This window comes from Thermostichus sp. MS-CIW-40 (assembly GCF_054058315.1).
In genome coordinates this window covers 1-46928 of sequence record NZ_JBSSAC010000020.1, presented here as the reverse complement: position 1 = coordinate 46928, position 46928 = coordinate 1, and the positions used below count along the sequence as shown (strand labels likewise).

General features: G+C 58.1%; 46 protein-coding genes, 2 tRNA genes and 1 rRNA gene. 32 read left to right on the top strand and 17 right to left on the bottom strand.

The window, feature by feature from the left end; all coding sequences use genetic code 11:
- The first annotated feature begins 177 nt into the window (after positions 1–177).
- The 7 genes from tsaB (at position 178) to ACVWXF_RS08075 (ending at position 4664) form a co-directional block, all read left to right on the top strand.
- Entirely contained in the window at positions 178–885 is a 708-nt protein-coding gene (tsaB, locus tag ACVWXF_RS08105; protein ID WP_457474117.1) for a tRNA (adenosine(37)-N6)-threonylcarbamoyltransferase complex dimerization subunit type 1 TsaB, read from the top strand.
- 36 nt (positions 886–921) lie between these two features.
- Positions 922–1479, top strand: coding sequence for an elongation factor P (gene efp / locus ACVWXF_RS08100; RefSeq protein WP_011432091.1), 558 nt, complete (start codon positions 922–924; stop codon positions 1477–1479).
- 69 nt (positions 1480–1548) lie between these two features.
- Positions 1549–2022, top strand: a complete 474-nt coding sequence (accB, locus tag ACVWXF_RS08095; RefSeq protein WP_011432092.1) for an acetyl-CoA carboxylase biotin carboxyl carrier protein — start codon at positions 1549–1551, stop codon at positions 2020–2022.
- A gap of 385 nt (positions 2023–2407) precedes the next feature.
- Positions 2408–3337: a metallophosphoesterase family protein gene (locus ACVWXF_RS08090; RefSeq protein ID WP_457474116.1), complete on the top strand. Its 930-nt coding sequence runs from the start codon at positions 2408–2410 to the stop codon at positions 3335–3337.
- 75 nt (positions 3338–3412) lie between these two features.
- Positions 3413–4159 (top strand): phosphoadenylyl-sulfate reductase, encoded by a 747-nt coding sequence (locus tag ACVWXF_RS08085; RefSeq protein ID WP_011432094.1) that lies wholly within the window; start codon positions 3413–3415, stop codon positions 4157–4159.
- Positions 4160–4162: 3 nt separating this feature from the next.
- On the top strand, positions 4163–4477 hold the full coding sequence (locus ACVWXF_RS08080; RefSeq protein WP_414344235.1) for an antibiotic biosynthesis monooxygenase family protein: 315 nt from the start codon (positions 4163–4165) through the stop codon (positions 4475–4477).
- A gap of 115 nt (positions 4478–4592) precedes the next feature.
- Positions 4593–4664: transfer RNA gene (locus tag ACVWXF_RS08075), tRNA-Val, on the top strand.
- Positions 4665–4774: 110 nt separating this feature from the next.
- Here the strand turns inward: ACVWXF_RS08075 and ACVWXF_RS08070 are convergent.
- Positions 4775–5716: a phosphoribulokinase gene (locus ACVWXF_RS08070; RefSeq protein ID WP_457474115.1), complete on the bottom strand. Its 942-nt coding sequence runs from the start codon at positions 5714–5716 to the stop codon at positions 4775–4777.
- A 488-nt stretch (positions 5717–6204) separates the two neighbouring features.
- Between ACVWXF_RS08070 and ACVWXF_RS08065 the strand changes: the two genes are divergently transcribed.
- The gene (locus ACVWXF_RS08065) at positions 6205–6972 is read left to right on the top strand and encodes a PspA/IM30 family protein (RefSeq protein ID WP_011432097.1); all 768 of its coding nucleotides are present in this window, start codon (positions 6205–6207) and stop codon (positions 6970–6972) included.
- Positions 6973–7221: 249 nt separating this feature from the next.
- Complete coding sequence (locus ACVWXF_RS08060; protein WP_011432098.1) at positions 7222–7686, top strand: pentapeptide repeat-containing protein; 465 nt, start codon at positions 7222–7224, stop codon at positions 7684–7686.
- A 12-nt stretch (positions 7687–7698) separates the two neighbouring features.
- Here the strand turns inward: ACVWXF_RS08060 and cysQ are convergent, their stop codons facing one another.
- The 5 genes from cysQ to rpsP all read right to left on the bottom strand — a co-directional run bounded on the left by cysQ (position 7699) and on the right by rpsP (position 11267).
- Complete coding sequence (gene cysQ, locus ACVWXF_RS08055; RefSeq protein ID WP_457474114.1) at positions 7699–8526, bottom strand: 3'(2'),5'-bisphosphate nucleotidase CysQ; 828 nt, start codon at positions 8524–8526, stop codon at positions 7699–7701.
- A 16-nt stretch (positions 8527–8542) separates the two neighbouring features.
- Positions 8543–9304: an imidazole glycerol phosphate synthase subunit HisF gene (gene hisF, locus ACVWXF_RS08050; protein WP_457474113.1), complete on the bottom strand. Its 762-nt coding sequence runs from the start codon at positions 9302–9304 to the stop codon at positions 8543–8545.
- Between the two features lie 61 nt (positions 9305–9365).
- Positions 9366–10469 (bottom strand): Get3/ArsA fold putative tail anchor-mediating ATPase NosAFP, encoded by a 1104-nt coding sequence (locus ACVWXF_RS08045; protein WP_414383712.1) that lies wholly within the window; start codon positions 10467–10469, stop codon positions 9366–9368.
- Positions 10466–10726, bottom strand: a complete 261-nt coding sequence (locus tag ACVWXF_RS08040; protein WP_414341712.1) for a KH domain-containing protein — start codon at positions 10724–10726, stop codon at positions 10466–10468. Before ACVWXF_RS08040 ends, ACVWXF_RS08045 begins: the two co-directional genes overlap by 4 nt.
- 64 nt (positions 10727–10790) lie before the next feature.
- On the bottom strand, positions 10791–11267 hold the full coding sequence (gene rpsP, locus ACVWXF_RS08035; protein ID WP_457474112.1) for a 30S ribosomal protein S16: 477 nt from the start codon (positions 11265–11267) through the stop codon (positions 10791–10793).
- A gap of 262 nt (positions 11268–11529) precedes the next feature.
- On the opposite strand from rpsP, the gene ACVWXF_RS08030 reads away from it, so the two are divergent.
- A complete protein-coding gene (locus ACVWXF_RS08030) occupies positions 11530–11976 on the top strand; it encodes a TerB family tellurite resistance protein (RefSeq protein ID WP_011432104.1) in 447 nt (148 codons plus the stop codon).
- A gap of 122 nt (positions 11977–12098) precedes the next feature.
- On the opposite strand, the gene ACVWXF_RS08025 is transcribed toward ACVWXF_RS08030, so the two are convergent.
- Positions 12099–12494 carry a metal-sensing transcriptional repressor gene (locus tag ACVWXF_RS08025; RefSeq protein ID WP_457474111.1) on the bottom strand — a complete coding sequence of 132 codons (396 nt, stop codon included), beginning with the start codon at positions 12492–12494 and terminating at the stop codon, positions 12099–12101.
- A gap of 114 nt (positions 12495–12608) precedes the next feature.
- Here ACVWXF_RS08025 and sds point away from each other — a divergent pair, with 114 nt between their 5' ends.
- The gene (sds, locus tag ACVWXF_RS08020; RefSeq protein WP_041436149.1) at positions 12609–13580 is read left to right on the top strand and encodes a solanesyl diphosphate synthase; all 972 of its coding nucleotides are present in this window, start codon (positions 12609–12611) and stop codon (positions 13578–13580) included.
- Positions 13581–13608: 28 nt separating this feature from the next.
- Here sds and lepB read toward each other — a convergent pair whose 3' ends face one another.
- Positions 13609–14295, bottom strand: a complete 687-nt coding sequence (gene lepB, locus ACVWXF_RS08015; RefSeq protein WP_041436160.1) for a signal peptidase I — start codon at positions 14293–14295, stop codon at positions 13609–13611.
- A gap of 161 nt (positions 14296–14456) precedes the next feature.
- Between lepB and ACVWXF_RS08010 the strand changes: the two genes are divergently transcribed.
- Positions 14457–14792, top strand: coding sequence for a hypothetical protein (locus ACVWXF_RS08010; protein WP_457474110.1), 336 nt, complete (start codon positions 14457–14459; stop codon positions 14790–14792).
- Between the two features lie 31 nt (positions 14793–14823).
- Here the strand turns inward: ACVWXF_RS08010 and ACVWXF_RS08005 are convergent, their stop codons facing one another.
- Positions 14824–15870, bottom strand: a complete 1047-nt coding sequence (locus ACVWXF_RS08005; protein WP_414332177.1) for an ATPase, T2SS/T4P/T4SS family — start codon at positions 15868–15870, stop codon at positions 14824–14826.
- Positions 15871–16038: 168 nt separating this feature from the next.
- Between ACVWXF_RS08005 and ACVWXF_RS08000 the strand changes: the two genes are divergently transcribed.
- From ACVWXF_RS08000 to ACVWXF_RS07980, 5 genes are all read left to right on the top strand, one after another.
- Positions 16039–16758, top strand: a complete 720-nt coding sequence (locus ACVWXF_RS08000) for a pyridoxine 5'-phosphate synthase (RefSeq protein ID WP_414341700.1) — start codon at positions 16039–16041, stop codon at positions 16756–16758.
- Positions 16759–16772: 14 nt separating this feature from the next.
- A complete protein-coding gene (locus ACVWXF_RS07995; RefSeq protein WP_457474109.1) occupies positions 16773–17405 on the top strand; it encodes a DUF3318 domain-containing protein in 633 nt (210 codons plus the stop codon).
- A 12-nt stretch (positions 17406–17417) separates the two neighbouring features.
- Positions 17418–18251 (top strand): biotin--[acetyl-CoA-carboxylase] ligase, encoded by an 834-nt coding sequence (locus tag ACVWXF_RS07990; RefSeq protein WP_457474108.1) that lies wholly within the window; start codon positions 17418–17420, stop codon positions 18249–18251.
- Positions 18252–18295: 44 nt separating this feature from the next.
- Positions 18296–19201, top strand: a complete 906-nt coding sequence (locus ACVWXF_RS07985) for a M23 family metallopeptidase (protein ID WP_457474107.1) — start codon at positions 18296–18298, stop codon at positions 19199–19201.
- An 83-nt stretch (positions 19202–19284) separates the two neighbouring features.
- Positions 19285–19365, top strand: a tRNA-Leu gene (locus tag ACVWXF_RS07980).
- Between the two features lie 3 nt (positions 19366–19368).
- On the opposite strand, the gene ACVWXF_RS07975 is transcribed toward ACVWXF_RS07980, so the two are convergent.
- Positions 19369–20382, bottom strand: coding sequence for a glycosyltransferase family 9 protein (locus ACVWXF_RS07975; RefSeq protein WP_457474106.1), 1014 nt, complete (start codon positions 20380–20382; stop codon positions 19369–19371).
- 194 nt (positions 20383–20576) lie between these two features.
- Here ACVWXF_RS07975 and ACVWXF_RS07970 point away from each other — a divergent pair, with 194 nt between their 5' ends.
- Positions 20577–21734: a DegT/DnrJ/EryC1/StrS family aminotransferase gene (locus ACVWXF_RS07970; RefSeq protein ID WP_414419826.1), complete on the top strand. Its 1158-nt coding sequence runs from the start codon at positions 20577–20579 to the stop codon at positions 21732–21734.
- Between the two features lie 278 nt (positions 21735–22012).
- Here ACVWXF_RS07970 and glgB read toward each other — a convergent pair whose 3' ends face one another.
- Both glgB and ACVWXF_RS07960 read right to left on the bottom strand, forming a co-directional pair.
- Positions 22013–24304 (bottom strand): 1,4-alpha-glucan branching protein GlgB, encoded by a 2292-nt coding sequence (glgB, locus tag ACVWXF_RS07965; protein ID WP_457387655.1) that lies wholly within the window; start codon positions 24302–24304, stop codon positions 22013–22015.
- A gap of 60 nt (positions 24305–24364) precedes the next feature.
- Entirely contained in the window at positions 24365–25840 is a 1476-nt protein-coding gene (locus ACVWXF_RS07960; RefSeq protein ID WP_457474105.1) for a dihydrolipoyl dehydrogenase family protein, read from the bottom strand.
- Between the two features lie 194 nt (positions 25841–26034).
- On the opposite strand from ACVWXF_RS07960, the gene tatA reads away from it, so the two are divergent.
- Together tatA and ACVWXF_RS07950 are read left to right on the top strand one after the other, a co-directional pair.
- Positions 26035–26280 (top strand): twin-arginine translocase TatA/TatE family subunit, encoded by a 246-nt coding sequence (gene tatA, locus ACVWXF_RS07955; protein ID WP_414409439.1) that lies wholly within the window; start codon positions 26035–26037, stop codon positions 26278–26280.
- 226 nt (positions 26281–26506) lie between these two features.
- Positions 26507–27343 carry an anti-sigma factor domain-containing protein gene (locus ACVWXF_RS07950; RefSeq protein WP_457474104.1) on the top strand — a complete coding sequence of 279 codons (837 nt, stop codon included), beginning with the start codon at positions 26507–26509 and terminating at the stop codon, positions 27341–27343.
- Between the two features lie 8 nt (positions 27344–27351).
- Here the strand turns inward: ACVWXF_RS07950 and ACVWXF_RS07945 are convergent, their stop codons facing one another.
- Positions 27352–27843 carry a helix-turn-helix domain-containing protein gene (locus ACVWXF_RS07945; protein ID WP_457474103.1) on the bottom strand — a complete coding sequence of 164 codons (492 nt, stop codon included), beginning with the start codon at positions 27841–27843 and terminating at the stop codon, positions 27352–27354.
- A 255-nt stretch (positions 27844–28098) separates the two neighbouring features.
- Here ACVWXF_RS07945 and ACVWXF_RS07940 point away from each other — a divergent pair, with 255 nt between their 5' ends.
- The 7 genes from ACVWXF_RS07940 to ACVWXF_RS07910 all read left to right on the top strand — a co-directional run bounded on the left by ACVWXF_RS07940 (position 28099) and on the right by ACVWXF_RS07910 (position 38215).
- A complete protein-coding gene (locus tag ACVWXF_RS07940) occupies positions 28099–28992 on the top strand; it encodes a bestrophin family protein (protein ID WP_011433560.1) in 894 nt (297 codons plus the stop codon).
- Between the two features lie 180 nt (positions 28993–29172).
- Positions 29173–30441 (top strand): metallophosphoesterase family protein, encoded by a 1269-nt coding sequence (locus tag ACVWXF_RS07935; RefSeq protein ID WP_414356907.1) that lies wholly within the window; start codon positions 29173–29175, stop codon positions 30439–30441.
- A gap of 2 nt (positions 30442–30443) precedes the next feature.
- Positions 30444–34040 carry an AAA family ATPase gene (locus tag ACVWXF_RS07930; RefSeq protein WP_457474102.1) on the top strand — a complete coding sequence of 1199 codons (3597 nt, stop codon included), beginning with the start codon at positions 30444–30446 and terminating at the stop codon, positions 34038–34040.
- Positions 34030–35223 (top strand): DNA double-strand break repair nuclease NurA, encoded by a 1194-nt coding sequence (locus tag ACVWXF_RS07925; protein ID WP_457474101.1) that lies wholly within the window; start codon positions 34030–34032, stop codon positions 35221–35223. Before ACVWXF_RS07930 ends, ACVWXF_RS07925 begins: the two co-directional genes overlap by 11 nt.
- Entirely contained in the window at positions 35220–35813 is a 594-nt protein-coding gene (locus tag ACVWXF_RS07920) for a hypothetical protein (RefSeq protein ID WP_414341843.1), read from the top strand. Before ACVWXF_RS07925 ends, ACVWXF_RS07920 begins: the two co-directional genes overlap by 4 nt.
- Positions 35813–37519: an ATP-binding protein gene (locus ACVWXF_RS07915; protein ID WP_457474100.1), complete on the top strand. Its 1707-nt coding sequence runs from the start codon at positions 35813–35815 to the stop codon at positions 37517–37519. Before ACVWXF_RS07920 ends, ACVWXF_RS07915 begins: the two co-directional genes overlap by 1 nt.
- Positions 37520–37663: 144 nt before the next feature.
- Positions 37664–38215, top strand: coding sequence for a hypothetical protein (locus ACVWXF_RS07910; RefSeq protein ID WP_457474099.1), 552 nt, complete (start codon positions 37664–37666; stop codon positions 38213–38215).
- A 13-nt stretch (positions 38216–38228) separates the two neighbouring features.
- Here ACVWXF_RS07910 and ACVWXF_RS07905 read toward each other — a convergent pair whose 3' ends face one another.
- Both ACVWXF_RS07905 and hisA read right to left on the bottom strand, forming a co-directional pair.
- Positions 38229–39419, bottom strand: a complete 1191-nt coding sequence (locus ACVWXF_RS07905) for a M20 metallopeptidase family protein (RefSeq protein WP_457474098.1) — start codon at positions 39417–39419, stop codon at positions 38229–38231.
- A 137-nt stretch (positions 39420–39556) separates the two neighbouring features.
- Positions 39557–40342: a 1-(5-phosphoribosyl)-5-[(5-phosphoribosylamino)methylideneamino]imidazole-4-carboxamide isomerase gene (gene hisA, locus ACVWXF_RS07900; RefSeq protein ID WP_457474097.1), complete on the bottom strand. Its 786-nt coding sequence runs from the start codon at positions 40340–40342 to the stop codon at positions 39557–39559.
- A gap of 70 nt (positions 40343–40412) precedes the next feature.
- On the opposite strand from hisA, the gene ACVWXF_RS07895 reads away from it, so the two are divergent.
- Both ACVWXF_RS07895 and ACVWXF_RS07890 read left to right on the top strand, forming a co-directional pair.
- Positions 40413–41786, top strand: coding sequence for a 16S rRNA (cytosine(967)-C(5))-methyltransferase (locus ACVWXF_RS07895; RefSeq protein WP_457396241.1), 1374 nt, complete (start codon positions 40413–40415; stop codon positions 41784–41786).
- A gap of 80 nt (positions 41787–41866) precedes the next feature.
- Entirely contained in the window at positions 41867–42679 is an 813-nt protein-coding gene (locus ACVWXF_RS07890) for a TrmH family RNA methyltransferase (protein WP_414331991.1), read from the top strand.
- Between the two features lie 16 nt (positions 42680–42695).
- Here the strand turns inward: ACVWXF_RS07890 and recA are convergent, their stop codons facing one another.
- Positions 42696–43820, bottom strand: a complete 1125-nt coding sequence (recA, locus tag ACVWXF_RS07885) for a recombinase RecA (protein ID WP_414351429.1) — start codon at positions 43818–43820, stop codon at positions 42696–42698.
- A gap of 235 nt (positions 43821–44055) precedes the next feature.
- Here recA and lgt point away from each other — a divergent pair, with 235 nt between their 5' ends.
- Positions 44056–44880: a prolipoprotein diacylglyceryl transferase gene (lgt, locus tag ACVWXF_RS07880; RefSeq protein WP_011433548.1), complete on the top strand. Its 825-nt coding sequence runs from the start codon at positions 44056–44058 to the stop codon at positions 44878–44880.
- A 3-nt stretch (positions 44881–44883) separates the two neighbouring features.
- Positions 44884–45519 (top strand): tRNA (adenosine(37)-N6)-threonylcarbamoyltransferase complex ATPase subunit type 1 TsaE, encoded by a 636-nt coding sequence (tsaE, locus tag ACVWXF_RS07875; RefSeq protein WP_414341851.1) that lies wholly within the window; start codon positions 44884–44886, stop codon positions 45517–45519.
- A gap of 200 nt (positions 45520–45719) precedes the next feature.
- Here the strand turns inward: tsaE and ACVWXF_RS07870 are convergent, their stop codons facing one another.
- A complete protein-coding gene (locus ACVWXF_RS07870; RefSeq protein ID WP_457474096.1) occupies positions 45720–46418 on the bottom strand; it encodes a pirin family protein in 699 nt (232 codons plus the stop codon).
- Between the two features lie 331 nt (positions 46419–46749).
- On the opposite strand from ACVWXF_RS07870, the gene ACVWXF_RS07865 reads away from it, so the two are divergent.
- Positions 46750–46928: ribosomal RNA gene (locus ACVWXF_RS07865) — 16S ribosomal RNA — on the top strand; the annotation flags it as partial.

Below are 46928 nucleotides of genomic sequence, written 5' to 3'. Positions count from 1 at the left end.
GGTTATCGGTGGAGGTGACCCACTCGCAGAACTGCTCCCACACGTTGCTGGTTGAGCGACGTTGGATAACAGTAGTCATGAGGTCAAACTTCCCTGAGGAAGCGCGAAGATTGACAACCTAAACTTAAAACATCCGTTAAGTTTCGTCAACCACCTTTTTTGATCCTGAGAGAGGCCATGTCGCTTGTCCGCTGGATTTTAGGGATCCACACCACCACGCCCGTTTTGGGCCTGGCCCTGCTGCCGTTGGAGCCAGGGTTGGGAGAAACCCGCAGTCAGAGCTGGTGGCTGGATCGGGAGATGGCAGCGCAGTTGCACCCCTGCTTGAAAGTCTTCTTGGCCGGTCAAGCTTGGTCGCAGATAGCTGGGATCGCTGTAGCTTTGGGGCCGGGCAGCTTTACGGGCAGCCGTTTGGGGGTGAGTGTAGCCCGCCTGCTGGGCCAGCAACTGCGCATCCCCGTGTTCGGCTACTCGGCTTTGGCCGTCCTCGCCCGCCAGGTGTGGCAGGAGCAGGGATCCCCGCCCCAGCCCTTGACGGTGGCGGTGCAGATGGACGCCAAACGAGGAGAGCGGTATGGCGGTGTGTATCGGGTGGTGGAAGAGCGTATCGCTGCAGAAGCGGCCGATCGGCTCTGGGAGGAAGAGGCTTGGCAGGCCCTTCTCCGCCATTGGCCGCAAGCTTTATCTGTAGATGCCGACGATTTTGTGGATTCTGCACCTGTGGTGGCGTTGGCAGAATTGGCCCGCGCCGATTTTCGGGCCGGATTGCGCCCTCAGTGGCAGGAGGTGTTGCCCCTTTACGGTCGCCAGCCCCCGATTGATCTCAGAGGGCTGAATCGGACTCCGCCTCCCCAGCGCGAACGGAGTGCCCCATCGTCACGGTAAGATTGGGAAGTCTAAGCAACGGATCCCTCTGCTGACATGATCTCAAGCAACGATTTGCGCCCTGGCGTCTCTGTAGAAATTGACGGAGCTCCCTACAAGGTGATCGAGTTCCTGCATGTGAAACCCGGCAAGGGGGCAGCCTTTGTGCGCACTAAGCTCAAAAACATGCAGACTGGCAACGTTGTGGAGAAAACCTTCCGCGCCGGTGAAACCCTGCCCGCAGCCACCATCGAAAAAGTCGAGATGCAGTATCTCTACGCGGAAGGGAACAACTTGGTGTTTATGGACATGGAGACCTATGAGCAGGCTCCAATTACCGCCGCCCAAATTGGCTCCGCCGTGAAATATCTGAAAGAAAACATGCAAGTGTCAATCTTGCGCTGGAATGGGCAGGTGATCGATGTGGAGCTGCCCAACACCGTTGTTCTGGAAGTGGTGGAAACAGATCCAGGGGTGAAAGGAGATACCGCCACTGGGGGAACCAAGCCGGCCAAGCTGGAGACCGGTGCTGAGATCCAGGTGCCTTTGTTCATCAAGGTTGGAGAACGGATTCGGGTCGATACCCGCACCGACACCTATCTGGGCCGGGAGTGAGTTCTCCCTCTCCTTTTCGGTTATGGATTTCTGTTGTGGACAGGTGATGCATCAGGAGTGAACCTTCCCTTGGATGTTGTCAATTGGCAGGAAATTCGTCTTCTCCTGGCCGCTCTGCAAGAGAGCGATGTTACCGAGCTAACTCTGGAGTTCAAAGATTTTCGCCTCACCTTGCGCAAAGGGATCCCGACTGAGCTCTCCTCCACCCCCGCCAGTCCGGTTATTGTCTCCTCTGCGCCTCCTCCTGCTCCTGCAGAAGCGCCCCCTCCTCCCACTGCTCCCAAATCCACCCCCAGCCATTGGATAGACGTGACGTCACCAATGGTGGGCACTTTCTACAGCGCCCCAGCTCCAGGTGAACCTGACTTTGTGCGGGTTGGCCAACGGGTGAACAAGGGCCAAACCCTGTGCATCATCGAGGCCATGAAGCTGATGAACGAGATCGAGGCCGAAGCGGCAGGCGTGGTGACCGAGATTTTGGTGAGCAATGGGCAATCGGTGGAGTTTGGGCAGGTGTTGATGCGGTTGGATCCCACGGCTTGATGGGCAAGGGGGTAAACCGGATTTTGGCGACCCAATCTCCCTTGCCTGTGTATACACCAGAGTTGAATCGGATTGAGGGGATGTGGTCGGTGTTGAAGCGCTGTATCCGGCAGTTTTCCAGAGCCGGGAAGTATGGGATGGAGCAAAGGGTACAGACCGCTTTGCTACTCATCAATCCATTCAATCTATCCTGCTGGGAGAAAAGTTGGGGGTGACAGCCTGGGAAACCCTCTCAGACCAATTTGACCAGTCTGCGCGCCCCTTTCACAGCCCTACCTGTGCCCCAGTTGCCGATGGCTCCCAGCTGAGGTTAAGAGAAGCCCATAGCCCCCCGGCCCCTCATTGACTATGATGCGGGCGTGAGGTGTGAATAAGTACCTAAACAATGGCAACCCAACGCATTTGCTTTGCTCAAGTCTCAGATGTCCACCTGATGCCCGAGACGGGGTGCCGCTGTTGGTGGATGTCCGATTCCCCTCGCCGCCAGTTGGAAGCCGCCGTTGCCCATCTCAACCAGGTGCCCGATCTGCACTTCGTGGTGTTTACCGGGGATTTGGTGGATCAAGCGGATCCGGAGAGCTTTCAATCTTTCCAGGAGATTGTTGCCCAACTGCGGGTGCCCTATTACCTCAGCCTGGGCAACCACGATATCGACACCCTGAGGAGAAAGGGACGCTTTAACCGAGATCAGTTTATCCGTTGGTGCCAAAGCCAATTTCCCCTGTCCCTGGCTCCCACTGGTTACGTCGATTACAGCCTTTCCCCTCTGCCCGGGATCCGCTTGATTGCCCTCGACGCCAGCTTAGGACGCTTCCCTTTACCTCAGGGCGTGCTACGCCCCTCCCAACTGCACTGGCTGGACGAACATCTGCAAACGGTGCCGGAAGAATGGCTGATCCTGCTGATCCATCAGCCGCCCTTCATTGCTCCCACTCAAATGGACGCGGTTTTGTTTCGCAAGTACCGGCTCCTCAGCGAACCAGCCTCGGCGCTACACGCTCTCTTGGCCCGTCACGGACGGGTGGTGGCGGTGCTGAGTGGGCATCTGCATGTGCCGAAGGTGTATGTCCGCGATGGGATCCCTTACCTGACAGCACCTCCTCTGGTAGGGCCGGTTTCGGCTCTGCGGGTGTTTGAGCTGGACGTGAACCCACGACGAGGGGTGTTGCGCTACCACTGGGTTAAGTTGCCGGAGTTGGATCCCAGCCCCCTCTGGCACGGCTTGGTGATGGGGATCCGACGGGATCGCTGGGGACAAATCCCTCTCCGGGCCAAGGGATCCCGCTCTCTCCCTCTGCCCGCTGCCGCCTGGTAATCAAAACCCCTAAAGCTTGACCGAATTAGTGTAGATTAAAAAAGCAAAAATCGTCGAGTTCGGTGTCTTCCCCCTATGACAGCAAGCCTTTCTCCTTCTAGCCGCTGGGAGCTGGCGGCTCAAGCGCTGCGGGAGCAGTATCAACCTCAAGTGGCGTCCCTGAGCGAACGGTTTGAGCCTTTGTCGGCAAGCGACCTGCTCACCTGGGCGGTTGAAGAATTTGGAGATGGGCTGGTGCTGGCCTGTAGCTTTGGCCCGGAAGACCTAGTGCTGATCGATCTGCTCACGGCGATTAACCCCCGTGTTCGCGCTTTTTTTCTGGACACCGATTTTCACTTCCCGGAAACCCTACAACTGCGGGAGCAGGTGTTGGCGCGCTACCCCCACTTGCAACTGCAGATCTTCAAGCCCTTGCTTACCCCGGAAGAGCAGGCAGCTCAATACGGGCCAGAACTGTATCGCTCTAACCCCGACCTCTGCTGCAACATCCGCAAGGTGGAGCCCTTGAATCGTGCTCTGGCCGGTTGCACCACTTGGATTACAGGGATGCGTCGGGAACAATCCCCCACCCGCGCCGATATCGGCAAGGTGCAGTGGGACGGCAAGCGCAACCGCCTCAAACTCAACCCGCTGGCCGACTGGACAAATGGCCAAGTTTGGAAATACATCCTTGACCACGGGATCCCTTACAACCCCCTGCACGATCGCCACTACCCCAGTATCGGCTGCCTCCACTGCACTGCGCCTGTTGAGCCAGGGGCGGATCCCCGCTCTGGACGCTGGAAGGGCACAAGCAAAACCGAATGCGGCCTGCATACCTAACCCATGACTGCTTCCTCCATCCTTGAGGTGGCTCAGTTTGAAATTACCCCCGGCTCTGAAGCCGCCTTTGAAGCCGCCATCGCTCAAGCTTTCATCTATTTGCAGCAGACCGACGGCTACCAAGGGCACCAACTGCAGCGCTGTCTGGAGCACCCTCAGCAATACCTACTGCTCGTTCAGTGGGGATCCCTAGAGGCCCATCTGGTCAACTTTCGCCAATCGGAAAACTTTGTCCGCTGGCGTGCCCTCATCGGGCCCTACTTTGCTCGCCCACCCCAGGTGTTGCACTACCAGTTGCTGACCGGATCCCCTTTTTGATTTGAAATAGGGCACCCGTCCACTCTCCACCCAGGCTAATCCCAATGGGACAGGTTAAGATGTGATATTATTTATTTCCGGCCTTCAGGCAGATGCACAGCGGCATCGCTCGTAGGGGCTGTTAACTCAGTGGTAGAGTACCACCTTGACACGGTGGGAGCCGCTGGTTCAATTCCAGCACAGCCCATGTCCTTGACAGAAGCTCACAAGACTCTGCTCTGGGAGCGGGTTACCGTGCTGGGCCGAGCCTTACCCTGCAGGTCTTGCGAAACTGGGGATCCCTCACCGCCACGGATTCTACTGGTAGATATGGGCCGCTTTTAGCATGTGGTAGGTGATCAGCAATTGAGTCAAAGCCAGGGGATAGCTCTGGAGCAGCTCGCCGGTGGTGCCGATCAACTGGCCGATGTTGGGGTTTCCCTCTAAGCTACAGAACTTGCCCAGGTAAGGGATTTCGTTGCAGAGCATCCGCTCCAGCTCAATCACTTGGCTGGCCGTAGCATGGGCATCAATCTGCAAAACATCGACGGGCTTGCCCATATCCCGATCCAAATCCAAACGAATGGCAGAGCTAAGGTGATTGTCGCGGGCATTGAGGATTTGCCAAAAATCTGGGTGAGGAATGGTGGGGCGCAGCACCAAGCGTGCATTCAGCAATACCTCGTCTTGGTCGGATCCCCCTTGGGGCGGGTAAAAGGTGACCACTACATCGGCCCATTGGCGCTGTGGACGAATAAAAGCTTCTGAATCGGGTTCGCGCTTTTTGAGCTCTTCTCGCACTTGCTCTTCGGTATATCCGCGCTTGCGGGTGTCCCGCTTAATCTTCCAAAGGGCTCGTAAATGTTCTGGGGGAGCCAAATAAACCTTGACATCGTAGCTATCCCGCATACCACGGGTAAAGTAGCCCAGCAGCCCTTCGACAATCACGTATTTGTTGGGCTTGACATACTCTGGCGGGTCAAAGGTGCCGGTGCTGTGGTTGTAGACGGGCTTTAGGATCGGCTGGCCGGTGCGCAAGAGCGTCAGGTGCTGCTGAACGATATCCAGGTAGTTGCAGTCGGGATGGAGGGCTGTAATCCCCAGTTCAGCGCGTTGTTTGCGGTCGTAGCGGTGGTAGTCGTCGGTGCAAATGACAGTGACGTTTTCTTCCCCCAAGACTTGGGCAATGCCGCGGGTAAGGGTGGTCTTCCCAGCAGCACTATCGCCAACAATACCCAGAATAATCGGGCGCTGAGCCACGGATCCCTCTCCTGAATCGTGAATCTGGGGCGGAGAACTCGGACAACACCGGCCAAACTCAACTTCGTTTCGACCTGCGGATGGCCCCGATCAGAGAACAGGGATTGTCGGTCAGCAAACGAAGTTAAGCAAGCATTATCGGCTCTGGAGGGTATTGGGGCAAGCGAATGTTACAGTTCTTTCCAGCCATACCCACTCCAAGCCGGGGTAGGTATGCCCTTTGCCTGACAGGGATCCGCACCCAACTCCAGAAATCCCTACCGCAAGACTTAAAGATTGAATGCCCACAGCACCCCGACGTAAGGCCAGAGCGCTCTCACTCCATTGGCTAGGAACCCGGTTGCACCGGCATTGTAGAGCAACATGTTGAACTCATCCACAGGCAACTCGCAAATTGCCCTGGATCCCTATACTGGAGTAGAAGCACTGGAAGGCATCAAAGCAGCAAGGGTAGCATTAGGTCAGACCGCTAGAGGGGGAAGCAACCGATGGGATTGTTCGATCGGGTCAGCCGAATCATTAGATCCAATATCAATGCGCTGGTCAGCAGCGCCGAGGATCCGGAGAAAATCCTGAACCAGACCATTCAGGACATGTCTGAGGATCACTACCAGATGCGGCAAGCGGTTGCCCAGGCCATTGCTGCCCAGAAGCGGATAGAGCGGCAGTATGAGCAAGCACAGCAGAGTGTTGATGAGTGGCAAAGACGCGCCGAGTTGGCCCTGCGCAACAACAACGAAGCTTTGGCTCGGGAAGCGCTGGTGCGCAAGAAAACCTTTGCCGAGACTGCCCAAAGCCTGAAGCGGCAGTTGGATGAGCAGACTAAGCAGGTGGAGATCCTGAAGTCCAACATGACCAAGCTGGAGAGCAAGATCGCTGAGGCCAAGACCAAAAAGGACATGCTCATCGCTCGCGCCCGCGCCGCCAAGGCTTCCCAGCAAATCAATCAGGTTATCGGGCGGGTGGACGCCACAAGCGCCTTTGCCGCTTTTGAGCGTATGGAGGAGAAGGTGAACTCCCTGGAGGCCCAGTCGGCGGCAGTAGCCGAGCTGGCGGTAGACAATTTGGAAAACCAGTTTGCCGCTTTGGAGGCGGGTGGCTCGGATGTAGATCACGAGCTGCTGATGCTCAAGGCGTCGATCCAGGGTCAGTTGCCCTCTGGAGGGTCAAAGTCCTCAGGCCAACCTTCCACCGCAAGTGAGAGTGAGGTCGATCTGGAGTTGGAAAATTTGCGCAAGGAGATTGACCAGCTCTAACAGGCGGAATGTCGCTCTCCTCCGACTCTCAAGGCTCGCCGGGCTGAGTTTGGGCCGGGGGGTGGTAAGCTAACCAACAAGGACTCTGGCAGCCCTTCTGCCGGCCAGCAGGGCTGGCTTTGTCGGCAAAGCGTTCTACCTTAAGTGGCGGGGATCCTTATGAGGTAATTAACCCGCGAAAGGGCCATAACCTGCTTTCAGCAGGGCTGAGGTTAGTCTGCCTACGGTTTTGTGAGAGAACAAGCAACAATGACAACAGCGAGTATTAAGCCTCTCTTGGATGCCAAGCAACTGTTGCAGGCTTATGCGTCTGGCCAACGGGACTTTTCCGGCTCCAACCTGAGCGGAGCGCAGTTGAGTGGCGCGAATTTGAAGGGCATTATCCTACGGGATGCCGACTTGAGTGGGGCCGATTTGCGCGAGGCGGATTTGTCGGGAGCGGATCTCTCGGGAGCCGACCTGCGCGGAGCCAAGCTGCGACGGGTGAACCTGATTGGGGCTAAGTTGGTGAAGGCAGACTTGCGGGGGGCCAACCTCTACCGAGCCAAGCTGCTCAGGGCCGACCTCAGCGAAGCCGAGCTGAACCGGGCCGATTTGCGAATTGGGGCCGATCTGCGCGGAGCCATCATCACCAACACCCATTTTCGCGGTGCCCTCTACGACGAGTACACCAAGTTCCCGGATGGCTTTAACCCTACGGAGATGGGCATGTAGCCGGGGCTTCGCTCAGGGGATCAGGTTCTGCCACAGTTGGGCCATGCCTTCGGCAGCCGCCACAAAGGATGGATTGTGCAGGTCGGGCTTGTTGTAGCGCAAGGGATCCCCTGCCAGATCGGTAACCCTTCCCCCCGCCTGCTCCACAATGCACTGGGCAGCGGCAGTATCCCACTCCATGGTGGGGCCGAAGCGAGGGTAGAGATGGGCAGATCCTTCGGCCACAAGGCAAAGCTTTAGGGCACTGCCCACAGACTTCACTTCCAGAGAGCCACAGCGCTGCCGCAGCCGCTCGAGGAACTGCTCCGTCTCCGGGTTGCTGTGGGAACGGCTGGCCACCACTTGTAGGGGTTCTTGGGCGTAAGGGCAGGTGCGGATGGGCTGTTCGTGAACGCAGGACGGAGTCCTTTCCCTCTTGCAGGCCCCCAGCTTTTGCGCAGCCGCGTAGGTGAGGCCCAGAGCTGGGGCATGGACGACCCCCAGGATGGGGATCCCTTCCTCGATGAGAGCCATATTCACCGTAAACTGGCCGTTGCGCCCGATAAACTCTCGGGTGCCATCCAAGGGATCCACCAGCCAAAACCGCTCCCACTGTTGCCGCTCTGGGTAAGGGATCCCGCCCGATTCTTCCGAGAGCACCGGGATCCCTGGGGTCAGGTCTTGCAAGCCTTGCAGGATCAGGTGGTGGGAGGCCAGATCCGCCTCTGTAAGGGGAGAGGCATCCGCCTTGGCCCTTACCTGAAGCTGCTCCTGTCTGTAGATGGGCAAAATAGCCTGTCCTGCCGCCTCCGCCAGCCGACTTACCTTGGGCAAGAGAGCGGCCAGATCCTGAGCTTGCATAGGATCCCTCGCAGAGTTAGCAACGCACCGGAATGCCGTGGGCGGCCAAGTCGGCTTTGATTTGGGCAATCGTTAACTGGCCGTAGTGCAACAGAGAAGCCAACAGCGCTGCTTCTGCTCCCGCTTCCTGCAGAGCCTGGCGGATGTGGGCACACGCTCCTGCACCCCCAGAGGCGATCACCGGCACCGACACCGCATCCACCACCCGCCGGGTTAGCTCGAGGTCATAGCCTGCTTGAGTGCCATCGGCGTCCATGCTGGTGAGCAAGATCTCCCCTGCCCCCCGTTCGGCCACGCTTTTGGCCCACTCCACCGCGTCTAGCCCCGTCGGCTGCCTCCCCCCGCGCACGTACACTTCCCATCCCCCTCCCTGCGGTTTGGCGCGAGCGTCGATGGCCACCACAATGCACTGGGATCCAAACCAGCGGCTGGCTTGAGTCACCAAATCCGGATCCCTGACCGCCGCCGAATTGAGGCTGACCTTGTCTGCCCCGGCCCGCAGCAGTTGCCGGATCCCCTCCAGATCGCGGATCCCTCCTCCCACCGTGAGGGGAATGAACACCTGCTCTGCGGTGCGCCGCACCACCTCCAGCAAGATCTCCCGCTCTTCGTGGGTGGCGGTGATGTCCAAAAAGACCAGCTCATCGGCCCCCGCCTGATCGTAAGCCTGGGCCAGCTCTACCGGATCCCCGGCATCCCGCAAGTGCACAAACTGGATCCCTTTCACCACCCGCCCTGCCGCCACATCCAGACAGGGAATGATCCGTTTGGCCAACATCGCTCTCTCCCGAGGACTCCATACCGCTAACGCGAACAGAGGGGAACAACTGGGGATCGTTTTAGCCGAAGCTGATGACCAGGAAGGGTTCTTGAAACTTGGCCCCGGTCACCTGCCGACCCGCCAAGCTGGGGGGCAAGAACAAATTGCGCCGCTGATCCCCGGCGGTGATGGTCAGCTCCGGGCCCGACTGGCTCAGCTCGATTTGGGCCTTGCTGAAGCCGGGAATAAACAGCTTGACTGTACGGGCTCCCTCGTCGATGGCCACGGGCGGCGGCACATCCGGCACGGCGAACATCCCTCCTACTGCCGCTTCCAAAGCCGACCAATCGGATCCCTGACGCAGGGGGAGTGTTCGTAGTGTCAGCGGGAAAAAATCGGCGGCCGAGACCTCTCCCGGAGCCAGAGGGGTAACCCAGAGGCCACCCACCGTCAGCCCCACCATCTGAGCACTCCCCCAAAGGTAACGGGCGGTTTGCACGGCCATCGGGTCAGGGGTGGTCACCAGGTGGGCCAACACGCGGCGCGGATTGGCAATAGCCTGTCGTCCCTGCTCCAAAAGGTTGGTCATGCCCCCTAACCGCTCTGGCAGATCCTCCAGGGAGGAAAATTCCACGGTGCTTACCGAACGCAACAAGGGCTCGGCAAAGGGTCGCAGGGTTTTGGCCAAGTCGGATCCCAAAAAAGCTTGGGAGGCTCGCCGCCAGTACCAACTGGCCACCTCCGGGATCCCAAAGGCCCGCAAGGTGGTCAGATCCCCTGGCCCGTCGTAGAGAATGCAGTCGTATTGGCCGCTGGCATCGTAACGGCGCAGAGCTTCCAGGGCCAGGGCCTGATCCATGCCCGGCAACACCCCCAGTTCCTGGCCGTAGATCTCCCGGAAAAAGGGGGTGCGCACGTATCGGGCTTCCAGCTCTTTGGCCGCCGTCCAGAACTGCTCCAGCAGCTGGGTTGTCCGCAACTGCACCACGCTCAAGTTGGCAGCAATGGTCACCGGCTCGCCGGAAAGCGGGATCCCGCCCAAAAGCATTTCCAGCCCCGGCCCCGCCTGATGGCCCACCAACAGCACCCGCCGCCCCTGCTGGGCTGCGGCCCGAGCTGCCGCCACGGCCAAGGTGCTCCGACCTGTGCCCCCCTTGCCCAGAAAGGTGAGAATTTGGCTCATTCCCGCTCTCCCGCTTCTCCGTAGATGTCGATGTACAGAGATTGGCCCGCCAACTGAGCTGCAGCCATCATCACCTGTCGAATCGCCTGCAAGGTACGCCCGCCTCGCCCGAACACCCGCCCGCGATCCTTCGGGTCAAAGGCCAGTCGCAGCCAAACCTTTCGCCCGCCACAGGTGGTTTCCACATCCATTTGAAGAGAGGCGCTGCTGAGCAGCGGTTCGATCAAAAGATGGGCGAGAGCCTTGTAGTCTGGCATAGAGAGCTAGACGACAGGAGGGAACAACTGGCCAAGCCAAGCTTAGCCGAAAGCGCAGCCGACCCTAGGCCTCAACCGCTTCCTCAACCTGAGGCTTTTCAACTTCAGCTTCTGGAGGACTTAGTTCTGCTGCTGTCTCAGTGGCAGCTTCGCTCAATTCAGACTCGGGAACATCGGCGACTTCAGCTTCGGCCATGGACTCTGTTGCAGGGGCCTCTTCTGCCGCCTCAGGGATCCCAGCTTCAGGCTTGGCCATGGCCGGGATGCGAATCGAGGCAACCACTCCGCCTTCCCCTGCTTTCAACATCTCGTAGATGCCGGCCTTTTTGAGGAGACTGTCCACGGTCTCTGTGGGCTGAGCGCCACAACGCAACCACTTCAGCAAGCCTGCCGTTTGCAAAACCGTCTCCTTGGTGCGCGGGTTATAGTAACCCAGTTCCTCTAGCGGACGGGCTTCACGGCGGCTTTTACTTTCAATGGCGATGATGCGATAGCTGGGTTGCCGCTTTTTTCCGTAGCGCTTGAGCCGCAATTTGACCATGGGGTATCCACTCCTTGGGGGACGCTCCGCAAGCTGTAAAGATCCAAAAAATCCAAAAAAGAGTTCGCCTAGACCCGCCAAGCCTGCTGGAGCTCCAGAGCCTCGCTCCGAGCCTTTGGCGTTTGGCCGGTAGACACAGGCCTTTTATTTTAAGCGATTTTCTGCTTGACTGGAACTTGACTGAAAAATGTCCGACCCCGGTTTGGAAGGCAACCTTCATGGCAGAGTTGAAGAGAAAACCCTACACTCAGCAGCAACTCCCATGATCAACTACGCCGATTTGACAGACGAGCAGCGCCAGCTCTACCTCAAGGCCCTGATCGCGGTGGCCCGAGTGGATGGCCAGTTGGACGAAGAAGAAACCTCTTTCTTCATGCAAATCGCAGAAGGGGTAGGCATCGAAGCGCCACTGGCCCAGACCTATCTGGCGGATGAAACAGGTGCGCCTTTGGATATCAGTGGGATCCCGCCCATGCGCAACGCGGCGGGGGCCTTGATCCTGCGGGATCTGGCGGCGATGGCGGTGGTGAACAGCCAGTTGGTGGAAAAGGAAGAGGAGCTTATTTTCCAGATCGGCAAAGCCATGCAGTTCAGCGCTGAGGAGATCAACGAGTTTATCGACTGGGCCTTCATGGGACTGCAGTGGCAACTCAAAAGCGCATCCCTGCTGGAGCGCTATGCCCAGCCCTCCCCCCAACCTTCTGAATGACCTGGGGTACTAGATAGCATCACAACGGCCAGCCCCCGCTGCAGATATTGACAGCCCAGTTTGGCGTTCCCCTGAGCCAAGCAAGGGGAGACTTTCATCAAGTTAAATCTGGCCATCGAGACTTAGCTGATAAAGCGATCCAGAGCCCGCTGCAACTCCTCCAGCTCCACTTCGATATTGCCGGTCTCGATGGCATGGCGGATGCAGTGGCGAATGTGATCGTCCAAAATCAGCCGCGCCACCCGATCCAGCGCTCCCTTGACGGCGGCAATTTGCAGCAGCACATCTGGACAGGGCTGATCCTGCTCGATCATGGAGCGGATCCCGTGCACATGCCCTTCGATGCGAGCCAAGCGGTTGATCAACTTGCGCCGAGACTGGGGATCATGATGGTGAGGCTGGGCCCGCCCAGACAGCGGCGGCTTTTCCAGCGCCAGCTCCCACTCCTCCTCCCAATCGGGTTCTGAAGGGAGCGGTGGAACGGAATGAGATCGAAGTGGGGGGACGGGATCCGACATGAGAAGGGCAAAAGACTGCTTGCATGATACTGCCTGGTTTTCCCCGGGAACGATGGGGTACTCTACAATAGGAAAAGATGTGAAATTTTGTAAAACCTCTCATACTTTGGCTCCATGACCTCTGTGCTCTCCCCCTTTGGCCCTGTAGAAGCGGATCTGGAGCGTTTACGCCAGAACCTGACGCGGTTGGTGAGTGCCAAGCACCCCATTCTGGCCATGGCTGCCGAACATCTGTTTTCGGCGGGAGGGAAAGGGATCCGGCCAGCCATCGTGCTCCTCATTGCCCGTGCCACCACCCCAGATGGAGAGATTACCCCACGGCATTGGCGCTTGGCAGAGATTACTGAGATGATCCACACGGCCAGCTTGGTTCACGACGATGTCATCGACGCTGCCGACGTGCGACGGGGCATCGATACGGTGAATACCCTCTTCGACAATCGGATAGCCGTGCTGGCGGGGGATTACCTCTTCGGCCAAGCTGCTTGGTACTTGGCCAATCTGGACAACCTGGAGGTAGTGAAGCTCCTTTCCAAAGTAATCATGGATTTGCCGGAGGGAGAGGTGCGCCAGAGCCTCACCCGCTTCGACCCGGATGTGTCGATGGAAGACTACCTGGCCAAGAGCTTCTACAAAACGGCCTCCCTCATGTCCGGCAGTTCCAAGGCTGCTGGCCTGCTGAGCGGGGTTAGCGAGGAAGTGGCGGATCGCCTGTTCGATTTTGGGCGGGATCTGGGCATTGCTTTTCAGATTGTCGACGATCTGCTGGATTTCACCGCTTCGGCAGAGACGCTTGGCAAGCCTGTGGGATCCGACCTCATCCAGGGCAACCTCACTGCGCCCGTTCTGTTTGCCCTAGAGGAATTTCCCCAGATGCGAGAGCTCATTCTCAGGGAGCTGTCCAACCCGCAAGACCTGAAGCAGGCCCTGGAGTGGGTGTATCAAAGCGAAGGGATCCCACGCTCTCGTCAGTTGGCCCGCGACTACGCCCAGCGGGCTGCCGAAGCGCTGTATAGCCTGCCGGACTCTGCGGCGCGTCGTGCTTTGTTTCAGATGGTGGACTATGTGCTGGAGCGGCTGCACTGAGCAGTCCCGACAGGGTCAAGCTGGCTTTCTACCGGGCTGTGTTGCCCAACACTTGGGCCTCTGGAAGAAGCTCAGGATATTCTGGCGGGGCGAAAAAGTGTAGGCGATTTGGGGGCCAAAAGCGAAAAATGGTGTTGCCGATGATGTTTTCTTCCGGCAAGAAACCCCACACATGGGAGTCTTGGCTGTCGTTGCGGTTATCCCCCATCACAAAATAGGAGCGGGGAGGAACCACGAATTCGGATCCCTGATTGGGAACTCCAGGACAGCGCTCGCCAGGGCAAGAATAGTCGGGGGGGGCATAGATGTAGTCTTCCCGCAGCGGGATCCCGTTGATGATGACCTCACCGTTGGCGATGCGAATGCGATCTCCCGGCAGGCCGATCACCCGCTTGATGTAGGCCCCGTCGAAGTTCAGTTTGGCGGGAGGGTTGAAAACAATAATATCGCCTCGTCTGGGCGAACCAAAGCGGTAGCTGACCTTTTCCACCACCAGCCGATCCCCTTCTTCCAGAGTGGGCAGCATCGAATCGGAGGGGATCCAACGCGCCTCTGCCACAAAGGTGCGAATGCCGAAGGCCAGCAACAGAGCCAGCACCACCGTCAGAAGGTTTTCCCGTTGCGCCTGCCACCAGCTGCGGGATCCCGAGCTGGCAGGGGTTTCCCCTGATGGCGACTGGGGCTTGGGCAGAGGAGTTGGATCTTTTGACGGCATGGAAGCTAACGAACAAGACTTCACGATCTCAAGATTACCGCACCCAATCCAGGGCAGCAGAATGGGAGGCCCTCCCATTAAACCCCTGCCGGAGAGACGAATAGTCGGCAATAGCATAGGATTGGTATCCTGGTGTACCGTACTCGCAACTGTCAGCCTCCATGACGATTTCAACGGAAGAGCGCCTAGAGCGGGTCGAGCGCCTGGTCGAGGCCAATAGCCAAGCAATAGCTCGTCTCACCCAACAACAAGAGGAAGTTTTGAGGCGGATCGATCGGCTCTCAGGGGATAGCGAAAAACTCTCGGAGCGGATTGAAAAGCTCTCGGGCGATGTCGAAAAGCTCTCGAGCGATGTCGAAAAGCTCACTTTTAAGTTCGACACCTCACAAACCATCGGGGAACGGCTGGAACGTCTAGCCACCAGCCTGATTGCCGGTGCCACCATCAGCATCATTGCCGGAGTGATTTTGGTGCTGCTGCGGGAGGGATCCCGTTGAAGGGATGTTGCTCGGGGCTGGTTTTGGGGGGTCAACTGCCGGAATTGAGTTTTTCCCAGTCCTGCTGGTGGATGGCGATCATCTGGGCTTGGGCTTGAATAGCTGCCAACACCTCCGTCATCAGGGGCCAGTCGCTCCGCGGCGGACTGGGGTACTGCTTAAGCTTGTCAACTGTGTTGCTGAGAGCACTTTGCAATTGTTGCAGCAGTTGATAGGTCTGTTGGGCCAAAGCTAGGGTCTCAGAGACGCGGAGGTTATTCTGGCCTTGTTGATATTTCTGGAGAGCTTCCCCTCGCAGGATGCTCAAGATGGCCCCTTCTCTAGAGGCGGCAGTCTGGCCACTTTTGGAGCGCTGCGGTATGATGCGCAACTGCAACACCAGTGGCTCCCCCCGGTACATCCGCTCCACCTCTGCCTGCTGCGGCTCCCCGATCAACTCCGGATCCAGCGCCATCATCCGCTTCATGGCGGTGATCAACTTCGCTCGTATGGACTCGGAGAGATCTTTGAACAGATCCCGCAAAATCCCCTGCTGGCGGTAGCGCACTCGACAAGAAGGCCCCTCTTGAGGCTCCACGAAAATTTGCTCGGCTTTCTCATCCAAAGCCCGCCGCAGCATCGAGTTGAGCAACTGCTGTACTGTCTCTTCTGATTCGTCGGCGGGGACGGACGGAGGCTGGGTTGGCCTCAACTGCGTGGGTGGCCCCGACACGGGAGCAGGAACCTCCCGAGTCACCCGGTTGGCTTGGGCCTGGAGGCGCAGCCGCTCCACCTCTGCCGGGTCGGGGGGATGGCTGAAGTAGTAGGCAATTAAATCCTGCTGCTGCTGAGCGGTGAGAGGGATTGGCTGGACGGAAATCTGGGAATAGGCCAGCATTTTGCTCACATAGTCCAACGCCGCCAAATCCTGGGGATCCACCATGCCCAAGATGAGGCTGTCGGTATCCAGGGCCAAGGGGACGACTTGGTAGTAAATGCAGATTTCCACCGGCAAGTACTGGGCAATTAGAGCCGGCACTCGCGCCCGGTCAACAATGGAGTGTTGTCCCACCGCCAGAGAGGCATCTGGATCAGTCATGGCAAGCCCGGAGTGGATCCCGCACAGGCGAGACGTCGCTACCTGATCATAGAGTAAAGCCTACACCCTCGCGGCCTGAGGCCCATGGCATCCTGGCTCATCTGACCGGCGTAAATTGAATAATGTAATACTAGGGGTATTCTCCTCTACACCCAAAGCAGTAAAGCCTTGTTAAGTCTTGGAGTTAACATCGACCACATTGCCACCCTTCGACAGGCACGCCGCACGGTGGAGCCGGATCCGGTAGCGGCAGCGGTGATTGCCGAGCTGGCGGGGGCAGATGGCATTACGGTGCACTTGCGCGAGGATCGCCGTCACATTCAAGATCGGGATGTGCGGCTGTTGCGGCAAACTGTGCGCACCCACCTCAACTTAGAGATGGCAGCCACCGAGGAGATGGTGGCGATTGCCCTGGAGATTAAGCCTGACTACGTCACTTTGGTTCCTGAGCGGCGGGAGGAAATCACCACCGAAGGTGGGTTGGATGTGGCGGGGCAGGTGTCGCGCCTCAGGGATGTGGTCGGCCAACTGCAGGGATCCGGCATTCCCGTCAGCTTGTTTATCGACCCAGATCCGACCCAAATTGCCGCTGCTGCCCAAGTGGGAGCCCGCTGGGTGGAGCTCCACACGGGGCGCTACGCAGAAGCCTCATCCGAAGCTCAGCGGCAGGTGGAACTTGACCACCTGGAAAAGGCCAGCCAACAGGCTCTTCAGCTGGGCTTGCGGGTGAATGCGGGACATGGTCTTACCTACTGGAATGTCGGCCCAGTGGCGCGGATCCCTGGCATGGAGGAGCTGAACATCGGCCACAGCATTATCAGTCGAGCGGTGCTGGTGGGGCTGGATCGGGCGGTGCGAGAGATGCGTCAGGCGATGGGACTAAGCTGAGGAGCAGGCCCAGCATGAACTCGGAATACTACGACTACGAAAACTACGTTCTGGATCAGGCGGAGATTGAGCGCCTGTTGGATCTGCTGCCAGCCAGTATGCGGGAGAGTGTGAAGATCTTGCCCGCCTCGGAACGGCAAACGGTGGTGATCAAAGGCCGTCGGCAAATGCCCTGGGAACGGCAGATGCGGCTGTTCATCAAGCCCTACGAGTGGCGGCAATTTACCCCCCTGCAGCGGGCGGGGCTGTTCCTGCACAAGGTGGGCTACTACAGTCGGGCGGTGTCGCGGCAGATCGACTTTTACCTGGCCATAGCAGCTCTGGGGGGGTTGAGCTTGATCTTCGAGGCCGTACAACAGGATCCCGTGGGAGCAACCGTTTCGGGTGGTTTGAGTGGCTTGGCCCTCTGGCAGTTGCGCCGCGACCAAACCAATGACCGTCGTCTGTTGGCTGCTGACGCCTATGCGGTGGATCGCCTGGTGTTGCGCGGGATCCCGCGGCTGCAGGCGGTGGAGGCCCTAGGGCAGGCGCTGCATGTGGAGGCCCGTCTGGAGGGGCGCTCGGGCAATGATCTGCTGGACATGTTGCGCTACCAAAACCTCAAGCGGCTGGCCCAGCGTCCGGCGGAAGACATTGTGTTGAGCTAATCCCGGGTAGAGATGCTTTCTCCCTCGCGGCTGGGATCCCAGGCGGGCCGGTGGGGCCGCCATCTGCTGCAAGTGGCGGTGACCGATTCCACCAATCGGCTGCTCTTGGACTGGGGCCGTCGGTTCCCACAGCCGCTGCCAGTGGGCACAGTTTTGGTCAGCACCCGCCAACGAGCTGGGCAAGGTCAACATGGGCGGGTGTGGCACTCGGAGCCGGGGGGACTATACCTGTCCGTTTGGCTGGGATCCCCGCCCTTGCATCACTCGCTGCTGGAACTGACCCTGACCTTGGGCTGGGGCATTGCGGGCTGCTTACGGCAAAACCTTGGGATCCCGCTGCGGCTGAAATGGCCCAACGATTTGGTGGTGGTGGACGAGCAGCGCCCGGATTCTCTGCTCAAGCTGGGGGGGATCCTGGTACAAAGCCGCTTTGGGGGGGGCGGGCAACTGCTGGGGTTGGTGGCCGGTGTGGGGGTGAATGTCAACAACCCCGTTCCCGTTGGGGCAATCACCTTAGCCCAAATTTTGGGATCCCCTCTGCACCGCTCACTCGACCGCACCGAGATTGCCGGCTGGGTTCTGCAGGGGATGGAGCAGGGATTCCACGTCTGGTTGCAAGGGGGATTTGCCTCCGTTCGCTCGGAGTACGAAGCCTGGATGGTTAGGCCACAAATTCAATTTCAATGGCCGGAAACAAGCCCCACGATCTTGGGCCTTGCCGAGGATGGGAGGATGCGAGTACAAACACGGGGGGAGCGACATTGGCAACAGCAGCCATCCATTCTGACGCTTACACCCGATCAAGTTCGCTTGAGCTATTCCATTCCGGCGGGCGGCAGCCCGTAGTTTTTCCAGTGTTTTTTCTCATGTGGCCTGCGTTGAACTCGGTGATGAAACTTTGGGTTATAGCGGCACGCCTTTTCTCCCCCCAAGCTCGGCGGCTGCGCTTTTGGCTGAAGATAGGGCTGGCTCTGCTCTGGTTTTATCCCACTGCTCTGCTGGCCCAGACCCAACCAACCCCTCTGCCCCCGCCGCCCATGGTGGAACCGGCCCTAGACACGCCTGGGGCAGCAGCCCTGCTGCTGGATGGAGCCATTCCCCTGGGAGAGGGCAGCCCTGCGACCCTTGAGGCAGAAACCCGCCCAGAGACGGTAGTAGGCCGCGAGATCGTGATTGAGCCCCAGAAGAACCATGACCTGGTTCCCCATGCTCAGCCTGAAGGTGGGGTGCCGGTGGTGCTGATGGAACGCAGCTCCGGTCGCCGCATCATTCTCGCCCCCGGCCAAGAGATTCGCATCGAGGATCCCAGCCAGCCCCAAGCTCCTGAACCGCAAACGCCAAGGTTGCCTGAACTGGCGGCAGGTGACGAACGACTGCTCTATCCCTTACCTCACCCGGTGCCGATTACTTCTGGATTTGGCATGCGAATTCACCCCATCCGCGGAGAGCCGGAGTTTCATGCCGGGGTGGATTTGGGGGCCAGCATGGGCACGCCGATCTTGGCCTCTTTAAGCGGCAAGGTGGTCACTTCGGGATCCCTGGGGGGTCTAGGGATCACCGTTGTGCTGGAGCATGCCGGCGGTCGGCGCACTCGCTATGGCCACATGTCCGAAGTTGCTGTAACACCGGGGGAAGTGGTAGAGCGGGGATCCGTCATCGGCTATGTGGGGGCGACCGGAGCGGTAACTGGGCCGCACCTCCACTTTGAGCTGTGGAAGCGGGCGGTGGGGCAAGGTTGGGTGGTTCTGGACGCCACAGATGATCTGAAGGTTGCTGTTGCCCAGCTGCCGGGTTAGCCAGAGCCGGCTTGGGTTAGCATAGGTGGGCGGGCTCCAACTGGAATGCTGGCGCAGGTAACCAGTTGGGTCATGCAGGTTTTGCGGACGTGGCGGAACGGCAGACGCGCTAGACTTAGGATCTAGTGCCGCAAGGCGTAAGGGTTCAAGTCCCTTCGTCCGCATCCCTAACCCGGAAACAAAACCTGCAAAACCTCCTCAGGAGCAATCGACTCCACCTCCCCACCCGCCCCCCGAACCGCCCGAAACGGCCCCTCCCCCGGCAACACCCGCGCCGGCTCCGTAGGCCCAAACAACGCCACCAGCGGCGTCTGGGTAGCCACCGCCAAATGCATAGGAGCACTGTCCACACACAACAGCAGCGTCGCCCCCCCAATCAAAGCCGCCAGTTGCCCCACCCCCGCCGGTCGGCTCACCGGCACCCCCGGCAACTGCGCCATCAGCTCATCCGCCACCTGCTCATCCTCCGGCCCCACCACCAGCACCAACGGCAGCTCCGGCCGCTTCTCCCGAAACCCCCTGACCACCTTCCCCCACTGACTGGCCGGATACAGCTTGCGCACCCCCTTCTGCTGCGACAGTTGGCTGGCCCCCGGATGCAGCAGCACATACTCCTGCACCCCCTCCCCCAACAGCCGCCGCCGCTCCTGCGCCGCCCACTCCAAGTCCGCTTTTTTCAGCCGAATCTGAGGCCGAACCGCCGCTGGAGCTAGGCCAAACCCCTGCACCAGGTCGTGGTACATCTGGGCCGCATACTGGGCCCCCTTCCAGGGCACCGGGTCGGTCAGCCACGGCCAACCCGGCCCCGGCGGCGCATAGCCCACCCGCTTGGGAATCCCCGTCAGCCACAGCAGCAGCTTCACCCCCAGCCCCCTGCCCAGGCTCAGCACCGCGTCGTACTGCCGCTCGCGAATCCGCCCCAGCAGGTCGCTGAGATCCCCCAACGACAGCCGCTCCTTGAAAGGAAAAGTCAGCACCCGGCTCACCGAAGGGCAAACCTCATAAGCCCCTGCTGCCCGCGGCTCCACCAGCACCTCCAGCTCCGCCTCCGGGAAGCGCTGCCGCAAACTGGCCAAGGTGGGAAAAAACAAAATCTGGTCACCAATCCCGCCCGGCACCAGAGCCAGAATCCGAGGTGCCAAAGGGGCTGTGCCGCCAACTGCTCGAGAAGCCACCTGCATAAAGCATCCTGTAGAAAGCTGTATCCAGCCTAGGGGATCCCCGCTTACTCTATCTCAGATTGGGTGGATAGATTCAGGGCCAGCTCGACCCGCGGAAGACAAACCCCAGAACCCTTCTGGGCCAGAGCGTTGTGTACACAGGCTCTCATCCGCGATGATGGGCTGTGGCCGCCACCTTCTGCAAAGGCAGCACCATGACGGAGGAGCCGATTCCGCTGTTGGATTTGACGGGGCAGTACCGGGCTTTGGCCGGGCTGTTGCAGCCGCAGCTGGAAGCGCTGCTGGCCTCTGGCCAGTACATCGGCGGGGCGGCGGTGCAGCGCTTTGAGGAGCAGTTTGCCCAGTTTTTGGGGGGTGGCTCTTTGGAGGCCGTCGGCTGCAATTCCGGCACCGATGCCTTGGTGTTGGCTTTGCAGGCTTTGGGCATCCAGGCGGGGGATGAGGTGCTCACCAGCGCCTTCAGTTTTTTTGCCTCGGCTGCCGCCATCAGCCGGGTGGGGGCGCGGCCGGTGTTTGTGGATGTGGATCCGTGCACCTTTAACCTGGATCCGCAGCTGCTGGAAAGGAGCATCTCCTGCCGCACCAAGGCGGTGGTGGTGGTGCATTTGTTTGGGCAGGCGGCCAACATGACCCAGATTCTGGCTATTGCCCGGCGGCACGGCTTGGCGGTGGTGGAAGATTGTGCCCAGGCGGTGGGGGCCTGCTGGGGGGGCAGGCCGGTGGGCACTTGGGGGGAGGTGGGCTGCTTCAGTTTTTTTCCCACCAAGAATCTGGGTGCGGCTGGGGATGGGGGGGCGGTGGTGACGCGGGATCCCCAACTGGCCAGGCGGGTGCGGGCTCTCAGGGAGCATGGGCAGACCCGTCCGTACCACCACGAGCATTTGGGTCTCAACAGCCGTTTGGATGCGCTGCAGGCGGTGATTCTCTCGGTGAAGTTGCCTTATCTGCGGGAGTGGAACTGGCGGCGGCAGGGGATTGCGGAGTGTTACCACCGCTTGCTGCAAGGGATCCCGGGCTTGATGTTGCCCCAGGTGGGGGTGGGGGGGAACTCGGTGTGGCACCAGTACACGGTGCGGGTGGTGGGTTCTGAGCCGTTGGATTCGCGGCGGCGGGACGATTTGCAGCAGGGTCTGAAGGAGCGGGGCATTGGCAGTCGGGTTTACTATCCTCTGCCGTTGCCGCTGCAGCCGGTGTACCGAGGGCTGGGCTACAGGCGGGGCGATCTGCCCAATGCCGAGCTATGTGCGGCTCAGGTGTTGTCTTTGCCGTGTTTTCCTGAGTTGACCACCTGTCAACAAGAGCGGGTGGCTGCGGCCATTGCTGAAATCCTCTCAGAAAAAACCTGCCCGTAGCACTCAGTTATGTCTGCCTTATGGTCATTTCGATTCAAACTAGAACACTGCACCCACGCCCACAGTCATTTTAAATAAGAATGAAACGAAATGAAACATTTCCATCCCATTGCTTCCCAACTCCCCTCTCCCTCTGGGAAGAGGACTGGGGGTGATCTCGGAAGCGGTATGGAGCGCTTGGGGATTGTCTCAATCCAGCTTGAAAGGACTACAAATGGCCAAAAAACGAAGTCTCCAGACCCGTCCTCCCAGGGCGGCGGAAGGAAGCCAGCAGGGTGTCAATTCTGGGACTCGACCGGCTGCGGCGGCTGCCATTTCAGCACCAAGGTAGAAAGTTGCGGCAGGCAGAGCTCGAGGGAGTAGGGCAAGTTGTGGTAAGCCCAGTCGTCCGTCCACTTGCCCCCCAAATTGCCTACCCCGCTGCCCCAAAACTCCACAGCATCGCTGTTGAGCAGCTCTCGATAAAAGCCTCGCTCCGGCACTCCGATGCGGTAATGGGGCCAGACCACCGGCGTGAAGTTACAAACCACCACCACCCACTCACTGGGATCCTCCCCATAGCGGATGAAGGAAACAATGCCGCGATGGTCGCTGCAGTCAATCCAGCGGAACCCCTCCGGTTTGGTGTCTTGGGTGTACAGGGCAGGCTCAGAGCGCAACAGGTGATTCAGGCTGGCCACGTAGTGGCGCAACTTGGCGTGGGGTTCATACTGCAGCAGCCCCCAGTCCAGATCTGCCCAAACGTTCCACTCATTCCACTGGCCAAACTCCATGCTCATGAACAAGGTTTTCTTGCCAGGGTGGGTGAACATGTAGCCATACAAAGCCCGCAGACTGGCGAACTTATGCCAATGATCCCCCGGCATTTTGCCCAACATGTGGCTCTTGCCATGCACCACCTCATCATGAGAAAAGGCCAGCATGTAATTTTCGCTGAAGGCATACATGAGGCTGAAGGTGACCAAATGGGGATGGAACTGGCGGAACCAGGGATCCATGTGGAAATAATCCAACATGTCGTGCATCCAACCCATGTTCCACTTCAAGTTGAAGCCCAGCCCACCCACATGGGTTGGCCAAGTTACCATCGGCCAAGCAGTAGATTCTTCGGCAATGGAAAGCGCACCGGGGTTGTATTTGAAAATGAGGGTATTGAGCTGCCGGAAAAAGTCGATGGCTTCGAGGTGTTCCCGCCCGCCGTAGGGATTGGGGATCCACTCTTTGCGGTCATAATCCAGATAAAGCATCGAGGCCACCGCGTCCACCCGGATCCCATCGATGTGGTATTTCTCGAACCAAAAAAGGGCATTGGCCACCAGATAATTGCGCACCTCGTTGCGGCCATAATTAAAGACCAAAGTGCCCCAACCTTTGTGCTCGCCTTTGCGAGGGTCGGCGTACTCGTACAGGTGAGTACCGTCGAAAAAAGCCAGCCCATGCCCATCTTTGGGGAAATGCCCAGGCACCCAATCGACAATCACGCCGATCCCGGCCTGGTGAGCCCGATCGACAAAATACATAAAGTCTTGCGGGGATCCATAGCGGGATGTTACGGCATAGTAGCCAATCACTTGATAGCCCCAAGAGCCATCAAAGGGGTGTTCTGCCACCGGCAACAGCTCGATGTGGGTAAAGCCCAGCTCCTTCACATAGGGGATCAATTTGTCCGCCAGCTCGCGGTAGGTGAGGAAGCGAGTGTTGGGCTTTTGATCCACCAGCACACTTTGCCCTTCGGCAGGTGGATCTTCAGCCGAGGCGTGCATCCAGGATCCCAGATGCACCTCATAAACCGAAATCGGCGAGCGCAGGGGATCGGTGGCGGCGCGTTTTTCCAGCCAGGCTTGGTCGTGCCAGGTGTAGGTGTTGAGGTCGGCTACGATGGAGCCGGTTTTGGGGCGCACCTCCTGTTGAAAGCCATAGGGATCCGATTTTTCGTAGATATCCCCCCAGGAAGTTTTCACCTCGTACTTGTAGATGGCGCCTGGCCCTATGCCGGGGATGAATACCGCCCAGATGCCGCTTTCGCCCAGCCGCTTCATCTGGTGTTGACGCCCGTCCCAGTGGTTAAAATCGCCGATAACGCTGACGTTGCGGGCGTTGGGAGCCCAGACGGCGAAATGCACCCCCTTCACCCCGTCCACCGTGATGGGATGAGCGCCCAGCTTGTCGTAGATGCGGTGGTGATTCCCCTCGTTGAACAAGTAGCGATCCAGCTCGCCAATGTGGTTGACCTTCTCCAAGGGAAAGCGGTAGGGATCCTCCCATTCTTCCAAGTGTTCCCCTTGGGGATCCCAGACCCGTTGGGCCCGCAAAAAATAGTCCGGCAGAGGGGTTCCCGGCTCAAAGCGCAGCTCGAATAGCGTTTCCGGGTGCAGCGGCTGCATTGGGTAAGCCTGTCCAGTGGCGCGTTCCACCAGCCAAACCTGCCGAGCATTGGGCACAAGGGCGCGCACCAACCCAAAGGATTTCCCGGCCTCTTCTATCTGCTGGGGGCCCAAAACGGCATAGGGATCCTGCCATTGGTTGGAAACAAACTGACCCACTTGTTCGGCAGACAGGAGAAAGCCCATCGGGAACCCTCAGCAAACGACTGATTCCAGTCTAGCGGTGGCCGACCTCCGGTTTGCGCTTTAGCTCCAGGCTCGCCTCCAGGCAAAGAATCCCTGCAAGAAGTTCTGCAGGCGGGGGTTGGCGGCCAATTGTTGCTTGCGGTGCTGCAGGGCCGCCTTGGCGTTCACCTCCGAGCGGGTGGGGTAGATGTGGATCCCGGTCAGGGCAGAGACGGGCAGCCGCCGGCTCATGGCCAAAACCACTTCATGAATCAGCTCTCCCGCCTGGGATCCCACCAGGTGCGCCCCCAAAATCTGGCCGTTGCGTCGACAGATCAACTTGGCAAAGCCCAGGGGGGCGGCTTCTGCCTGGGCCCGATCCACATCGGCAAACTCCTGTTTGAGCACCACCACATCCTTGCCGTATTGCTGCCGGGCTTCGCTTTCGGTGAGGCCCACACGGGCCAGCTCCGGCTCGGTGAAGATGGCCCAAGGAATGACACGATAACGCGCTTGGCTGAGGGGGAAAAACAGGGCATTGACCAAGGCCACTGCCGCTTCGTAGGCCGCCACATGGGTAAATTGCGGCCCGCCGATGACATCCCCACAGGCGTAGATGCGGGGATTGCGGGTTTGCAGCTTGGCATTCACCTGGATCCCTTGGGGGGTGTACTGCACGCCGGCGGCTTCTAGACCCAGCCCTTCCACGTTCGGGATCCGACCGGCGGCCACCAAAATCTCTTCTGCACGGATCACTTGATCACCTGCAGCGGCGGTGCCTGCCCCGGAATTGGCCTTTAGGGAAAGCAGCTTTGCCCCTTGCTCTTGGCCAACTGCTGTGGCGCGTACCCGGGTGAGGATGCGGATCCCATCTTGGGCCAACTGTTGCTGCACCACCTGGGCGGCTTCGGGATCCTCCTTGGGCAAGATGCGCTCGCGGCTGGCAATGAGGGTCACCTCGGATCCCAGACGGGCCAGAGCTTGGCTCAACTCGCAGCCTACCGGCCCCGCCCCAATCACCGCCACCGATTTGGGCAAACGGGTTAGGTCAAAGATCGATTCGTTGGTCAGATAGCCCGCCTCGGCCAAGCCTGGCAAGGGGGGAACCCAAGGACGGGATCCGGTGGCGATGACAAAAGCCCGCGCCTGTACCTGCCGTCCTGCCACCTCAAAGGTGCGCCCATCCACAAAGTGGCCCTTGGCAAACACCATCTCCACCCCCAGTTGGCGGAAGCGATCTGGCGAATCGGCGTGGTTGGCGATGTAGCTCTGGGCAGAGCGAATGTGTTCGTACACCTTGAGGTAATCCACCGCGATCCCTGCTGGGCCGGGGAGAGTTACCCAACCGGCAGCCATGGCCTGGCGAATCCGATGGACGGTATGGGCCACGTGAAGAAGGGCTTTGCTGGGCACACAGCCATACCAGAGGCAATCGCCGCCCAAGCGGTCGCTGCCTTCCACCAGCAGCACCTTGGCCTTCAGTTGGGCAGCAGCGCTGGCCACCACCAAACCCGCTGCACCGGCGCCAATGACCACAATATCGTAGGAGACAGGCATGGCTTGTTCTGAACAAAAACATCGGGCAAGGGATAGCACCATCCTATGTCTTGAGTAGGCCGGGGGTAGGCTGGGAGAAGTCCTTGCCAAAGGATCCCTTTCTGCATGGGAGAAGAACTTGTTAGAGTGGGACGGATTGACCCCTTAGAATCTGGGTTGATCCGTCTGTTCTACCTTTCAGGGTTTGGGGACTTATGACTATCCTGCTGCCGAGCGAACCTATCTTGGCCGTGAGCATCTTCGGCATGGGCCTGCCAGAGCTGGCCGTGATTGGGGTGATCGCGGTGGTCGTGTTTGGCCCCAAGAAGCTACCCGAGTTGGGCAGTGCCTTTGGCAAAGCGTTGCGGAGTTTCAAACAAGAGATGAACAACCCCGGCAGCGATGACGAGCCTGCCGGCACGGAAAAGGTGGAGAAGGTGGTGGAGAAGGATGCCGCCTGAGGGTCGCGGAGAGGGGTGGGATCCCAACTTCTGCCAGGGACGTGCTGCCGCAACTGGGGATCTTGTCGAGAGGGGGGATCCAAGCCAGCTTTGGATGAGAGGTGAAGTCAGCTCGCAAGGGAGCCGGCTCCAGGGCTAGTGTATAGTTCTGGAAAGTTCCCCAGCCTAGTGCTACCGGCTGAGCCAAAATCAGCCCGGATAGGCCCATCGGATGCCCCAAAGGTGTATGGCTGAGCTGACCGATTTCCAGTTAATGCGCCAGATCCAACTGCGGGATCGCCGCAGCCACTTTTTGCTCAAGGATCGCTATCGGAAGCGCCTGCTGGATATTGCCTTGGCCATTCTCAAGCAACCTCACCAGGCGGAAGAGGTGGTGCGGCAGGTGTTCGAGTTCTGCTGGAAACACGCCGATGCCTTTGACCTGCAGCGGGATCGCTCGGTGGCCCTGTGGCTCTACGAGTTGACGGCCTTTCAAGCCAGGGAACGGCTGCGGCGTTGGGCTTGGCTACCTGCCCCCCTCTCCATTCAAACTTCGGCTCCCCTGTGGCCGCAACGTCTTCTCTGGGGCAGCCTGGCGGTATTGGGGATCTACGCGCTGGCCATAACAGCGGCCTACTGGCGGCTGCGCTGGCAGTGGGGATCCCCCATCGAGGGAGAGTCAGCGGCGCTTCAACAGCTCTATCAAGAGTGGCAACGACAGCCGCAAGTGCAGCGAACCCTGCTGCGGGATCCCAGCTTCAGCACTCCCCTGTTGGTGCAAGCCCTCTGGTCGCCCCATGCCAAGCAGGTGCTGCTCTTGGCCTCGGAGATGGCTCCCGCCCCCCCAGGGAGCACCTATCAACTGTGGCTGGAGTCGGAGATCCAGGGAGGGGGACGACTGCTGGAAAACGCCGGCACCTTTGCCGTCAACGGGGAAGGATCCCTGCAATGGCTCAGTCAACCCCTCCATTCTGAGCAGCCGACCCGCCTCCTCATCACCCTCGAACCGGCAGGAGGAAGCGAATCCCCCACAGGCCCGCCTCTGCTGCAGAGCAGTTTTTGGATCCCTGCTGCCCAGCCCTGATCAAGAGATCAAGAGAGATGGGGGGATGGCTGGGGAGTTTGTCCCCCGCTCTTGCGCCGCTTAGCATGGGATCCCCGCAAGCGCACCTTGAGACGGTAGCGAACAGTTTCATGCACAACTTTGTAGGAAGCATCCACACCGTGGGTTTCCCGCAGCCATTCGCGAATGTCGCTGTAGGTACGGAATCGGCCAGGCTGATGCAGCTCCTGCTTGAGGATTTCCAAAACCGGCTTGGGGATGAGGGGTTTGCGCCCTTGGTTGCGGGGCACCGTCAACATGCCCTCTAGCCCCCTGGCCTTGTAGCGTTGAAACCATCGAAAAATCGTTGAGATGTCCCGCCCCAGAATTTCAGCCAAGCCTGTCATCGTCTTGACTTTCCCAATCTTGAGCAGGTAAAGAGCTTGAACCCGCTCCTTGCCGGTCGGTGTGGACTGCTTGCTTAGTAGAGATTTGAGCTCTTCAGCCGATTCCCGAATGTCGAGCTTGAGGACTCCAGCCATGTCGAGGTATCGCAGAACGGCGTTGAATTTGTTGCTTGGCTGAGAGTGTACCACAGTACCTTCGGGTTCTGGAAGTTGTTCGTGAAGTTTGCCTGGGCATTGCTTGACATTTACAGAATCTCGAACTGAAAAATCTCTAACAGGCTACCCTCGTCGCTTTTCAGGATAGGCGGGCAAGGGATCCCCTCTAGGGCGGCAGGCCGTGGCTGTAGGAGTGGCTGTAGGATCAGAGAGCAAGCTTGCCGACGCTGCACTATGGTTCTTCGCAAGTATCTTGCAGGAGAGGGGCTGCGTTGGTTTCGCCTGGCCCTGCAGTTGCAAGGATCAGTTGTGCCGGCAGTGCTGCCCCGCGCCTTTATCTGCGGCTTGGCCGGGGTGCTGGTTTCGATTCTGTATAAGCTGGGGCTGCCCCTGGCGCTGTCGTCGTTGGTGGCGTTTGTGCCCAACATCGTTTTGGGTTTGATGCTGGTGTTTCGGACAAACACCGCCTACGAACGGTTCTGGGAGGGGCGGAAAGCTTGGGGATCCGTGGTGAATGACGTGCGCAATTTGGCCCGCCTGATTTGGGTAGCCATTGAAGAAAAGCAACCCGGCGACCGGGAAGAGAAGATCCAAACTCTATATCTATTGCCCGCCTTTGCCATGGCCATGAAACAGCACTTGCGCCAGGAACCTTTGCTGGATGAGATTCAGCCCCTCCTCAGCCCGGAGCAGTTGCAACGTCTCCAAAGCCTCAACCATCCCCCTTTGCAGATTGCCTTTTGGATTGGAGATTATCTGCAGCGCCAATACCAAAAGGGCCGCGTTGAGGTCTACCAGCTCACGATCATGGTGGAGCGGCTCAACAGCATGGTGGATGCGCTGGGGGCCTGTGAGCGCATTCTCATGACCCCAATGCCGATGGCTTATGCCCTGCACTTGAAGCAGTTGCTGTTGCTTTACTGTTTGTCTTTACCGTTTCAAATGGTGGAGGGCTTGGGTTGGATGACCGGCCCCATTGTGGGATGGCTGAGCTTTATGTTGTTTGGCGTTGAAGAGATCGGCATCGAAATTGAAAACCCCTTCGGCCGGGATCCCAATGATCTGCCCCTCGATAACATTTGCAACAAGATGAAGCACAATATTGCGGATTTGATCAATTCCACTTAGGGAACTCTCGCCGTTCTGGATGGCAGGGCAGCTGCCCATTTCAGATCCTCAGCCGGCACCTACCCCTAGTGGAGATAGCCGGGGCGAACCCGATGATTGAGAGGAAGGGATCCCTATATCTTGGGTAGGGAACAAGATGGGTTTGCTAAACTGTGGACAATTTGCCGAGGTGCTCTGGGGATGGCCTGCTCAACCTGCACATTTTTACACCTGGCCGATGTGCATCTGGGCTATGACCGCTACGACAGCCCGGAGCGGAGCAAGGACTTCTTTTTGGCTTTTCGGGATGTTGTCCGGCGCTATGCCATTCAGGATCCGGTGGACTTTGTGCTCATCGCCGGAGATCTGTTCGAGCATCGGCAGATTCAGCCCGGCGTTCTCAACCAAGCCCAGATCGTCTTGCGGGAGCTGCAGCAGGCCGGGATTCCGGTGTTGGCCATCGAGGGCAACCACGACAATCGCCCCTATGGCGTGAAAACCAGTTGGCTGAGGTACTTGGCCGATCACGGGGAGCTGATATTGCTGGAGCCTGAGGAAGGGGAAGAAGGACTGGAGCTGCGTCCCTGGTCGGGCCGGCGGGGAGGGTATCTGGATTTGCCCTGTGGGGTGCGGGTGATTGGATCCCAGTGGTACGGATCGGCAGCTCCCAGGTCGATTGAGCAGTTGGCGGCGGCCATTCGACGGTTGCCCCCCGGCCCAGAACGGGTGGTGTTGATGTTCCACCACGGTCTAGAAGGCCAAATTGCCCGTTACCAAGGCGCTTTGCGCTACCGGGATCTGTTGCCCTTGCGGGAGGCGGGAGTGGGCTACCTGGCCTTGGGACACATTCACAAAAGCTATTCCGAGGGGGGGTGGATCTTCAACCCGGGATCCCTGGAGGCCAACAGCACTGCCGAATGGGACTTCCAACGGGGGGCCTATCGCGTCCGCTGGGGAGATGGCCCACCCCAAGCGGAGTTGGTGCAGGATTACCATCAGCGGCCCCGCCGCCGGCTCTATCTGGAGGCCAAGGGCAGAGAAACCCCCGAACAGATTGCCGCAGCAGCCATTGCCTTGGCTAAGGGATCCCGTTTTCAGGAAAGTGAGATGGAGCCGATGGTGGAGTTGCGGCTGGTGGGACAGGTGGGGTTCGCCAAGCATGAGCTGGATAGCCGCGCCCTACAGTGTCAAATTCAGCAGCTTACCGGCGCCTTGCTGGTTCTGTTTCGTTTTGAGGCCAATACTTTAGAGCTCGGGTCGGCTGCCCTTTCCTTGGAAGAAGAGGGGCAGAGGCTACAAATCGAAGAGAAAATCTACAGGGATCTGCTGAGCAGCCATGCCCACTACCGCAAACGCAGTGAAGAGCTAGCGCGGCTGCTTCTGGATCTTAAAGAAAAGGTTTTGGATGGGCAAGGAGAATCTGAAGTGTATGCTCACCTAAGGGGAGCTTTTTGGGGAGCAGAAGACTGATTATGCGGATCCTCTCTCTCGCTTTACAAAACTTCAAATCTCATGAGGATGCCGTCTTCACGTTTGAGCCAGGTATTAACGCCATTTGCGGAGAAAACGGAGCGGGCAAGACCAGCATTTTGGAAGCCATTGCCTGGGTTTTGTTCGACTACTGCCCCTACAGCCAAGAAGAAATCATTCGCTCCGGGGCCAACGACGCAGTGGTGACTGTGCAATTTATCTCCCAATGGGATCAGCGCACCTACGATGTTCGCCGCAGCGTCACGCAGGGATATCGTCTCTTTGATCCCCAGCTGAAGCAGCGCCTAGAGTATGAGCGCAAGTCCGATGTGCTGCCGTGGCTGAGGCAACATTTGGGCGTACCTGCCGGTACCGACCTGGCGCGGCTCTTTGCCACAACGATTGGGGTGCCCCAAGGGACTTTCACGGCAGACTTTCTCAAAACTGGTCGAGATCGCAAAGAAGTTTTCGATCGCATCTTAAAGGTGGAAGAGTACCAGCAGGTGGCCAAAGACCTGTTGGCGGTCGAAAAATACAGCGAGGCGCAGATTCAGGCCATTAATCATCAAATTGAATTGCTCCGCCAACAGCTACAGGAGTGGGATCCGCTGCAAGCGGAGCGGCAGAAAATCCAACAAGAACTGAGTTATTGGCAAGAGCGCTTGAGTCAATCGATCCACACTCTGGATCAGGTTAAGCTTGAGATCGAGCGACTGGAGAAATGGCTTGAGCAAATCCAAACTTTAGATCACCAGATTGCCCAACTGGAGCAAAAGGGATCCCTGCTTCAGGTATCTCTTGAGCAGGCAGAAAAGTTATGGGCAGAGGCCAGGCAAGCTCAAGCGCAGCAACAGCAATACTGGGAGGGATCTCAGCATTTTTTGGCCACAGAAGCTCGCTTGCGGGAGCTGGAAAAACAGCAACAGCAACGCTTGGAGTGGCTGAAACAGCGGGATGCTTTGCTCTCGCAAAAGCAGCATATCGAAAACCAATTGGCAAGACTTCAAGAAAAGTTAAGCCAACAGCAGCGCTGGAAGCAGGAGCTAGAGGAGCTAACCCCGCAAATTCAGGCCCAAGAGGAGCTAGAGCGTCAGCAGACCTATTGGACTCAACAGCTCAACACGTTGCTACACCTGCACCGCGAATGGGAACAGATCCAGGCAGAATGGACAGCCCACGCCGAGCGCTGTCAACTGCTACAAAGCCGAGTGCAAGAAGCTGAACAGGCCCAGGCCATATGTCGGCAGCATCAATTGACCTACAACCGTTATTTGCAGTTGGAAACCCTCATTGCAGAGCAGGAAGCGCTGCGGCGAACCCGACAAACTTTACTGGCTCAACGGGAAACTTTGCAACATCAACTGCATCGATTGGAGCTGCAGGGATCCGAATATCAGCAACAACTCCAGATCTTCCAAAAAATGGAGGCGGAAAAACTTGAGCTGCAACCCCTGTGTGAACGGCAGGCCTCCCTGGAGCAGCGCCACTCCCAACTTGGCGAGAAGTTGGCTTCCTTTCAGGCTCTGCGCCTTGAACTCAAACAACGGGAAACGGAGCAGGAACAAGGCCAAGTCCAATTGCAACAACTGCAGCTCCAACTGAGACAACGGCAGGCGGATTTGGAGCGGGTAGCCGCCATTCCTGCGCTCGAAACTCAACAGGAGCGATTGCAAACTCAGCTCAGCCGCATTGCCGCAGCTCGTCAATTTCAACAGGAGCTACAAGCCCTTTTTGAGCAGGGCTCGGATCAATTGGCTCAACACCATCACAGCATCCGGCAACTTCTGGACGAATTGGAAGCGCAGCGACACAACTATCCCCAACTTCAATCTCTGTGGCAGCGGATCCCAGAGGTACTCACTCGATCTTCAGCACTCAGCCAACAGTTGCTCCAGTCCATCCATCAGATTTTGCAGGATCTGGCTCCCCAAACTTCCGAGCCCCAACTTCGTCAGCAGTTGTCCAACATCCAAAAACAACTCAGGACTTTGCAACCCTTGCTCGGCCTAACCGCACAAATACCCGATTTACAAGCCCAAATTCAGCAACTGCTGCAGTTGCAAGCCGAACGACAAAGCAGAATTGATGATCTTCACTGGGATCTTGAGGCTGAGCCCACCTTCCTTCGGCAACAACAGGAAATTGGCCAGGCGCTGCAAGAACTGGGGGATCCCAGAGGGCAAATCCAGCGCTTGGAAAGAGATCTCAGCCGCAAGTCTAGGGTTGAGCAAGAATATCAACAAATAGCGGCCCATGTTCAGCAACTCCAACAGCAGATACAAGCCCTAGAAGAGCAGCTGCAACCGCTTTCAGATCTGGATGAAAGAATTGCAGCTTTGCGGGAAGAACAAGGCCGGCACCGCAACAACTACGAGACCTTTATCCGCATGCAGCCTCTTGCCCAAAGTTTGCCCCGACGGCAAGATGAACTCCAAGCGGCCCAGTTGGCCCTAGATCAAATTCAGAAAGCCAAGCAAGAAAAACAAGCCCAGATCGACCGCTGGGAACAAACAGAGGGATCCAAAGATGACCTGCAAGCCCAAATTGAAAAAGCCGCCAAAACCTTAAAATCTCTGGGGGATCCCAGAAGTCAAGCCGAACGGCTCAAAGCAGAGCTAAAACAGGAAAAGCAGTATTTACAAATGCAGGCCGACTGCCTGCAGCAGCTTCAGGATTTACAGGCCGCACTCAACCCTATCGAGGAGGCCCTATGCCAAACGGAGCATCTGGATCGAGAGCTGGGATCCCTGCAGGAAGAACGCGAACGATACCGTTTAGATCACGAGCGCTATCTGCAGGCAGAACCCATCGCCAAATTGCTTCCCCAACGGGAACAGGAACTGGCCGAGCTAAACGCCCAGCGGCAGCAACTGCAAACTCAGCTTTCCCAACTTCGCGCAGCACGGGATCCCTTAGCTGCTCTGTATCGACCGCAGGAGCATGAGCATCTTCGATCCCTTCTGCAGGCCACCGAAATTCAAAAAGCCGAAGCCCAGGCCCGACTGGAGAGCCTAGCTCCTCAACTGAGCAAAATTGAGGAAAAGTTGCGGCAATTGGAACAGACCAAGGCCAGCTTAAAGCAAGTCGAGGCAGAAAAAACTGAGAAAGAACGCCTACACCGCTTTATCAAGTTTAGCCGAGATACCTATAGAAAAGCCGGCCCTCAAATTACCCAATACTACCTGCAGCAGATCAACCATACTGCCGATCACCTCTTCCGAGAAATTCTCAACCGTCCCAACGTCACCCTGACCTGGGAAGCCGATTATGAGATCCGCGTTCAAGAAGCCGGCAGCCCCAAACGACGGTTTGCCAGCCTTTCCGGGGGAGAGCAAATGTCGGCGGCCTTGGCAGTGCGCTTGGCTTTACTCAAGGTGTTGGGACAACTAAATATTGCCTTTTTCGATGAGCCCACCACCAATATGGATACCCAACGGCGACAGCGGCTGGCAGAGGCTATTACCAACCTGCGATCTTTTGAGCAGCTGTTTGTCATCAGCCACGACGATACCTTTGAGCAAATGACAGAAAATGTTATTCGGGTGGAAAGGCACTCCGGATCCAAGTCGGTAGGGAGGGATCCCGCCCATGGTGTTTAGAGCCGACCGGATCCTGGCGGTGCTGCAGCAGAAGCGGGAAGCCTTTGCCACTTTTGATCAAAGGCTGTCGGAGCGCAGAGAATACTATAAGCAGGCTATGGAAAGCTTGCGCCAGTGGTCGAGCTTAGAGATTGCCGAAAAAATAGCTCCATTCCCTTTCCCAGGCGCTTTGCCCACTGAAGAATGGGATCGCTACTCCAATTGGAGGATCCCTTTTGAGCAGGAATGGGCCAATTACGAAGAAAGCCGCGATTGGGCGAAGTCGGTCATTGAAAATATTCCCACCTTTGCCGTGGATGGATCCCAGATTTATCCCAGCAAAGATCTGTCAATACCGGTGGCGCTGGTGCAAATCGGCTGGTATGAAAATTATCACTGCGCAGCAGGCTTGTACGAAAAAGACATCCAAGTGGATGTATTGACTCCAAGGGACCTGGGATCCGACAGCAGCGGCGAACCGAAAGAGCGAATGGTTAACATGCGCCGCTTTCAAATGGAAATCGAGAGACTTGTAGAATACATTCAAAAATCTCAACCGGGATCCCGAAAATTGGCCTTTTTGGACGGGGCGCTGGTGGCTACTTTTGCCGAAGTCTTTGAGCCAGAAAGCCAAGACTTTTATGTGCAGTGTTTGCTCCAGCTTCTGCGGGCCAGCGAGCAAAGCCGGATCCCCATCGTGGCCTACATAGACACCACCTACACTTCCGATTTGGTGGCGTTGCTGAAGCATTGTTTTGACCTACCCGAAGCTCCACAGCTTCACGATGCGCAACTGCTTAGTCCCTGGTTGGAGTGGGGGGATCGCACACCTTTTTTCATCTGTGCCCGTGGCGGCAGCCTCAACCCCCAAGATGGGATCCTCAATCGCTACCAAGAAATGCGAGAGCGAGTGGGATTTGTTTACCTGCGCACCAATGACAACTTTCCGGCCCGCTTGGAAATACCCGTTTGGGTTTATGAGGCAGGACTGTTGGACTGGTTGGTGGATCTGGTTCGCTGTGAGGTGGTGATTGGGCGAGGTTATCCTTATGTGCTGGAGACAGCCGATCAAATAGCCGTTATTCGCAATGAGGATCGCAACCTTTTCTTACGCCTCATGCAAGATTGGGCCGCTCGCGAGAAGCTGAACCTGAGGCTATCTCGGAAAACGGTGAGTAAACTACAACGGAGACGAGTCCGATGAGATTGGGAAAGGTGGTTCGCTCCAACAATCACTGTGATTACGTGGTGCAGGTGGACGATGCTTTAGAAGTCAAAAATCCGCCGACTCCTGATGACTATGGCTTCGGCAGCTTTGTCAAGCTAGAAAGCGACCGGCGACACTGGGCCGTAGGTCTGGTCTACAACACACAGCTTCTGAACCCGATGTTCCTCAATTCTGGGCCGCGTCTTTCCAGCCAGCCGGATCCCTATTTTTCCCCCGATCTGCAGAATGAGGTGCGCACATTGCTCTCGGTGGTTTTAATCGGGGCCTTGGATGAAGAGCGCCGCTGTGGCCGGCAAGGGATCCCACGCGTGGTGGTGCCTGTAAACACGCCGGTTTTTCGCATGAGCCGGGAAGAGATCCTGCGCTTTCACCAGGATCCCCAAGGTCAAACCCAATTTTCCTACTATGGTTTGCTGCTGAGTAGCGGCGGCAACTTTGCCAATCATTTGATCTACCAAGTCTTGAACGACATTACGCCGATGTTTGCCGATCCAGCTCAACGGCGAGCTCTGCAAATCTTAAGCAAAGAATTGGCCTGGAAAATGACTGTAGGAGCGATGCGCTAATGCCCCAAAAAATCACCGATAATGGCCACCATCCAGAAGCCACCCTCTCTCCAACTGAGGACTCTCCAGAGGTAATTGGCACCGTCAAAGGGCCTGGAGAAACCTCTAACCAATATGTTTTCATCACTTCCAATACCCAAGCGGTAAAGGTGGGCGATTTCGTCTACTACGAAGTCCAGGATCCCCAATCGCAAACGCTGCAAATCCTGGGTAAAATTAGCCAAGTTCAGCTCCTGGATCACATCCCCGATCGCATCTTTGCCGATACCGAAATCGATCCCAGCACCATTGTGGCTCTGGTGGGCTTCACCCATCCCAATCCGGAAATCTATGCGGTTACCGTCGAGGTCATCGGCTATTTCAATCAGAAGATGGGCTTTATTAACCCCCGCCGCGCTCCGGATCCCGGTGCCAAGGTTTTTCTGGCCTCCAATCGTCTGCTGAAATCAATTTTGAACAAACGAGATGAAACAGCCATTGGGGGTGCTCACTTGGGCAGCCTGTTGTTGCGCGATGAGGGAGCAGTGCCCGTAGTACTGGACGTCAAGGAAATGGTCAGCACCCATCTGGCCATTTTGGCGGGGACGGGATCCGGTAAATCTTATACAGCAGGGGTTTTGATCGAAGAGCTGCTTTTGCCCAAAAACCGAGCTGCCGTTCTCATTTTCGATCCCCACGGGGAATACCACACGCTGGCAGAAATGCAGTCCCACCCCAAGTTTTTTGGGGAAGACGGCTACCGTCCTAAAGTCAAGGTTCTTTCACCGCAGGAAATTAAGATTCGTGTATCTTCTCTTAACTTCTTTGATATTCTGACCCTGCTGCCAGAGACCACTGACCGACAGAAATCTTTTCTGGAGAAAGCCTTTCGCAAAACAACTCAATTTAACCCGATCCGCTGGACGATTCAGGATTTAATCGATGCCGTAAATGAAGCTGATTCTGCAGAAGATGGATCCCAGGGATCCTCAGCCGCCGCCTTGGAGTGGAAATTAGAACAGATCGACCGCTCTCCTTATTTCAGCAATGTAGAACATCTGGCCCCCAAAGACTTGTTTGAGCCGGGGCAGGTGACCATTCTACAAATGCACGAGATCAGCCAGGAAGAACAGCAGGTGATCGCTGCTGCCATCTTGCGCCAGGCCAACTATGCTCGGATCAATACCCACAAAGGCAAGATCCAGCCGGGGGACGAAAATTACTTGCCTTATCCCGTCTTTATTTTGCTGGAAGAGGCCCATCGGTTTGCCCCTGCCCACGAGCCTTCTCGTTGCAAACAGGTGCTGCGCACCATCCTCAGCGAAGGACGCAAGTTTGGACTGGGAGTAGGGCTGATCACGCAACGCCCTGGCAAGTTAGACTCGGACATTTTGTCGCAATGCATGAGCCAATTTTTAATGCGAATTGTCAACCCTGCCGATCAGGAAAATTTGCGCCACAGTGTCGAGGCTGCCGGACGGGATCTGTTGCAGGAATTGCCCGCCTTGAGCAAAGGTCAGGTGATCGTCTCCGGTGTGTGCGTCAATACCCCCGTGTTATGTAAAGTGCGGAAGCGTTATACGCAGCATGGCGGCGAAACGTTGGATATTCTTGGCCTCTGGCAAAGGCATTCTCAAGAACACCACCAGCGGGATCGCTTGGCTCAGTCAGCCCCTCTCAAACCGCGTCCTCAACCTCAGGTAGTGGACGGACTCAGTATTGACTAAAAAAGCTCCGGCTGCGTTGGATCTCAATTGCTGAATCCGCCAAATCTACAATATCTACAATCCACGAACCACCGTTTGGTTACAATACAGTCCGTTCCGTGCAAGCGAGTTTTGGGGCGATCAGTGATGAGGAAACAAGCCCTTTTGCCAAGCTTCCTGGGCATTGCCGTTGCAGTTCTACTGGGATCCGGGCCTGCCTATGCTCAGTTGCGGCTGATCCCCGAAGCGGCGCGGCGGGTGTACGAGGCATTGCCGGATCTGCCGCTGGAAAACGTCTACACCCCCATTAACCCCAATGACGGCGGCCCTACGCCTGAGGAAGATACCTTGGTGCGGCGGATGATGGTTTACCATCTGCAGGTGGCCGGTCGCTCCCCGACCGACCGCTTTGACTGGCAACTGACGCTGGCGGACTATTTTGATGCCAATGAGCCAATCATCGCCCAACGGTATCCCGGTGCCGACCGCCTCACGGTCAACCCCTACGCCCAAGACAAAGCCGTTGTACAATTCCTGAACCGGCAACAGCGACAGGCCCTGCTGGAAGCCCTTGTGATGGCCTTCGGTGGGGATCCCAACCCAACGCCCCTCTACATTCCCACCGACGGGGATCCTGCCCCTACCCGTCCCACCCCAGAACCTATGAAGCCCTTGCTGCTTCCCAGCAGCGGATCCGCTGACTTGCTCAGGCCCTAGCAGAGGTTTCCCGCTAACTCAAGGCTTGCCCGGTGTAGTTCTCAATGCAGCGCAGGAACAGCTCTACCCCAATGCCAAGGGCAGCCTCATCGAAGTCGAAGCGGGGATGGTGATGGGGATAGTCCAGTCCCTTGGCGGGGTTGGCGGATCCCAGGAAAAAGTAGCAGCCGGGCACCTCGTTGAGAAAAAAGGAGACGTCCTCGCCGCCCATGGTCATTTCTGGGATGATCCTCGCCTCTGAGCCAAACACCTGGCGGGCAGCTTGTTCCACCAGCGCTACCATAGCAGGATCGTTGCAAACCGCTGGGTAGCCCCGTTCGTACTGAAACTCGTAGGTGGCCCCGTAGGCTTGGCAAATGCCGGCAACGATTTCTTCCATACGTTTTGAGATCAAATCCCGCACTTCCGGCTGAAAGCTGCGCACGGTGCCCCAAATCTCAGCTCTAGGGGCAATGACGTTAAAGGTATCGCCAGCCCGGAAGCGGCCCACCGTCACCACCGCCGGCTGCAGCGGATCCACACTGCGGGAGACGATGGTCTGCAAAGCATTGACAATGTGGGATCCCACCACAATGGCATCTACCGTCTGCTGGGGAAGGGCGGCATGTCCGCCTCGCCCGATCACCTGAATCTGAAAGCGGTCGGCAAAGGCCATCGAGGGGCCACTTTTCACGCCAATAGTGCCCAGAGGGCGATTATTCCACAGGTGTAGGCCGAGGATGGCTTCCACATCCGGGTTTTTCAGAACCCCCGCCTCCAGCATGGGCTTGGCTCCGCCGGGGCCTTCTTCGGCAGGTTGAAAAATGACCTTGACCGTGCCCTTGAGGTGTTGACGGTGCTGTTGCAGCAGCTTGGCGGTGCCCATAGCAATGGCCGTATGGCCGTCGTGGCCACAGGCGTGCATGACGTTGGGGATGGCGGAGCGGTACTCGACTTCATTGGCCTCATGAATGGGCAGGGCATCCATATCGGCCCGCAGCGCCAAAACCGGCCCCGGCTGCTCTCCCTCAATGGTGGCCACAATGCCGGTGTGGGCAATGCCGGTCTGGTGAGGGATCCCCCAACTTTTCAGGCGCTGGCTGATGTAGGCGGCGGTTTGCTTCTCCTGGAAGCCCAGCTCGGGATACTTGTGGATGTGGCGGCGCCAGGTCACCAACTCGGGTTGTAAAGCTCGAACAGCAGGGCGAAGCGCGGGAAAGGACATGACCTGAAAAACAAAAAAACAAAAATGTCTTGGAAAACCTTCACCGATGGCCAGTGTTGGTTGCATGCAGTTGCCTGTCGATTTTGCCCAGTATGGCATTGCTGAGGCTGCTTTCCGCTCGGCGTCGAGGTGGACATCTAGGCCCACAGGGATCCGGTTTCCGGCGGCAGATCCTGCCAACGGCCCGGCCCCACTGCTCGCAAAGCTTCCTGCAAGGAGATCGCCCCTGAGTAGAGGGCCTTGCCCAAAATGGCCCCTGTCAAACGGGGCAAGCTCAACAAAGCCAGCAAATCCGTTAGCGATCCGATTCCCCCCGAAGCAATCACAGGCAGGCGGGAGATGGCGAGGATCTCCTGCAACTGTTGTAGGTTGGGGCCGGCCAGGGTGCCATCCCGGCCAATGTCGGTGTAGATGATGCCGGCGACGCCCTGTTCCCCCACCCGTTGCACCAATTCGGTGGCCCGCAGGGGAGTGGTGCTCAGCCAGCCGCGGGTGGCCACTTGCCCCTGCCGAGCGTCGATCCCCACCCAAACCCGACCGGGGAAGGCTTGGGTCATCGCCTCCAGGGTGTCAGGATCCTCCACGGCCAGGGTGCCAACGATCACCCGATCCACCCCCAAATCCAACAACTGCCGCGCCCGTTCCAGGGATCGGATCCCACCCCCCACCTGCACCGGGATGGCCAGGCTGCGGACAATGCGCTCAATGATGGGCAGGTTGACTGGATCCCCGCTTTTGGCTCCGTCCAGATCGACCACATGCAGGCGAGGGGCACCCTGTGCCGCCCAAGCTTCGGCCTGCTGGATGGGGTCATCGGCCACCTGTTCCGCCTGAGCATAATCCCCCTGGTAGAGGCGCACGGCGTGGCCCTGGAGAAGGTCGATGGCGGGGATCACCTCTAAGAAGGCGCTGGTGTAAGGCATGATTGGGATCCCTTAGGGGCTTCTCCAGTATCGCCCAGGGGGGAGAATGGGAAAACCTTTTGGGGCGACCATGAACGCACGTCAACTGGCCCTCTTGGCCTTGCAGAAGATCGAGCGGCAAAACGCCTATGCTGACGTGGTGCTAGAGCACCTGTTGGCCCACAGCCACCTGATCCCTGCCGACTGCCGCCTGGTCAGCGAGCTGGTGTACGGCGTTACCCGCCGTCGTCGCACCCTCGACGCCCTAATCGACTGCTTTGCCCAACGTCCTGCCCACAAGCAACCGCCCGATTTGCGGCTCATTCTGCACCTTGGCCTCTACCAGCTGGCTTTTTTGGATCACATCCCCCCCAGCGCTGCCATCCACACCAGCGTGGAATTGGCCCGCCAGATGGGGCTGGGATCCCTGACAGGGGTGGTGAACGGCATCTTGCGCGCCTACCAGCGGCAAGTGTTGGATCAGCCAGAGAAGGATCCCCTCAAGCCCCTCGAGGACACTCTGCCAGCCGACCCAATTCAGGCTTTGGGGATCCGGCACAGCTTTCCCGACTGGTTGGTGAGCCTATGGTGGGAGCGCCTGGGGCCGGTGGAAACGGAGCAGTTGTGTGCTTGGTTTAATCAGCCACCCCACCTGGATTTGCGGGTCAACCCACTGCGGGCAGATGTGAATAAAGTCATTCAAGCCTTGGCAGCAGCCGGGATCCCTGCCCTCCCCATCTCCGAGGTGCCGGGTGCCTTGCGACTTCAGGATCATGCTGGCGACATCACGGCCCTGCCCGGCTTTGCCCAGGGTTGGTGGAGCGTTCAAGATGCCAGTGCCCAGCAGGTGGTGCATTGCCTGGATCCCCAGCCAGGGGAGCGGGTGATCGACTGCTGCGCTGCTCCGGGCGGCAAGACCACCCAAATAGCCCAACACATGCAGGATCGGGGGGAAATCTGGGCTTTGGATCGCCACCCCCACCGTCTGCGGCGCCTGGAGGAAAATAGGCAGCGCCTGGGCTTGAGCTCAATCCGTCCCCTGGCCATCGACCTGTTATCCCTGAGCGCTGCCGCCGATCGCGTCAGCGGGACGGAGTCCTTACCCCCTGCCCCCTTGCCCCCCTGGCAGAGTGCTGACCGCGTACTGCTGGATGCCCCCTGCTCCGGCCTAGGCACCTTGCACCGCCATGCTGACGCTCGCTGGCGGCAGACTCCAGAGCGGATCCCTGAATTGGCCCACCTGCAAGCTCAGCTTCTGCAGGTGGCAGCCCGTTGGCTTAAGCCGGGCGGGGTGTTGGTGTACGCTACCTGCACGCTGCACCCTGCCGAAAACGAGGAGATCATTCAAGCCTTTCTCGACAGCCACCCCAATTGGGCTGCTGAAGGGGATCCCCTGCTCATCTGGCCCCACCGGCAGGATCGGGATGGATTTTTTATCCAACGGCTGCGCCGCTCCGGTTACTAACTCCCCTCTCCCTCTGGGAGAGGGGCTGGGGGTGAGGGCAGCAACGCCGAAGACTTGGGGAGTACCTTAACCATTGCCACATGGCTTCTGAGCTGCTGACCAGTCCGAAAAACCCCTGGATCCGCAAGTTGCGGCAGTTGCACCGCAGCAAAGGCCGGCGGGAACAGGGCGCCTTTTTGGTGGAGGGATCCCACCTCATCGAAGAAGCCCTGCGAGTTGGCTGGCCCCTGCAGGCTCTCTGCTACACGCTTGAGTGGGCTGAGCGTTACCCACAATTGCTGGCCAATCTGCCCAAGAGTCTACGGCGGCAGGCCGTCAGCTCAGAAGTCATGGCAGCGCTCTGTACCACCGAGTCTCCCGAAGGAGCTGTGGCCGTGGCCGTCAGTTGGCAGATTTCCTCTCCCCCCCTGTCCAAGTTACGTTTGGGCCTTGTGGTGGAAACGCTGCAAGATCCAGGCAATTTGGGATCCCTAATCCGAGTCGTGGCCGCCGCAGGAGCCGACGGCCTTTGGCTAAGCGCAGACAGCGTCGATCCCGAAAACCCCAAAGTCTTGCGGGCCTCTGCCGGCCAGTGGTTTCGCCGTCCGCCCCAAGTCGTGCCCGACCTAGCCGCCTGGATCCAGAGCTGCCGTTGCCACGGGATCCAAGTCTTGGCTGCTACCCTCTCCCCCACAGCAAACTGCTACTGGGATCAAGATCTCACCCGCCCTACCCTTTTTCTCCTGGGCAACGAAGGGGCTGGCCTGAGGGAAGCGACTATCCAACAGGCCGATGCCCAGGTGCGGATCCCGATGGCCGAGGGTGTCGAATCTCTGAACGTCGCTATGACGGGGGGGTTGTTGCTCTACGAGGCCCTGCGCCAGCGGCGATCTCGCTCAGGAAGCGCTCCCTGAACAGCTAGCTGCTCCCTCAGAACTCTTCCTCTACAAAGACCGCATCCTCATTCTCTTCCTGCTCTCCCTCCTCCATCGCTGCCGGCCGGCTGGCGGAAACCGTCACCCCCGCAGAAAGTTTCTCCCGCACAGCCGCTTCCACCTCCGCTAGGAGCTCTGGGTTTTCCTTCAAGTAGACAACCAGATTGTCCCTTCCTTGGGCAACATTTTCCTCCTTGTAGCTGTACCAAGAGCCGCGCCGCTTCAGAATGCCCATCTCATCTGCCAGATCGATGATGCAGCCGATGTTGGAGATGCCCTGGCCAAAGATGATGTCAAATTCTGCCCGCCGAAAAGGGGGGGCAACTTTGTTTTTCACCACCTTGACCCGCGCTCGGATCCCGTATTCTTCCGCACCTTTTTTCAGGGTTTGAACGCGGCGAATATCTAGCCGCACCGACGCATAAAACTTAAGGGCATTGCCGCCGGTGGTGGTCTCCTGGGGGCCATAGCCTATGCCGCCAATTTTGGAGCGCAATTGGTTTAAGAAAAGAACGATGGATCCGGTTTTGCTGACATTTCCGGCAATCTTGCGCAGCGCTTGGCTCATCAGGCGCGCCTGCAATCCCACATGGGCATCTCCCATATCCCCTTCGATCTCAGCCCGGGGCACCAACGCTGCTACCGAGTCCACCACCACGATATCCACAGCTGCCGAGCGCACCAACTGATCGACGATCTCCAGAGCTGCCTCTCCCGTATCCGGTTGCGAGATCAACAGGTTTTGAATATCAACCCCCAAAGCTGCTGCGTAAGTGGGATCCAGCGCATGTTCCGCATCCACAAAAGCTGCCGTTCCCCCTTGTTTTTGCACTTCGGCGATGGCATGTAGGGCAATTGAAGTTTTCCCAGAAGATTCCGGCCCAAAGACTTCGATAATCCGCCCTTTTGGGTAACCTCCGCCCAAGGCCAAGTCGAGGGTGATGGCCCCACTGGGTATGGTCTCCACCCGCATCTGGGTGGCATCTCCCAGGCGCATGATTGCCCCTTTGCCGAAATTCCGCTCGATCTGGCTTAACACCTGCTCCAGGGCTTTGCGTTTTTCTGACTTCAATTTGTCCGAGTCATCAGCAGTGTTCACAGCAGCGGCTTTCCGGGCCATAACCCGCATCCCCCCCAGGAGTCGTGGTGGAAAATCGAGCCTGCATTCTAACATTGTCGCCTTGCTCTGAGCGGATCCCTCTCCCTCCAACTGCAGTCAGCTCGTACCTTGCCTCGGTTCCTAACTCCCCCCTCCCTCTGGGAGAGGGGCTGGGGGTGAGGGCAGGTCTTCTGCATAGCCTTGCAGAGCGGGTAGAGTGGGCTAAAGGGATCTGCTCAGGAATGTCCCCACGGTCATGACTTTGGTCTTACAATCCCCCGGCCCGGTTGTGTTTAGTTGGGGGCCGCTCAGCCTGCGCTGGTATGGCTTATTGATCGGCCTGGCAATGGTGTTGGGCTTGCTCCTGGCTCGCCATCTGGCAGCTCGGCGTGGCCTTCCCCCCAGTTCCATGCCTGATCTACTGGTGTGGTTGGTGGTTGGATCCCTGCCCCTTGCTCGCCTGTACTATGTGGCCTTTGAGTGGGAACGCTATCGAGATGGCCCTTGGTGGCAGGTCTTGGCCCTCTGGCAGGGGGGCATTGCCATTCACGGTGCCTTGATCGGCGGCAGTGCGGCGCTTTACCTGTTCGCCCGGCGGCACCGGCTGAGTTTTTGGTTGCTAGCCGATTGCCTTGTTCCCTCCCTCAGCCTTGGTCAGGGGATCGGACGTTGGGGCAACTTCTTCAACAACGAAGCCTACGGAAAGGTGTTGCCTCCGGATAGCCCTCTGTGGGTACAACTGCAGCTGCCTGATGGATCGCGCGTCCATCCCACTTTTTTGTACGAATCCCTCTGGAACTTTGGTCTCTTCGGGCTCCTGCTCTTTTTAAGCTACCGGCGCCAGCTTCCCCCCGGCACCCTCTTGGGCCTCTACCTGGTGGGGTACAGCCTGGGGCGCTTCTGGATCGAAGGCCTGCGCACCGATAGCCTCATGCTGGGATCCCTGCGGGTGGCGCAGGGGGTGAGCCTGTTGCTCATTGGAGCAGGCCTGGCCGCAATCTTGACAGCTCCCAAACGCGTTTCTGTTCACCCAAACGAGGCAACTTCCTCGCCTGGGATCCCCGCCCCAAAGGAGTTGTAAGCCATGGCCAGCGAACAGAATGAAGAGCTCTGGCAGCAAGCCTCCCCTCTGCTGCTGCCATCCGCCGCTGCTACCCAATCACTAGGGGCCCTCGTAGCTCAAGCCGCCCTTGGCTTCCTCGCCCCTTCAGGTCAACAAAAATCTCCCCCTCCCAGCCGCAGCCTCGGCTCCACTTCCGGCTTGGTCATTCTTCTCGAAGGTAATCTGGGCAGCGGCAAAACCACCTTTGTGCAGGGACTAGGGCAGGGCTTGGGGATCCCTGAACCCATCGACAGCCCCACCTTCGTGCTGGTGCAGGAATACCACACCGGACGGATCCCTCTTTTCCATTGCGATCTCTACCGCCTAGAGACCTCTTCTGCCGCTCGCGCCGGTGGGAAAGAATCCACACTCCTAGAAGACCTAGGGCTAGAAGAACTTTGGAGCCAAGGTGGGATCACCGCTATTGAGTGGCCCCAGTACCTCCGCCATCTGCCTGCGACCTACCTCTGGCTGCGCCTACAGCCCCATCCCCAGCAGGAAGGAGCCCGCCTTCTACACGTCAAGGGAAAGGGATCCCAGACTGGCCACCTTTGGCAGCAAGTTCTTTCTCAATTCACTCAGCAAAACCTCGAAGAAGGGATCCACTTCTCCTCCTGAAAGGACTTGAAAGCAGCAGAAAAAGTTGGGATCCCAAAAGACTTATGGTCATTTCGATTCCAGCTAGGACACTGCACCCGCGCCTAAAACGTTGAATGTACGGAGCCAGAAGGCTCTTCTCAGCAGTTCAGTCGCTTCACCCCAGCCTAAAACGACTATAAGCTCAAGGCAAACAGCCAGAATTCAGCCAAAAGTCATCCTCAGGCCAAATCAAACAGCAGCACCTCAGCCCCTTCTTCACTGAAAAGGTTGAGCTCGCTTTCCCTAGCAATAGCCACGCCATCTCCTTCTCGCAAAAACAAGCCATCCAGGGTCACATCGCCCCGAGCTATCTGCAGCCATCCGTAGCGCTTCTCATCCAAGTGTCGGTGAATGGTGCGTCCCGGCTCAATCAACCCTGCATAGAGATTCACATCCTGATGCACAATCACGGATCCCTGGCGCCCATCTCGAGAGGCAACTAAACAAAACTCATTGGGATGCTCTGTCAAACCCGTCGCTTTTTGTTCATAGCTGGGCTCCAGGTTTTCCTGCTCCGGCAAAATCCAAATTTGCAGCAGATGAACCTCCTCATCTGCCGAGTAGTTGTACTCGCTGTGCCAGATCCCTGTGCCTGCCGTCATCCGTTGAATTTCACCAGGACGAATCACAGATCCCGTGCCCAAGCTGTCTTTATGCTCAAGGATCCCTTCCAAAACATAGGTAACGATCTCCATGTCCCGGTGCCCATGGGTCGGAAAGCCAGCACTCGGGCTGATTCGGTCATCGTTAATCACCCGCAAAGCCCGGAAGCCCATGTAGCGAGGGTCGTAGTACTCTCCAAAAGAAAATGAGTGGTAAGTATCAAGCCAACTGAGCTTGACATGACCCCTCTCTTCCCGCTTGCCCAAAGTCAGCATCACAGTTTCTCCGAAACCTGACCCTCGCAACCATCTTATTAACTCTGCAGTCAGAATGTCAATATTCAAACAGTTTTATTTCTTCTTTTCCCTGCTATTCTCGCCAAAAACTTGCCAAAAATTTTGGGTTGGATATCTTGACGGGGTGGTGGGGGTGGGGATAGGGTAGTAAAGCGCCACAAGGCCACCCAGCCCCGGCGCCCCAGAACCTTGACAAGTAACTCGTTCAGTCAACCATCGCCAAGCAGCACAGCAGGCTCCCTGAGTCGGCTGGTGGCTGCTCATTCAACCCTGTCAAGTTTCCATTTTTCCAGAGACAAGCTCTTGCATCGACACGGAGAGTTTGATCCTGGCTCAGGATGAACGCTGGCGGTATGCTTAACACATGCAAGTCGTACGGACACCTTCGGGTGTCAGTGGCGGACGGGTGAGTAACACGTAGGAATCTACCCTCAGGCGGGGGATAACAGCTGGAAACGGCTGCTAATACCCCATACAGGCGGAAGCTGA

What these genes read in the sequence shown, in the direction of transcription:
- ACVWXF_RS08090 (WP_457474116.1), top strand. Translation starts at nt 2,408, where the DNA reads ATGGCAACCCAACGCATTTGCTTTGCTCAAGTCTCAGATGTCCACCTG.
- lgt (WP_011433548.1), top strand. Translation starts at nt 44,056, where the DNA reads ATGACTTTGGTCTTACAATCCCCCGGCCCGGTTGTGTTTAGTTGGGGG.
- ACVWXF_RS07930 (WP_457474102.1), top strand. Translation starts at nt 30,444, where the DNA reads ATGCGGATCCTCTCTCTCGCTTTACAAAACTTCAAATCTCATGAGGAT.
- ACVWXF_RS07970 (WP_414419826.1), top strand. Translation starts at nt 20,577, where the DNA reads ATGACGGAGGAGCCGATTCCGCTGTTGGATTTGACGGGGCAGTACCGG.
- ACVWXF_RS07950 (WP_457474104.1), top strand. Translation starts at nt 26,507, where the DNA reads ATGGCTGAGCTGACCGATTTCCAGTTAATGCGCCAGATCCAACTGCGG.
- ACVWXF_RS08080 (WP_414344235.1), top strand. Translation starts at nt 4,163, where the DNA reads ATGACTGCTTCCTCCATCCTTGAGGTGGCTCAGTTTGAAATTACCCCC.
- ACVWXF_RS08010 (WP_457474110.1), top strand. Translation starts at nt 14,457, where the DNA reads ATGACGATTTCAACGGAAGAGCGCCTAGAGCGGGTCGAGCGCCTGGTC.
- efp (WP_011432091.1), top strand. Translation starts at nt 922, where the DNA reads ATGATCTCAAGCAACGATTTGCGCCCTGGCGTCTCTGTAGAAATTGAC.
- rpsP (WP_457474112.1), bottom strand. Translation starts at nt 11,267, where the DNA reads ATGGTCAAATTGCGGCTCAAGCGCTACGGAAAAAAGCGGCAACCCAGC.
- ACVWXF_RS08065 (WP_011432097.1), top strand. Translation starts at nt 6,205, where the DNA reads ATGGGATTGTTCGATCGGGTCAGCCGAATCATTAGATCCAATATCAAT.
- ACVWXF_RS07905 (WP_457474098.1), bottom strand. Translation starts at nt 39,419, where the DNA reads ATGTCCTTTCCCGCGCTTCGCCCTGCTGTTCGAGCTTTACAACCCGAG.
- hisA (WP_457474097.1), bottom strand. Translation starts at nt 40,342, where the DNA reads ATGCCTTACACCAGCGCCTTCTTAGAGGTGATCCCCGCCATCGACCTT.
- ACVWXF_RS07870 (WP_457474096.1), bottom strand. Translation starts at nt 46,418, where the DNA reads ATGCTGACTTTGGGCAAGCGGGAAGAGAGGGGTCATGTCAAGCTCAGT.
- ACVWXF_RS07890 (WP_414331991.1), top strand. Translation starts at nt 41,867, where the DNA reads ATGGCTTCTGAGCTGCTGACCAGTCCGAAAAACCCCTGGATCCGCAAG.
- ACVWXF_RS07925 (WP_457474101.1), top strand. Translation starts at nt 34,030, where the DNA reads ATGGTGTTTAGAGCCGACCGGATCCTGGCGGTGCTGCAGCAGAAGCGG.
- ACVWXF_RS07985 (WP_457474107.1), top strand. Translation starts at nt 18,296, where the DNA reads ATGAAACTTTGGGTTATAGCGGCACGCCTTTTCTCCCCCCAAGCTCGG.
- ACVWXF_RS08085 (WP_011432094.1), top strand. Translation starts at nt 3,413, where the DNA reads ATGACAGCAAGCCTTTCTCCTTCTAGCCGCTGGGAGCTGGCGGCTCAA.
- ACVWXF_RS08060 (WP_011432098.1), top strand. Translation starts at nt 7,222, where the DNA reads ATGACAACAGCGAGTATTAAGCCTCTCTTGGATGCCAAGCAACTGTTG.
- ACVWXF_RS07975 (WP_457474106.1), bottom strand. Translation starts at nt 20,382, where the DNA reads ATGCAGGTGGCTTCTCGAGCAGTTGGCGGCACAGCCCCTTTGGCACCT.
- ACVWXF_RS07920 (WP_414341843.1), top strand. Translation starts at nt 35,220, where the DNA reads ATGAGATTGGGAAAGGTGGTTCGCTCCAACAATCACTGTGATTACGTG.
- ACVWXF_RS07990 (WP_457474108.1), top strand. Translation starts at nt 17,418, where the DNA reads ATGCTTTCTCCCTCGCGGCTGGGATCCCAGGCGGGCCGGTGGGGCCGC.
- ACVWXF_RS07940 (WP_011433560.1), top strand. Translation starts at nt 28,099, where the DNA reads ATGGTTCTTCGCAAGTATCTTGCAGGAGAGGGGCTGCGTTGGTTTCGC.
- cysQ (WP_457474114.1), bottom strand. Translation starts at nt 8,526, where the DNA reads ATGCAAGCTCAGGATCTGGCCGCTCTCTTGCCCAAGGTAAGTCGGCTG.
- tsaE (WP_414341851.1), top strand. Translation starts at nt 44,884, where the DNA reads ATGGCCAGCGAACAGAATGAAGAGCTCTGGCAGCAAGCCTCCCCTCTG.
- ACVWXF_RS08005 (WP_414332177.1), bottom strand. Translation starts at nt 15,870, where the DNA reads ATGACTGATCCAGATGCCTCTCTGGCGGTGGGACAACACTCCATTGTT.
- sds (WP_041436149.1), top strand. Translation starts at nt 12,609, where the DNA reads ATGACCTCTGTGCTCTCCCCCTTTGGCCCTGTAGAAGCGGATCTGGAG.
- ACVWXF_RS08040 (WP_414341712.1), bottom strand. Translation starts at nt 10,726, where the DNA reads ATGCCAGACTACAAGGCTCTCGCCCATCTTTTGATCGAACCGCTGCTC.
- tatA (WP_414409439.1), top strand. Translation starts at nt 26,035, where the DNA reads ATGACTATCCTGCTGCCGAGCGAACCTATCTTGGCCGTGAGCATCTTC.
- ACVWXF_RS07895 (WP_457396241.1), top strand. Translation starts at nt 40,413, where the DNA reads ATGAACGCACGTCAACTGGCCCTCTTGGCCTTGCAGAAGATCGAGCGG.
- ACVWXF_RS08030 (WP_011432104.1), top strand. Translation starts at nt 11,530, where the DNA reads ATGATCAACTACGCCGATTTGACAGACGAGCAGCGCCAGCTCTACCTC.
- ACVWXF_RS07995 (WP_457474109.1), top strand. Translation starts at nt 16,773, where the DNA reads ATGAACTCGGAATACTACGACTACGAAAACTACGTTCTGGATCAGGCG.
- hisF (WP_457474113.1), bottom strand. Translation starts at nt 9,304, where the DNA reads ATGTTGGCCAAACGGATCATTCCCTGTCTGGATGTGGCGGCAGGGCGG.
- ACVWXF_RS07915 (WP_457474100.1), top strand. Translation starts at nt 35,813, where the DNA reads ATGCCCCAAAAAATCACCGATAATGGCCACCATCCAGAAGCCACCCTC.
- ACVWXF_RS08025 (WP_457474111.1), bottom strand. Translation starts at nt 12,494, where the DNA reads ATGTCGGATCCCGTCCCCCCACTTCGATCTCATTCCGTTCCACCGCTC.
- ACVWXF_RS07945 (WP_457474103.1), bottom strand. Translation starts at nt 27,843, where the DNA reads ATGGCTGGAGTCCTCAAGCTCGACATTCGGGAATCGGCTGAAGAGCTC.
- lepB (WP_041436160.1), bottom strand. Translation starts at nt 14,295, where the DNA reads ATGCCGTCAAAAGATCCAACTCCTCTGCCCAAGCCCCAGTCGCCATCA.
- ACVWXF_RS07935 (WP_414356907.1), top strand. Translation starts at nt 29,173, where the DNA reads ATGGCCTGCTCAACCTGCACATTTTTACACCTGGCCGATGTGCATCTG.
- ACVWXF_RS07960 (WP_457474105.1), bottom strand. Translation starts at nt 25,840, where the DNA reads ATGCCTGTCTCCTACGATATTGTGGTCATTGGCGCCGGTGCAGCGGGT.
- glgB (WP_457387655.1), bottom strand. Translation starts at nt 24,304, where the DNA reads ATGGGCTTTCTCCTGTCTGCCGAACAAGTGGGTCAGTTTGTTTCCAAC.
- tsaB (WP_457474117.1), top strand. Translation starts at nt 178, where the DNA reads ATGTCGCTTGTCCGCTGGATTTTAGGGATCCACACCACCACGCCCGTT.
- ACVWXF_RS08045 (WP_414383712.1), bottom strand. Translation starts at nt 10,469, where the DNA reads ATGAGCCAAATTCTCACCTTTCTGGGCAAGGGGGGCACAGGTCGGAGC.
- recA (WP_414351429.1), bottom strand. Translation starts at nt 43,820, where the DNA reads ATGGCCCGGAAAGCCGCTGCTGTGAACACTGCTGATGACTCGGACAAA.